This window comes from Sphingomonas sp. OV641 (genome assembly GCF_900109205.1).
Lineage (GTDB): Bacteria > Pseudomonadota > Alphaproteobacteria > Sphingomonadales > Sphingomonadaceae > Sphingomonas.
On record NZ_FNZB01000008.1, the window covers coordinates 1 to 54,673 of the forward strand.

At 66.0% G+C, this 54,673-nt stretch carries 61 protein-coding genes (1 of these 61 cut by a window edge); 31 read left to right on the forward strand and 30 right to left on the reverse strand.

Features of this window, described 5'->3' with window-relative positions:
- Window positions 1-119: 119 nt before the first annotated feature.
- From BMX36_RS18865 to BMX36_RS18900, 8 genes are all read right to left on the reverse strand, one after another.
- On the reverse strand, window positions 120-755 hold the full coding sequence (locus tag BMX36_RS18865; RefSeq protein WP_093067984.1) for a hypothetical protein: 636 nt from the start codon (window positions 753-755) through the stop codon (window positions 120-122).
- A gap of 1 nt (window position 756) precedes the next feature.
- Complete coding sequence (locus BMX36_RS18870) at window positions 757-927, reverse strand: hypothetical protein (RefSeq protein WP_225883565.1); 171 nt, start codon at window positions 925-927, stop codon at window positions 757-759.
- 59 nt (window positions 928-986) lie between these two features.
- Complete coding sequence (locus tag BMX36_RS18875; RefSeq protein WP_241212658.1) at window positions 987-1,706, reverse strand: S1 family peptidase; 720 nt, start codon at window positions 1,704-1,706, stop codon at window positions 987-989.
- A gap of 150 nt (window positions 1,707-1,856) precedes the next feature.
- Window positions 1,857-2,126 carry an HU family DNA-binding protein gene (locus tag BMX36_RS18880; protein WP_093067990.1) on the reverse strand — a complete coding sequence of 90 codons (270 nt, stop codon included), beginning with the start codon at window positions 2,124-2,126 and terminating at the stop codon, window positions 1,857-1,859.
- A gap of 115 nt (window positions 2,127-2,241) precedes the next feature.
- Window positions 2,242-3,450, reverse strand: coding sequence for a TniQ family protein (locus tag BMX36_RS18885; protein WP_093067992.1), 1,209 nt, complete (start codon window positions 3,448-3,450; stop codon window positions 2,242-2,244).
- A gap of 3 nt (window positions 3,451-3,453) precedes the next feature.
- Entirely contained in the window at window positions 3,454-4,383 is a 930-nt protein-coding gene (locus BMX36_RS18890; protein WP_093067995.1) for a TniB family NTP-binding protein, read from the reverse strand.
- A complete protein-coding gene (locus BMX36_RS18895) occupies window positions 4,380-5,306 on the reverse strand; it encodes a Mu transposase C-terminal domain-containing protein (protein ID WP_167509782.1) in 927 nt (308 codons plus the stop codon). The genes BMX36_RS18890 and BMX36_RS18895 overlap by 4 nt, the downstream gene beginning before the upstream one ends.
- A gap of 45 nt (window positions 5,307-5,351) precedes the next feature.
- Window positions 5,352-6,062, reverse strand: coding sequence for a DNA-binding domain-containing protein (locus BMX36_RS18900; RefSeq protein ID WP_093068001.1), 711 nt, complete (start codon window positions 6,060-6,062; stop codon window positions 5,352-5,354).
- Between the two features lie 469 nt (window positions 6,063-6,531).
- Between BMX36_RS18900 and BMX36_RS18905 the strand changes: the two genes are divergently transcribed.
- The 9 genes from BMX36_RS18905 (at window position 6,532) to BMX36_RS18945 (ending at window position 16,698) form a co-directional block, all read left to right on the forward strand.
- Window positions 6,532-6,813, forward strand: coding sequence for a type II toxin-antitoxin system Phd/YefM family antitoxin (locus BMX36_RS18905; RefSeq protein ID WP_093068003.1), 282 nt, complete (start codon window positions 6,532-6,534; stop codon window positions 6,811-6,813).
- Complete coding sequence (locus BMX36_RS18910) at window positions 6,722-7,207, forward strand: hypothetical protein (RefSeq protein ID WP_241212659.1); 486 nt, start codon at window positions 6,722-6,724, stop codon at window positions 7,205-7,207. The genes BMX36_RS18905 and BMX36_RS18910 overlap by 92 nt, the downstream gene beginning before the upstream one ends.
- Before the next feature lie 162 nt (window positions 7,208-7,369).
- Window positions 7,370-8,140, forward strand: coding sequence for a hypothetical protein (locus BMX36_RS18915; RefSeq protein ID WP_093068009.1), 771 nt, complete (start codon window positions 7,370-7,372; stop codon window positions 8,138-8,140).
- Window positions 8,141-8,167: 27 nt separating this feature from the next.
- Window positions 8,168-9,130: a TIGR02391 family protein gene (locus BMX36_RS22405; protein ID WP_093068011.1), complete on the forward strand. Its 963-nt coding sequence runs from the start codon at window positions 8,168-8,170 to the stop codon at window positions 9,128-9,130.
- Entirely contained in the window at window positions 9,130-9,612 is a 483-nt protein-coding gene (locus BMX36_RS18925; RefSeq protein ID WP_093068014.1) for a hypothetical protein, read from the forward strand. The genes BMX36_RS22405 and BMX36_RS18925 overlap by 1 nt, the downstream gene beginning before the upstream one ends.
- A gap of 72 nt (window positions 9,613-9,684) precedes the next feature.
- Entirely contained in the window at window positions 9,685-13,014 is a 3,330-nt protein-coding gene (locus BMX36_RS18930; protein WP_218142214.1) for a type ISP restriction/modification enzyme, read from the forward strand.
- Window positions 13,015-13,037: 23 nt separating this feature from the next.
- A complete protein-coding gene (locus BMX36_RS18935; RefSeq protein WP_093068017.1) occupies window positions 13,038-14,054 on the forward strand; it encodes a VOC family protein in 1,017 nt (338 codons plus the stop codon).
- Window positions 14,051-14,884, forward strand: a complete 834-nt coding sequence (locus tag BMX36_RS18940; protein WP_093068019.1) for a fumarylacetoacetate hydrolase family protein — start codon at window positions 14,051-14,053, stop codon at window positions 14,882-14,884. The genes BMX36_RS18935 and BMX36_RS18940 overlap by 4 nt, the downstream gene beginning before the upstream one ends.
- A 2-nt stretch (window positions 14,885-14,886) precedes the next feature.
- Complete coding sequence (locus BMX36_RS18945; RefSeq protein WP_164518941.1) at window positions 14,887-16,698, forward strand: bifunctional 3-(3-hydroxy-phenyl)propionate/3-hydroxycinnamic acid hydroxylase MhpA; 1,812 nt, start codon at window positions 14,887-14,889, stop codon at window positions 16,696-16,698.
- Window positions 16,699-16,700: 2 nt separating this feature from the next.
- Here BMX36_RS18945 and BMX36_RS18950 read toward each other — a convergent pair whose 3' ends face one another.
- Together BMX36_RS18950 and BMX36_RS18955 are read right to left on the reverse strand one after the other, a co-directional pair.
- Window positions 16,701-17,945 carry a DUF1254 domain-containing protein gene (locus BMX36_RS18950; RefSeq protein ID WP_093068024.1) on the reverse strand — a complete coding sequence of 415 codons (1,245 nt, stop codon included), beginning with the start codon at window positions 17,943-17,945 and terminating at the stop codon, window positions 16,701-16,703.
- 80 nt (window positions 17,946-18,025) lie between these two features.
- On the reverse strand, window positions 18,026-18,688 hold the full coding sequence (locus BMX36_RS18955) for a TetR/AcrR family transcriptional regulator (protein WP_093068027.1): 663 nt from the start codon (window positions 18,686-18,688) through the stop codon (window positions 18,026-18,028).
- A gap of 198 nt (window positions 18,689-18,886) precedes the next feature.
- Between BMX36_RS18955 and BMX36_RS18960 the strand changes: the two genes are divergently transcribed.
- The 4 genes from BMX36_RS18960 (at window position 18,887) to BMX36_RS18975 (ending at window position 22,450) form a co-directional block, all read left to right on the forward strand.
- A complete protein-coding gene (locus BMX36_RS18960) occupies window positions 18,887-19,612 on the forward strand; it encodes a response regulator (protein ID WP_093068030.1) in 726 nt (241 codons plus the stop codon).
- Window positions 19,606-21,033 carry an ATP-binding protein gene (locus BMX36_RS18965; RefSeq protein ID WP_093068032.1) on the forward strand — a complete coding sequence of 476 codons (1,428 nt, stop codon included), beginning with the start codon at window positions 19,606-19,608 and terminating at the stop codon, window positions 21,031-21,033. Before BMX36_RS18960 ends, BMX36_RS18965 begins: the two co-directional genes overlap by 7 nt.
- A 90-nt stretch (window positions 21,034-21,123) precedes the next feature.
- Window positions 21,124-21,600, forward strand: a complete 477-nt coding sequence (locus tag BMX36_RS18970) for an RcnB family protein (RefSeq protein ID WP_093068035.1) — start codon at window positions 21,124-21,126, stop codon at window positions 21,598-21,600.
- Window positions 21,601-21,643: 43 nt separating this feature from the next.
- Complete coding sequence (locus BMX36_RS18975; protein WP_093068038.1) at window positions 21,644-22,450, forward strand: hypothetical protein; 807 nt, start codon at window positions 21,644-21,646, stop codon at window positions 22,448-22,450.
- A 79-nt stretch (window positions 22,451-22,529) separates the two neighbouring features.
- Here BMX36_RS18975 and BMX36_RS18980 read toward each other — a convergent pair whose 3' ends face one another.
- Entirely contained in the window at window positions 22,530-22,853 is a 324-nt protein-coding gene (locus BMX36_RS18980; RefSeq protein WP_093068040.1) for a hypothetical protein, read from the reverse strand.
- 139 nt (window positions 22,854-22,992) lie between these two features.
- Between BMX36_RS18980 and BMX36_RS18985 the strand changes: the two genes are divergently transcribed.
- The 11 genes from BMX36_RS18985 to BMX36_RS19035 all read left to right on the forward strand — a co-directional run bounded on the left by BMX36_RS18985 (window position 22,993) and on the right by BMX36_RS19035 (window position 34,544).
- Window positions 22,993-24,111: an efflux RND transporter periplasmic adaptor subunit gene (locus BMX36_RS18985; protein WP_093068043.1), complete on the forward strand. Its 1,119-nt coding sequence runs from the start codon at window positions 22,993-22,995 to the stop codon at window positions 24,109-24,111.
- On the forward strand, window positions 24,108-27,191 hold the full coding sequence (locus tag BMX36_RS18990; protein ID WP_093068046.1) for an efflux RND transporter permease subunit: 3,084 nt from the start codon (window positions 24,108-24,110) through the stop codon (window positions 27,189-27,191). Before BMX36_RS18985 ends, BMX36_RS18990 begins: the two co-directional genes overlap by 4 nt.
- On the forward strand, window positions 27,188-28,525 hold the full coding sequence (locus BMX36_RS18995; protein WP_093068048.1) for a TolC family outer membrane protein: 1,338 nt from the start codon (window positions 27,188-27,190) through the stop codon (window positions 28,523-28,525). Before BMX36_RS18990 ends, BMX36_RS18995 begins: the two co-directional genes overlap by 4 nt.
- A gap of 125 nt (window positions 28,526-28,650) precedes the next feature.
- On the forward strand, window positions 28,651-28,920 hold the full coding sequence (locus BMX36_RS19000; protein ID WP_093068051.1) for an EF-hand domain-containing protein: 270 nt from the start codon (window positions 28,651-28,653) through the stop codon (window positions 28,918-28,920).
- Window positions 28,921-29,019: 99 nt separating this feature from the next.
- Window positions 29,020-29,772, forward strand: a complete 753-nt coding sequence (locus BMX36_RS19005; protein WP_093068054.1) for a response regulator — start codon at window positions 29,020-29,022, stop codon at window positions 29,770-29,772.
- Window positions 29,769-30,242 (forward strand): hypothetical protein, encoded by a 474-nt coding sequence (locus tag BMX36_RS19010; RefSeq protein ID WP_143058619.1) that lies wholly within the window; start codon window positions 29,769-29,771, stop codon window positions 30,240-30,242. The genes BMX36_RS19005 and BMX36_RS19010 overlap by 4 nt, the downstream gene beginning before the upstream one ends.
- Before the next feature lie 437 nt (window positions 30,243-30,679).
- On the forward strand, window positions 30,680-31,066 hold the full coding sequence (locus BMX36_RS19015; RefSeq protein WP_093068059.1) for a hypothetical protein: 387 nt from the start codon (window positions 30,680-30,682) through the stop codon (window positions 31,064-31,066).
- On the forward strand, window positions 31,066-31,521 hold the full coding sequence (locus BMX36_RS19020) for a hypothetical protein (protein WP_093068062.1): 456 nt from the start codon (window positions 31,066-31,068) through the stop codon (window positions 31,519-31,521). Before BMX36_RS19015 ends, BMX36_RS19020 begins: the two co-directional genes overlap by 1 nt.
- Window positions 31,522-31,527: 6 nt before the next feature.
- A complete protein-coding gene (locus BMX36_RS19025; protein WP_206430573.1) occupies window positions 31,528-33,234 on the forward strand; it encodes a RecQ family ATP-dependent DNA helicase in 1,707 nt (568 codons plus the stop codon).
- Window positions 33,235-33,329: 95 nt separating this feature from the next.
- Window positions 33,330-33,542 (forward strand): hypothetical protein, encoded by a 213-nt coding sequence (locus BMX36_RS19030; RefSeq protein ID WP_093068065.1) that lies wholly within the window; start codon window positions 33,330-33,332, stop codon window positions 33,540-33,542.
- A 12-nt stretch (window positions 33,543-33,554) separates the two neighbouring features.
- On the forward strand, window positions 33,555-34,544 hold the full coding sequence (locus tag BMX36_RS19035) for a GGDEF domain-containing protein (protein WP_093068067.1): 990 nt from the start codon (window positions 33,555-33,557) through the stop codon (window positions 34,542-34,544).
- Between the two features lie 7 nt (window positions 34,545-34,551).
- Here BMX36_RS19035 and BMX36_RS19040 read toward each other — a convergent pair whose 3' ends face one another.
- The 4 genes from BMX36_RS19040 to BMX36_RS19055 all read right to left on the reverse strand — a co-directional run bounded on the left by BMX36_RS19040 (window position 34,552) and on the right by BMX36_RS19055 (window position 36,607).
- Window positions 34,552-35,229: an SOS response-associated peptidase gene (locus tag BMX36_RS19040; protein WP_093068070.1), complete on the reverse strand. Its 678-nt coding sequence runs from the start codon at window positions 35,227-35,229 to the stop codon at window positions 34,552-34,554.
- A 127-nt stretch (window positions 35,230-35,356) separates the two neighbouring features.
- Window positions 35,357-35,647: a hypothetical protein gene (locus tag BMX36_RS19045; RefSeq protein WP_241212661.1), complete on the reverse strand. Its 291-nt coding sequence runs from the start codon at window positions 35,645-35,647 to the stop codon at window positions 35,357-35,359.
- Between the two features lie 44 nt (window positions 35,648-35,691).
- Window positions 35,692-36,168, reverse strand: coding sequence for a hypothetical protein (locus BMX36_RS19050; RefSeq protein ID WP_093068072.1), 477 nt, complete (start codon window positions 36,166-36,168; stop codon window positions 35,692-35,694).
- A gap of 55 nt (window positions 36,169-36,223) precedes the next feature.
- Window positions 36,224-36,607: a hypothetical protein gene (locus BMX36_RS19055; protein ID WP_093068075.1), complete on the reverse strand. Its 384-nt coding sequence runs from the start codon at window positions 36,605-36,607 to the stop codon at window positions 36,224-36,226.
- Between the two features lie 324 nt (window positions 36,608-36,931).
- Between BMX36_RS19055 and BMX36_RS19060 the strand changes: the two genes are divergently transcribed.
- Genes BMX36_RS19060 through BMX36_RS19075 form a run of 4 tightly spaced genes read left to right on the forward strand, consistent with a single transcriptional unit; the run spans window position 36,932 to window position 38,454 of the window.
- Window positions 36,932-37,252, forward strand: a complete 321-nt coding sequence (locus BMX36_RS19060) for a TrbC/VirB2 family protein (protein ID WP_093068078.1) — start codon at window positions 36,932-36,934, stop codon at window positions 37,250-37,252.
- Between the two features lie 35 nt (window positions 37,253-37,287).
- Entirely contained in the window at window positions 37,288-37,572 is a 285-nt protein-coding gene (gene traL / locus BMX36_RS19065) for a type IV conjugative transfer system protein TraL (protein ID WP_093068081.1), read from the forward strand.
- Window position 37,573: 1 nt separating this feature from the next.
- On the forward strand, window positions 37,574-38,149 hold the full coding sequence (locus tag BMX36_RS19070) for a type IV conjugative transfer system protein TraE (RefSeq protein ID WP_093068084.1): 576 nt from the start codon (window positions 37,574-37,576) through the stop codon (window positions 38,147-38,149).
- Window positions 38,146-38,454, forward strand: coding sequence for a TraK domain-containing protein (locus BMX36_RS19075; protein ID WP_256210889.1), 309 nt, complete (start codon window positions 38,146-38,148; stop codon window positions 38,452-38,454). The genes BMX36_RS19070 and BMX36_RS19075 overlap by 4 nt, the downstream gene beginning before the upstream one ends.
- Before the next feature lie 36 nt (window positions 38,455-38,490).
- On the opposite strand, the gene BMX36_RS19080 is transcribed toward BMX36_RS19075, so the two are convergent.
- Genes BMX36_RS19080 through BMX36_RS19095 form a run of 4 tightly spaced genes read right to left on the reverse strand, consistent with a single transcriptional unit; the run spans window position 38,491 to window position 42,129 of the window.
- A complete protein-coding gene (locus BMX36_RS19080; protein WP_093068087.1) occupies window positions 38,491-40,209 on the reverse strand; it encodes a strawberry notch-like NTP hydrolase domain-containing protein in 1,719 nt (572 codons plus the stop codon).
- 59 nt (window positions 40,210-40,268) lie between these two features.
- A complete protein-coding gene (locus BMX36_RS19085) occupies window positions 40,269-41,105 on the reverse strand; it encodes a DUF7146 domain-containing protein (RefSeq protein ID WP_093068089.1) in 837 nt (278 codons plus the stop codon).
- A gap of 38 nt (window positions 41,106-41,143) precedes the next feature.
- Window positions 41,144-41,455, reverse strand: a complete 312-nt coding sequence (locus tag BMX36_RS19090) for a hypothetical protein (protein WP_093068092.1) — start codon at window positions 41,453-41,455, stop codon at window positions 41,144-41,146.
- Window positions 41,452-42,129: a ParA family protein gene (locus tag BMX36_RS19095; protein ID WP_093068094.1), complete on the reverse strand. Its 678-nt coding sequence runs from the start codon at window positions 42,127-42,129 to the stop codon at window positions 41,452-41,454. The genes BMX36_RS19090 and BMX36_RS19095 overlap by 4 nt, the downstream gene beginning before the upstream one ends.
- A 262-nt stretch (window positions 42,130-42,391) precedes the next feature.
- Between BMX36_RS19095 and BMX36_RS22330 the strand changes: the two genes are divergently transcribed.
- Complete coding sequence (locus tag BMX36_RS22330) at window positions 42,392-43,273, forward strand: lytic transglycosylase domain-containing protein (RefSeq protein WP_277600068.1); 882 nt, start codon at window positions 42,392-42,394, stop codon at window positions 43,271-43,273.
- Here BMX36_RS22330 and BMX36_RS19105 read toward each other — a convergent pair.
- The 8 genes from BMX36_RS19105 to BMX36_RS19140 form a co-directional block, all read right to left on the reverse strand.
- Entirely contained in the window at window positions 43,240-43,515 is a 276-nt protein-coding gene (locus BMX36_RS19105) for a hypothetical protein (protein WP_093068099.1), read from the reverse strand. The genes BMX36_RS22330 and BMX36_RS19105 overlap by 34 nt on opposite strands.
- An 84-nt stretch (window positions 43,516-43,599) precedes the next feature.
- Complete coding sequence (locus BMX36_RS19110; RefSeq protein WP_093068102.1) at window positions 43,600-44,487, reverse strand: replication initiator protein A; 888 nt, start codon at window positions 44,485-44,487, stop codon at window positions 43,600-43,602.
- A gap of 176 nt (window positions 44,488-44,663) precedes the next feature.
- Complete coding sequence (repC, locus tag BMX36_RS19115) at window positions 44,664-46,016, reverse strand: plasmid replication protein RepC (protein WP_241212655.1); 1,353 nt, start codon at window positions 46,014-46,016, stop codon at window positions 44,664-44,666.
- A gap of 519 nt (window positions 46,017-46,535) precedes the next feature.
- On the reverse strand, window positions 46,536-47,033 hold the full coding sequence (locus BMX36_RS21435; RefSeq protein WP_143058620.1) for a hypothetical protein: 498 nt from the start codon (window positions 47,031-47,033) through the stop codon (window positions 46,536-46,538).
- Between the two features lie 81 nt (window positions 47,034-47,114).
- Window positions 47,115-47,729 carry a hypothetical protein gene (locus BMX36_RS19125; protein WP_177179221.1) on the reverse strand — a complete coding sequence of 205 codons (615 nt, stop codon included), beginning with the start codon at window positions 47,727-47,729 and terminating at the stop codon, window positions 47,115-47,117.
- Complete coding sequence (locus BMX36_RS19130; RefSeq protein ID WP_093068110.1) at window positions 47,726-49,120, reverse strand: toll/interleukin-1 receptor domain-containing protein; 1,395 nt, start codon at window positions 49,118-49,120, stop codon at window positions 47,726-47,728. The genes BMX36_RS19125 and BMX36_RS19130 overlap by 4 nt, the downstream gene beginning before the upstream one ends.
- A 48-nt stretch (window positions 49,121-49,168) precedes the next feature.
- The gene (locus BMX36_RS19135) at window positions 49,169-49,567 is read right to left on the reverse strand and encodes a type II toxin-antitoxin system VapC family toxin (protein ID WP_093068112.1); all 399 of its coding nucleotides are present in this window, start codon (window positions 49,565-49,567) and stop codon (window positions 49,169-49,171) included.
- Entirely contained in the window at window positions 49,560-49,784 is a 225-nt protein-coding gene (locus BMX36_RS19140) for an AbrB/MazE/SpoVT family DNA-binding domain-containing protein (protein ID WP_206430571.1), read from the reverse strand. The genes BMX36_RS19135 and BMX36_RS19140 overlap by 8 nt, the downstream gene beginning before the upstream one ends.
- 257 nt (window positions 49,785-50,041) lie before the next feature.
- Here BMX36_RS19140 and BMX36_RS19145 point away from each other — a divergent pair, with 257 nt between their 5' ends.
- Window positions 50,042-50,695: a recombinase family protein gene (locus tag BMX36_RS19145; RefSeq protein ID WP_066690575.1), complete on the forward strand. Its 654-nt coding sequence runs from the start codon at window positions 50,042-50,044 to the stop codon at window positions 50,693-50,695.
- A 107-nt stretch (window positions 50,696-50,802) separates the two neighbouring features.
- Here the strand turns inward: BMX36_RS19145 and BMX36_RS19150 are convergent, their stop codons facing one another.
- Window positions 50,803-52,152, reverse strand: a complete 1,350-nt coding sequence (locus BMX36_RS19150; RefSeq protein ID WP_084401573.1) for a DUF4403 family protein — start codon at window positions 52,150-52,152, stop codon at window positions 50,803-50,805.
- A 366-nt stretch (window positions 52,153-52,518) separates the two neighbouring features.
- Here BMX36_RS19150 and BMX36_RS19155 point away from each other — a divergent pair, with 366 nt between their 5' ends.
- On the forward strand, window positions 52,519-53,088 hold the full coding sequence (locus BMX36_RS19155; RefSeq protein WP_066516399.1) for a DUF4142 domain-containing protein: 570 nt from the start codon (window positions 52,519-52,521) through the stop codon (window positions 53,086-53,088).
- A 146-nt stretch (window positions 53,089-53,234) separates the two neighbouring features.
- Here BMX36_RS19155 and BMX36_RS19160 read toward each other — a convergent pair whose 3' ends face one another.
- Both BMX36_RS19160 and BMX36_RS19165 read right to left on the reverse strand, forming a co-directional pair.
- Window positions 53,235-54,662, reverse strand: a complete 1,428-nt coding sequence (locus tag BMX36_RS19160) for an efflux transporter outer membrane subunit (RefSeq protein ID WP_093068115.1) — start codon at window positions 54,660-54,662, stop codon at window positions 53,235-53,237.
- Window positions 54,662-54,673: the end of a DHA2 family efflux MFS transporter permease subunit gene (locus BMX36_RS19165; RefSeq protein WP_093068118.1), read on the reverse strand. Its footprint extends 1,515 nt past the window's final position; 12 of the gene's 1,527 nt are visible here — the last part of the coding sequence; its start codon lies beyond the right edge, outside the window; its stop codon occupies window positions 54,662-54,664. Before BMX36_RS19165 ends, BMX36_RS19160 begins: the two co-directional genes overlap by 1 nt.

Here is a 54,673-nt window from a genome sequence, read left to right on the forward strand (position 1 = left end):
TGCGCTGCTTGGGGGGCTCCACGCTGCCCCCGCTGCCACGAGGCGGTGTCATTTCTATCTGGCGGAGAATGTGTCTTTTCTAACTGGCGGCAACAAAGCGTAACGGCTTTTTAGGTGTCTCACGCGGCCCCGATCGCCGCGGGCGCTTCGATCAGCCATCGCCCGACGATCCGCTCGAAGTCGACATACGGAATCCGATCGGGGTCGAACTCTAGCACGGCCGCCAAATCGGGCAAATCGGCCAGAAACGCCTCATAGACGCGCTGCACGCGGTCGGCGCTCGGCAACTCGCGGCGCGACACGTTGGCGAGCCAATCACGCGCCTCGCGGAGCGCCCGAGCCGGGTCGCCGCCATGCTCGTGGATGTCCATGCCGGCCAGATCGGAGATGAAACGCTGGTAGCGGAACTGCTCGACGTCGAGGATCAGGACACGCTTGGCTTTCTGATGTTTGCCGCCGTACCGCTTGGCGCCAAGGAACAGCCCGAGTTCGAGCGGCATGTTGAAGCGCGGCAGGTTGTTAACCGCGTCCAGCTCGGTGCGCGACAGGTCATGGATGCCGTAGCGGCACTGTTCGATCAGCGCAAAAATCTTGTCGATCCGGGTCTGGCCACCGTCATCTAGCTCGCGCGCCGAGCGCGGGCGAAAGCCGCAGACGAGGATGGCAAAGATCAGCGCCCGGAACGTCGGCGCGAACGCGTCGTCGAAGGGACAATTGATGAAGACGTCGTCCGTCGACGTCTGGACGGCCGGCAAGCTACTTCTTCTTGGCCAAAACGCTCTTCACTGCCGCGGCGATACGCTGGTCGGAGACGGTCGCCTTTTTGGTCGCCACCGGCGCCAGAACGTAACGGCCCGTCGCTGCGCTGCGCCCGAGCACGCCCGGCTTGCTGCCCTTGGTGGTGATCGTGTCGGACCTGGTCGCCATGACGGTAATATGCGCCTCCCCTCCCCGCCGCGCAAGCGGCGTCCATGGCGCCGGCCCGACTAGCGCCATCGTTCCCCATCGCCGACATCGAAGCTGATTGCATCGGCAAAGGGCCGGAGCACCTCGCTGGGAATCGCGTAGGTGATCGGCAGGCTGATCTCGCCCGCGGTGAGCCCGCTCGTTACCATGCCGAGCACCGCACCCGTCCTCGAGTCACACACCACGCCACCGCTGATGCCGCCAAGCGCCACCGAGCTGATCTGGAACAGTCGCGTCTCACCGCGCTGTATCGCCGGGATTACTGCGCTGACGATCCCTTCGAAAAAGGAGGGTTGGACCAGCCCGCGGTTGGTCGCGTTCGAGAAAAACATCGCCTTGCCGAGTGGGAAACCGCCGATCAGCACCCGGTCGCCTACCCCGACCTTGGTCGAGTCGCCCCAGGTAACCGGCGGCACGTTGTAGGGGGCCTCCTCGCTCTCGGTCGCAGGACAGATCAGGATGCCGGCGTCGATCCCCGGTCCGCCATTCTCGAATCGTTGGTCATAGTAGCGCATGACGGCCGCGAACGGGTACGGCCGTTGCGCCTCTACGCCGTTCAGCCGGCTGTTCGCCCAGAGGTACGCTTCATGCTCCTTTAAGCGGAGCGCTTCCACGACGTGCCAGCAGGTGTAGAGCTTGCCGCGCCCGACCTGAAAGGCGGTGCCCTGAATGTCCATGACCCAGTCCTCATGGACGGGATCCTGGATCGCGATATGGAGCGCGAGGTCGCCCTTAGGCACGCCCGCCTTGTTACCGACGGGTACGATTGATCGTGCGAGGCGGGAGATTGGCGTGTCACGCCCGCGCGACGCCCAGGGCACGCGCTCGAGCGCCTCCTTCAGATCGACCGGTTTCGAAGCAGGCCTTCGATTGCGCTCGGCCACGAACGCTCAGAGCCTATCCTTCAGCGCCTTGGCCGGCGTAAACGTCAGCTTCTTCGACGGCGCGATCGTGATCGCCTCGCCCGTGGCCGGATTGCGGCCGCTGCGCTCGCTCATGCTCTTCACCTTGAACTTGCCGAAACCCGGCAGGTTGATCTCGTCACCCGCCGCGGCTGCCTGGCCGATCGCGTTCAGCGCCGCGTCGAGCAGTTCGCGCGCCTGCTTCTCCGTCGTGCCGAGCTGGTCGGCGACCTGCTTGGCGAGATCCTTGGTGTTCATGCTGTCCGCTTCCCCTGTTTGCCGAGCCGATGTCATAGCGGCGAAGCCACCCGCGGCAAACCGTCGCTCCGCCCGTTGCCGACCGGGATCGCCGTCCCGCTTCAGCCGTGAGTCCTCAGGCAGGAAGGTCCGCCAGACTGCCGCGCCAACCTGGATCTCCGGGGCGCCTGATCAGGCTGGTGAAGCCGAGCTCCGCCCGGATCGCCTCAAAGCGTGCAAGTACATCATCGACGTCGATCCCTGATGCTTCATGCAGGACGCGCATGCGTTCCCGCAGGGCTGCCGGCCACCGCTCGCTGCCTCGGATCAGCATGGCCTGCACGCGTGTCGTGGCGTTCTCGAATAACCACTCGAGCTTCTGGGTCTTGACTTCGGAACCCGACGACCTAGTCCAGTACCAAAGGGAGAACAGCACGCTAATCTCCTCGCGCGAGATGATTGCGATCACCGCGCACAGTACCTTGGCCCTCATTCTCGGTGAAAGCTTGGGGAAGGAAGCGTCCGCCCAATTGCGAGGCCGGTGATGCGGAACAGCGCCGATGAACTCGCTTTGATATCGGTTGATCAAGCTGGTTTGGTCCAGATTGCGCGCGAGCAGCGCCTTTGTCAGATCGTCGAGCAGAGCCAGGAACTCGGACGGCTGGACCTCGCCTACCCCGAACCAGTGCGACGGATGGCCGAGCCAGGCGGCTCGCAAGCATTTCTCAAATGCCAGCAGCATCTCGAACTGTCGGGCGCCGCGCCGATCGTCGCTGGCCCACTCGCTGGCGGGGACACGATGGACAATGGTGTGAAGGAGCTTGCGGCAGTCGGGGCAGATCAGTTCGGTCGCGCCGTTGATGTGCACAAAGGTCGGCCCGCGAGTGGGCACGCAGCTGCGGCAGCCTTCATACCGCCACCGCAAATGACGATGACAGAGGACCAGCGGCAGAGCTGTGTCGCGATCAAGGTAAGCCCCGCCTGCCTTTCGACCTTCTTCAAGGCAAGTGGGACACCAGCAAGAGTGCAGAGGGTCCAGGGCATGTCTGGCCCGATCGGTGCAGCGCAGCCAATCCACGGCAAGGTTCGGCCAAGCCCGTCGGAGTTCCAGCGCGGCCACGCATTCCGGAGCCAATGCGAACGCCTCAGCGATACGATCCCGCTCGCCGGAATCGAGTTCGACGTCCACGCCGCCAGGAGCGACGTCGCCGTTCCGCAGCAGGCTGGCACGCAACCCCTCCACTTCCATGTCGTAGACCGCCGCAGTTCTGCCCAGCCAGGACGAGATCAGCTCGTCCGGATGCGGACGCGGGGCGACCGGCAGCGGGGATGCGTCGACTACCATCGCTCATGCAGTGCCCACCGCGCCCGACCCTGGCCGCCCTCGTCGTTTCGCGATCTCCTTCATGGTGACGCTGGGAAGGACAAGATCATCGGCGTCCAAGTCTTCGGGACCGATCATCTCCGCGCCCCGCCGGATCGCCCGAACGGCGAGGTTCTCAACAAGCCGGAAAATACGGCCGGTATTCCCGTCGGTCAGCTCCAGCAGCCTGGCCCTGAACAAGTCCTCGGCGAGCGGCGACGGATTTCGGAGCGGCAGGATGGCGGCCAGCGTCACCAAGAGCAGCCGAAAGGCTTCGTCATCTCGCCAGCGCACGAGCTCGATCGCATCGAAGCGATCGGCGAGCGCTGCGTCCGTCAAGAGCGCCGCCCTCGCCTCGTGGTTGCCCGTGCAGACCAATGGCATTCGCAGGTCGTTGGCGAAGTAGCGGATCGTGTTCAGGAAAATGCGTTGCTGGCGCGGTGTGCAGGCCAGCATATGGTTGATCTCGTCAAGTAACAGCATGCGCGCGCCGACCTGCCCCATCAACCGGCGCGTAAGCTGCCGGGCGCGTCCGAGATCGGACCCACCAGCGAAGCCCGCACCCAGCGCGGCCAGGATCTCGTCGTAGAACTCGCCCTCGGTCGGCTCCGGCGGCAGCTGCACGGCGACGACCGGGACGGTCGCCAGCCCCGTTCTGTCATCGAAGGTGCGCGGGTTTTCGTCCGCGAACCGCTCGACGATATGCGATTTGCCCATCCCTGTTTGCCCGAAGACGAGAAGGCAGGGCATGCGGGTGCGAGGCGGGTGCGCCAGCAACTCGCCCAGCATCGACCGGACCTTCTCCGCCTTCGGAAAACCGACCCAGCGATCCTTGCGTATCCATGCGACACGCTCATCGTCCGGCCAGAGCGCCTGGTCGCGGTAGCCTTCCGCCAGATGCGCGAATTTGGTCATCCTCTCTTCTCGTCGACCAAGAACGGAAGGTCGCCCAGTGGAGGCGCGGGTGGCGGGCATTGGCCAGACACAGGCGCCGGCTGGGCACGCTTTGGCAGATCAGAGTGCTTGGCCGCGCGGACGCGTTGAGCGTCCGCGAGCGCCGTCGCGGTGCGCTGCATGGCGAGCCGGGCCGCCTTAGTCTTGCGGGCAGCCTCGGCGACGATGAAGCGCTGCGTCTCGACAGCGTCAAAGATGAGCTGCTCGTTGACAGCCCCGCGGCCCCGCTCGCGCAGGGTACGCTGCGCCTCCAGCTGCTCCCAGCGGGTGATCGCTGGCCGGCGAAGGTCGCGGTACGGCACCTCAAGATGGTCACCGTCCGGCAGCTCGAGCCAGATCCGTGAAAGGTCGCGCGGGTCCCACCGGACGGGCAGCTTGCCGCCGGGTCGGGTGTAATGGCAGGACAACGCATCATCCCAATAGTGGGTATTGAACAGCTCGATCCCTTCGCGCGTGACCGCCCGCACCTCGCAGGGCAGAAAGTCGAACAGGAACGCGGCCGGATCAGCGGGCAGCCGCATGAGTTCCGTCCGTCGCTCAACCGCTTCGTCCCAAGCGGTCGCAGGCGGGATGCCGAGCCCGCGGTGAATATCTGCGTGGTACGGCCCGATAATTTCCCCGGCGAGCCAGGCCTCGATCTCCGCCAGCGTCATGCACGCCTTACCTTCGGCCTGGTAGTCGCCGCGCTCGGCGACGTTGGAAAAAGTGGTGCCGGGCAACAGGTGGACGGCGCCCATCATCGTCCCGATCAGCCGCTCGATGTGCGCACCATAATGGGGACGCTTGCGAGGCCGGTACTCGAGCGCGATCGAGTAGGTACGGCAGCCGCGCTTCAATGCCTTCGAATGGTGCTCCCGCGCATTGTCGAGGTGAAGACGGTCCATCAGGCCCTGATTGCCCCATGGCGCAGACATGCCGCGTTCGGCGAGCTAGGGGTCCTTCGGCAGCACGGCGTGGCGCATGGCCATCCCAACCGACACCGCCGACGGGTGCAGCATCGTGAGGTGGAAGCCCGGCACCGTCCTGCTCGCAATGTCGATCATGAGCGTGATCCACGGCCGGCCGATCGGCCGACGGTACACGTCGTCGACTGCGATTACGTCGACGAGCGTGTGGTCGGACTGCACGAGTTCGAGTGCGTAGCCTGCCTCAAGGCGGCCGCGCACCGGCCGAAACCGGTCGGCCGCCGCCTTGGTGCCCTCGCGTGCGGCGATGATGTCCTCCGGCGGAAGCGCCGCGATGCGAGCGCGCAGTGCCTTTACGCTCGGGATTGGGACGCCGGCCTTCAGGCACTCGTGACGCAGCCAACGTCGCAAGCTAGCTACGCTCGGCTTCTCCGCGGTGAGATAAACCTCGCGGAGCGCTCGGCGGATCAGGTCTTCCTGTTCGCTCAGCAACCGGCGCTCGCCCCGTACCCGACCGCGCTTGCCCGGGAGAAGCGAGGCGAGCTCCGGTGAAGCGCGGTACGCCCGGATTAGTTCGAACAGGCGGGAGCGTCCAAGACCCAAGGTGGCTGCAGCGTTCGCTGCGGTCTGGGCATTGATCGTGACCTTGGCGGCAAGAGGCCGGATCACGAGTTCCCGGCGATGGGCCTCGCTAAAGGCTGCGTCACTCGCACCGTCCGTTCCCGCCTCGCGCATCGGTTCACAACCCTGCCGCTTGGACTGCGGACAAAGTCTATCTTTTCAGGGCATGAGTCCAGCGTTTCGGGAGCAGAATGCCCGGGCGAACCGGCAATCAAGGCCGCAGTCCACCTATTCAGGAACTGCGACATCGGGACCATACACGTGCCCCTTTATTCCAGGAAGGGATATTACTGGAATAAACAATGTGCATCTTTGCCGGGTGAACCAGGTCTTGACGGCTTCCCGGATTATCCGCATGATCCGGCCTGTCAGCCTTTCAGGCTGGCTTGCTCCAGGTAACGCTCGGAAACAGACAAACGCAACGCAACAAGACCGCCATACACGCTGAAGACGTCCCGATGTGCAAAGAGAACGGCCGCTAGGCCAAGCGGAGATCCGCAACGCACTGGTGAAGGACAGCCCGCGGGCAGGCGGTTGAAACAGATCCTACCACGGTAACTGCGACAAGATTGGAGCGCCGCTCATGGCGAAGAGCATGGAAATCGTGCCGTCCGGCACGCTGCAGAAGCAGTTCGGCCATTATTCCGACGAGGCGATGATCCGCCCTGTCGGCGTCAGCCGCAACGGCCGGGTGCGCTTCGTCATGGTTCCTGTGGACGAATATGAGCGCCTGCGACGCCGTGAACGGGTCGCCGGGCGCACGGAGGATCTGGATGAAGAAACCCTCGACGCGCTCCGTGCCGTCAAACCCGGGCCAGGCAGCGAAGAAGCCGAAAGGCAGTTCCAAGCTGCCGGAGCCGGGTGAAGTCCTTAACTACAGCTATCTTTGGGAGCGTGAGTATCGCGAGGGTCGCGACGAAGGGATCAAGGACCGACCTGTCGCCGTCGTGCTGATGACAGTCAGCCGCGATGGTCTTCCCCTCGTCCATGTCGTTCCCTTCACGACCAAGGAGCCCGGCGCCGACGACGTCGCGATCGAGATGCCGCAAGCTGTTCGCCGGCAGCTCGGGCTTTCCGGCGAGCGGTCGTGGATCGTGGTCAGCGAGTGGAACCGCTATGCGTGGCCGGGCTACGACACGCGGCCGATCCCCGGGCGCGAGCCGTCCACCAGCTACGGCTTCCTGCCCTCCAGCCTGCTCCAGCGCGTCCTCGATACGATGGTGGCGGTCGGGATCGGTCGGCCGGTCGACCGCGACTGAATAGTCAGGTGGCTTGTCCCCGTACCGTCGAGATGGCCTAAGGCGATCCGTTGTAAATGGGCGAATAGCTTGTGTTGGGGGAAGGCACAGATGCGAACACGGAACATCGCTTGCATAGTTGGGCTGGCGGCCCTCGCGGCCTGCTCGGGATCACCGGAGTCGATGCTTCAGAGCGGTGATCCCAAGGTTTGTGTCTCTGATGCCATTCTGTCTCAGGCGTATGACGTCGTCCGAGAGAACGCGCAGGCGCCCCGCGACGAGCTTCTCGCCGAGCGATATGACGAACTTAAAGCCGGGTGGCTGGCCAAGCTTTCCTTCGTTGCTGGCGACGTGACCAGTACCTCTGTGGACCGTGCAAACCAGAGCGTCGAATGCTCGGGCACACTTCATATCTCTGCTGAAGGGGTGGAGGGTAGCGAAGATGCGCCGTTCGCATACCAGGTGAAGGCGAACCTTTCGGATCCTCGCAGCCCGATCATCTCCGTCGACGTGTCAGCACTCCGCGGCCCGCTGGCTACGATGCTTGGCAAGGTTGCTCGGCCGGACATTGTAAACGCCCAGTCGAGCCGCGACGAAAGCGATGATGCCCTGACCAAGCTGGATGAGGATGAGGTGAGGAATACGCCGGGTGCGCTCGAAAAGCTGCAGGCCCGGTCCCGAGAAAACTTGGTCCAGAACAATTTCAGCGCTTCGGAGCTGGCGCTGGTGGACCGTGTCTACTCCTCCCACATGATGTGTGCTGCCTCGGACGCACGCAATCGTGATGCCCACTGCCGCAAAGAGCGGCGTCTCGAGCAAGAAGCGAAGTCGATCGACTTGTGCCGAACCGCGGGCAACGAGTGGTATCATTGCTCACGCGAAGCCGAGCTCCAGGAACAGAGGGACGCGCTTCGCGGGACCAGAAATGATGATGTCGTCGAAGGCGCGTTCTGACCCACCGCAGGAGGCGAGGTCCAGCAAGTGTCTATAAGATCCTACGTAACCAGACAGTTCCGCGCTTATGCCTGGGCCGTTCTCGTTGGGGAGCGAGGTAACGACACCGGGCAACCCCGGTATATAGGCGGCCCTACATGCGACGAAGCTATCGGCGACCTACTTGTTCTTCTAGGTACGTGCTCCAGGCCTCTAAAAGCTTGGATCATCTCGGATCTCGATACGTTCGGGCACGGTGACCACGCGCTCTTGATCGAAACAACTGACGGTGCCGTTGTTGTACGCGGCGGGCTCACTTCTGGTTACAACGGCCAAGGTGCTCGAGCACTAGCGAGTTCAATTAAGCTTCTGGTCGATCGCGACTGCTACCCCGAAGATGCGGTTGTAAGAAGAGACGTCCTTTTACGCGCGAGACACTGTGCGCTCTTGGATGAGGATATCGAGCTCATTCGCAATGGTGGTGACGTACGACGGAGGCAGCACTTCACTCATTACCTCGACGCGCCTTACTTTCGTGAGAGAAGGACTTGGGAGTACGGCCGACCCGTCCTGCCCTTATCCTTGCTTCATCCTTCTCTACGCTCAACCGCGCAGGAGTTCTTTGTAAAGCCAGACCAGGTTCTGCGTGACGTCGCTCGAGACATCGAGCATCGAGTGAAAACGCAGCTGCCCAAGGGCAGGTCAAGGGGTCAGCGCGAGGGTGCATTTTGGAACAACGCCTTCTCTGAGGACAACGCACCTCTCGTATGGCCCGACTTAGAGAAGGGCGAGGTAATCGCGCGGGTGAAGCTCTTTGAGGGGGCCTTTGGCACGATCAGGAACCCCCGTGCGCATCGACCGGATGTACCAGACGATCACGCGTTCGAAGAACTTCTACTCCTGAATATGCTATTGAGCTTTGTCGATGAGGCCGAACCACGACAGATGGACGGGACCAGCGAAACGATGGAAAACGGAGTCCCTCCCGCTTCCGAGGAACGCACTAGCTGATGCCTGACGACATCGTGCCAGCGTACCCGGGTTCGGCGGCGAGCGCCTGGCAGATCCTCAACCTCGCACACGAGTTTCGCGGTAGCTGCTTGCATCTGATGGCGCGGTCTCACGGATCGGAGCCACACCAGCTCGCTCCGGCCCGCGTTTTAGCGATCCACGCGATCGAGCTCTACCTGAACGCGCTGATGCTTGATGCTGGCGAGACACCCCAAGCAGTCCGTGGGCTGCAGCACGACCTCGGGGCGCGCGCGAAGCGAGCGGGAGAGTGCGGTCTCGTCCTGCGCCAGCGGACGGCCGATCATCTGCACCGGCTTACCAGCGGGAGGGAGTACCTGACAGCCCGCTATGGACCAGAGCTGTCAGGGACGCTGTCGCAGCTCAACAGGTTGACGGCGACGCTTGAAGAAGTCGCGCAAAAGGTCACGCAGCTTGTTAACAGGAGGATCGAGGCACGGTTTGCGAGCCGGGCATCAGCGTGAAGGGGCAGAGTGGCATACAATCCTGAACAGATCGCGGAGGAGTTCTTCGAAGCCGTCCGTCGGGTCCATGCTTTGGGGGCCGGCACGCCTGAGACCGCCTACTATCCCGCGCTGAACACCCTGTTCGAGCGCGTGGGGGCTTCCCTCCGGCCCAAGGTGCTGCCCGTGTCGCAGCTCGCCAACACCGGCGCCGGCAGCCCCGATTTCGGTTTGTTCGCAGCGCGGCAGATTCAGAAGGGCGCACCGCGGCCGGGGCAGGCGCCCGAGCGCGGGGTAGTAGAGGTCAAGGGCGTCGCCGATGACAGCCTGTTCAAGTCGACACCCAAGCAGCTGACTAAATACTTCGAAGGCTATGGACTGGTCCTCGTGACCAACCTGCGCGCCTTCCAGCTGGTCGGACGCGGACCCGACGGCCAGGCCGCACGTCTGGAGGCGTTCGCGATCGCGCAGAGCGCGCCCGAGTTCTGGTCCCTCGTTCAAGAGCCGGCTGAAGCCGCCAAGTCAGTCGGCCGCGCGTTCGTCGAGTATCTTCGGCGCGCCTTCACGCAGAACGTCGCTCTCGTTCAACCCAAGGACGTCGCGTGGTTTCTGGCATCCTATGCTCGCGACGCACTGGCTAGGGTCGAGGCCGCTGGTGATCTGCCGGCGCTTAAGACGATCCGTACCGCGTTGGAGGATGCCCTCGGGATCACCTTCGAGGGCGAGAAGGGTGATCACTTCTTCAGGTCCACCCTCATCCAGACGCTCTTCTACGGGTTGTTTTCGGCGTGGGGCATCTGGGCGCGCACCACACCGCGCAACCCTGCGCGGTTCGATTGGCACTCGGCTGCATGGACCCTCCATGTGCCGTTCGTGGCGACACTGTTTCAGCAGCTCACCGCTCCGAAGCACATCAAGAAGCTGGACCTCGTCGAGGTGCTCGACTGGACCGGCGAGACGCTCAACCGGATCGACGCCAAGGAGTTCTTGAAGCGCTTCGAGGAAGGACGCGCTGTCCAGTACTTCTACGAGCCCTTCCTCGAGGCGTTCGATCCCAAGCTCCGGAAGCAGTTCGGAGTCTGGTACACGCCGGTCGAGGTGATCGACTACATGGTCGCGCGCGTCGACCGTGCTCTCAAGCACGACCTTGGCATTTCGGATGGGCTCGCTGACGAGCGGGTCTATGTCCTCGACCCCTGTTGCGGCACCGGGGGTTTCTTCAACTCCGTCCTGCGCCGGATTGAGGCGAACCTGGCTGCTCATGGGCTCGGTTCTGCCGTCGCGGATCGACTGCGAAGTGCCGCCTGCAACCGGGTGTTCGGCTTCGAGATCATGCCGGCGCCCTTCGTCGTCGCCCACATGCAGGCGGGCATCACGCTCTCGAACATGGGGGCGCCGATACCCGACGATGCGCGGCCGGGGATCTACCTGACCAACGCCCTCACCGGGTGGGAACCGCACACGAACAAGCCCCTGCCCTTCGCGGAACTGGAGGAAGAGCGGGCCTCGGCCGATGCCGTGAAACAGACCAGGCCGATCCTCGTCGTACTCGGAAACCCGCCCTATGACGGCTTCGCCGGCGTGTCCTCCAATCCGGAGGAGCGGGCGCTCTCGAACGAGTACCGGAAGGTGAAGAAGGTCGCCCCCGCCCAGGGCCAGGGCTTGAACGAGCTCTACGTCCGCTTCTTTCGAATGGCTGAGCGGCGTATTGCCGAGAAGACGGGCCAGGGCGTGGTGTCGTTCATCTCCAACTACAGCTGGCTGGACAGCTCCAGCTGCTCCGGCATGCGGGAGCGATATCTGGAGGCATTCGACACGATCAACGTCGATTGTCTGAACGGGGACAAGTACAAGACCGGGAAGCGCACGCCTGATGGCTCGGCCGACCCATCCGTGTTCGCGACCACGGCCAACCCTGCCGGCATCCAGGTGGGCACGGCGATCGTCACGATGGTGCGCCACCAGGATCATCAGCCGACCGATGTGATCGGCTTCCGTAACATCTGGGGCGCCGGCAAGAGGGAGGCGCTTGCCGCGACGGCGGAAGCCGACCCGGCGACCCTCTACGAGTCCGTGGCTCCGACCTTGCCGATGCGATTGCAGTTCATGCCGTTCGACGTCGATCCGGCGTACTTTGAATGGCCTCTGCTACCCAGCTTGCTGCCTGTCGGGTTTCCGGGCGTCAAGACGAGTCGGGACGAGTTCCTGGTCGACGTCGACCGGGACGCGCTTGAGCGCAGGATCGAGCGTTATCTCGACCCGAAGACGACGGACGCCGAGCTCGCGAAGTCGCACCCTGCTCTCGTGAACACGACCGAACGGTACAACGCGGCAACCACGCGCAAAGCGCTGATCGAGCGGAAATATCAACTCGGCCAAATCGTGCGCTATGCCTACCGGCCCTTTGACGTTCGTTGGGCATATTGGGACCCCGACACCAAGCTGATTGACGAGAAACGCCCCGAGTTTTTCGCCAATGCAGAAGTAGGAAACCGATTCCTCACGGCCGGCGTCCGGAACCGCATGGGGGTCTATTACAAGCCCCAGTCCGTCAGCGTTCTCGGCGATCACCACCTTGTCGAGAGCAACGTGTCGATCTTCCCGGCCCGGGTTCGTCAGGACACCCAGAATGTCGAGCCGAACCTCGCCAAGTCGGTGAAGACGATGCTGGCCGAGCGGGATCTCACGAGTGACCAGCTGTTCGACCACGTTCTCGCCACCCTGAATGCGCCGGTCTACGAGGCGCGGTACATCGATGCCCTTCGTGTCGACTGGCCTCGCATCCCGATCCCGGCGTCGAACGAGACGTTCGCGCGCTCTGCGGCGCTGGGGGCAAGACTTGCGGCTCTCCTCGATGTCGAGGTGGCCGTGGATGGTGTCAGCCGCGGGGCGCTGTTGCCGGGACTGTCCTCGATCGGATTGCCCTACGGCTCGTCCTACGAGGTCACCGCGGGCTGGGGTTCGGTACAGCGGAAGGACAGCGGAACGCGACTGATCATGCCCGGCGCGGGCATGGCGACAGAAAGGGAGTGGACCGAGGCGGAACTGGAGGCTCTGCGCCAGATCGCAACCCGGCACGGCCTTTCGTTGGCTGCATTGCTGGACGTCACCGGTGATAGAGCCGTCGACATCGAGATGAACGGGACGGCGGGTTGGCGGGCTGTGCCGTCCAAGGTGTGGAGCTACACTGCGGGCGGCTACCAGGCCCTCAAGAAGTGGCTTTCGTACCGCGAAACGGCGATTATGGGGCGACCGCTTCGTGGTGAAGAGGTGCTTCACTTCGCACAAACGGCGCGTCGGATCACAGAGATCCTCGCTATGGGACCGGCGCTGAATGCGACGCATGACGAAGCGCGAGCGGACGCGATCGTCTGGACCGCGAGGGATGAAACGGGCCAGGTCGTCGTCGATGACAATGACTAAACAGTCAATATAGAGGCGCGGTGATGAGCATCACGCGGGTAGAGGATATCGGGCATGTGCGCTTCGCAGCGCCGGACCTGGCGGAAATGCGCCGTTTTCTCGAGGAGTTCGGGCTTTCCTGCTTTGAACGGGACGGGCGCCTGTACGGCCGCGGATCGGATGGCGCGCCGTTCGCGCATGTGACCGAGCGGGGCGAAGCGGCATTTCTGGGGCTGGGCCTGCGGCTGGCGGATCGCGAGTCGCTGGAGCGCTTGGCGGACAGCGAGGGCGCGCGCGTCGAGCCGTTCGATGCGCCGGGCGGCGGCTGGGTGGTCCGGCTGCGCGATCCGGACGGCAATGCGGTGGAGGCGGTCGCCGGGCAGGCGTGGGACGAGGCGGGGGCGCACGTGCCGGAAAGCGGGTTCAACTCCGCGGCGCTGCGGCGGCGGCTGCGCAGCGCGGTGCGGCTGGCGCAAGGCCCTTCGCGCGTCCGGCGGCTGGGCCATGCGGTGCTCAACGTCGCGGATTTCCGGCGATCGGAGCGCTGGTACAAGGAACGTTTCGGCTTCATCACCTCCGACGAGATCGAGGCGGCGCCGGGCGTGGCGCTGGGCGCCTTCATGCGCTGCGACCGCGGCGACCAGCCGACCGACCACCATACGCTGTTCCTGGCGCAGCTGCCCGGCGGGCCGGGGTTCAACCATGCCGCTTTCGAGGTCGCCGGGCTGGACGACCTGATGCTGGGCCATGCGCATCTGAAGGCCAGGGGGCGCAACGCGGCCTGGGGAGTGGGACGGCACAAGCTGGGCAGCCAGATCTTCGATTACTGGAAGGATCCCTGGGGGCACGAACTGGAGCATTGGACTGACGGCGATCTGTTCACCGCCGAGGACGGATCCAACAAGGCGACCGTGCGCGACATGCTCGACGTGCAATGGGGCAGCCCGTTCCCGGCGCTCGCCGGCAAGCGTGCGCCGAGTTTCGAGAATGTCGGGCGGCTGATGGCGTTCAACATCAGGTTGCGGCAGCTGTTCCGCCGCGGACGAAAGGAAGTGGCATGAAGCTGGCGCGCTACGAGCAGGGCGGCGAGGCGCGGATCGGCGTGGTCGCCGGCGACCGGATCGTCGATGCCGGGGCAGGATCGATGATCGACCTGATCGCCGATTGGGACACGCGGGGCGATGCGCTTGCGTCGGCGTCGACGGGAGAGGGGCTGCCGCTCGCTTCGGTGCGGCTGCTGGCGCCGGTGCCGCGCCCGGGCAAGATCTTCGCGATCGGCCTCAACTATGCCGATCATATCGCCGAATCGAACATGGAAACGCCGCAGCGGCAGGTGTGGTTCACCAAGGCGCAGACCTCGATCAACGGACCGCATGATCCGATCCTGATCGCGCGCAATGCGCCGTTCGTCGATTACGAGGTGGAACTGGTGGCGGTGATCGGGCGGCGCGCCAAGCACATCGCGGCGGCGGACGCGGCGGCGCATGTCTTCGGCTATTGCGTCGGCAACGACGTGACCGAGCGGATGTGGCAGCATGCCGGCCCGCAATGGGCATTGGGCAAGTCGTTCGACACGCATGCCCCGATCGGCCCGTGGATCGTCACGGCGGACGAGATCGGCGACCCGCACGACCTGGCGATCCGCTGCTTCGTCAACGGCGAGCAGCGGCAGGCGTCGAACACGCGGCATCTGGTGTTCGATCTGTGGCAGCAGATCGAGCATCTGTCCGCCGCGATGACGCTGGAGCCGGGCGACCTGATCTTCACCGGCACGCCGGGCGGCGTCGGTGCGGCGATGGAGCCCAAGCGCTTCCTGAAGCCGGGCGACACGGTGCGCTGCGAGATCGACCGCATCGGCGCCATCCAAGCCACGATGGTGGCGGAAGACTGACGGTGGCGCAGGACCGGACGTGCGACGTCCTGATCGTCGGCGCGGGGCCGACGGGATCGGCGCTGGCGCTGTTCCTGGCACAGCAGGGCGTGCGCGTGCTGATCGCGGACAAGGCAGCGGACATCTACCCGCTGCCGCGCGCGGCGCATATCGATCATGAAACGGTGCGCATCTTCCAGGCGCTCGGGCTGGCGGCACCGATCATGGCATCGTGCCGGCAGGCGCCGCGCTACGACTTCGTCAATGCCAGGGGCGACGTGCTGCTGCGCTTCGATGGCGCGGACCGCATCGGTGCGGGCGGATGGCCGGCGGCGAACATGATCCACCAGCCGTCGATCGAGCGGGCGCTGCGCGACGCGCTGCACGCCAACCCGGCGATCACGCTGCGCACCGGCTGGACGCTGCAGGCGCTGGCGATGGACGACGACGGTGCGACGGCGCGGTTCGCCGACGGCGCGGACGAAACAACAGTGCGCGCGCGCTTCGTCGTCGGGGCGGACGGCACGCGCAGCGCGACGCGCGCCCTGGCGGGGATCGCGCTGGACGATCTGTGCTTCGACGAACCGTGGCTGGTGATCGATGCGATCGTGCATGACGCGGCGCGGCTGCCGACGATCAACCTGCAGATCTGCGATCCGGCGCGGCCGACGACCTGCGTGCTGATGGGGTCGGGGCGGCACCGGTGGGAGTTCATGCTGCGGCCGGGCGAGACGCCCGAGCAGGCGACCGACCCGGCGTTCGTCGCCGCGCTGCTCGCGCCGTGGAACGTCGAGGGCGCGGTCGAGGTCGAGCGGCTGGCGGTCTATCGCTTCAACGCGCGGGTGGCGCATCGCTGGCGCGCCGGGCCGGTGCTGCTGGCGGGCGATGCGGCGCACCAGATGCCGCCGTTCGCGGGGCAGGGCATGTGTTCGGGCCTGCGCGACGCGGCCAACCTCGGCTGGAAGCTGGCGGCGGTGGTCGCAGGGGACGCGCCGGCGACGCTGCTCGACACCTATCAGGCCGAGCGCGAGCCGCATGTCCGCCAGATCATCGCGCTGGCGATGATGATGGGGCGCACGGTCTGCGAGCTCGATCCCGAGATCGCCGCCGCGCGCGACGTGCAGATGATCGCCGCGCGCGCCCAGGCGGGCGAGATGCGACCGCCCGCGGCGGCGCTGGCGAACGGGCATCTGCTGGCCGGGTCGGCGGCGGCAGGCGACTATTTCCCGCAATTCCTCGGCGCGGCGGGCGAGCGGCTGGATGACGTGCTGGGGGCTGGAGCGTGGCTGCTTGCTGACGCGCCGATCCCCACGGGGGAGGGCGGCGTTCGCGCCGCGGATCTGTCGCACCCCGCGCTGGCGCCGTTCGCGGCGGCGATCGCCGAATGGCTGCGCACGCGCGACGTGCCCGCGGTGCTCGTTCGGCCGGACCGCTATGTGTTCGGGACGGGGACGCCGTCCGATCTTCAGGCCGCCTATCGCTTCGCCACGGCGGCGCAATCACCGGTGCCGGACGGCGCCTTCATACGGGAGAGTGAAATGTCGATCGATGGAACCTACGACGTCGTCGTGAAATCGCCGATGGGCGAGCGCAAGTCGGTGCTGACGGTGCAGAGCGCCGGCGATCGCTTCACCGGCACCAATGCCGGCGACGCCGGTTCGTTCGACGTGTCCGGCGCGGTGAGCGGCAACACGCTGACGTGGCAGCAGAAGATCACCACGCCGATGCCGATGACGCTCGACATGACCGCCACGATCGAGGGCGACACGATCACCGGATCGGCCAAGGCGGGGGCGTTCGGGTCCTTCCCGCTGAGCGGGCAGCGGACCGGCTGACATCAGTCTGCCGGCTGGAGCGGCGGCATCCGGTAGATGCCGTCGAGCCATTCGGTGTGGGGAAGATAGGCGCGCATCACGATGCCGAACGGGCCGGCCGGGGCGGGCAGCCAGTTCACCTCCGGAACGTCCGCCGGCGGCTCGTGGCCGATCGCGATCGTCAGCCTGCCGTCCGCCGCCTTTGCGAGCCCGGGCGTCCGGTCGCCGATCGAATAGCGTTGCAGCGGATTGGCGGTGAGGAACATCTGCCCGTCGTCCGCCGCCTCGTACATCGTCAGCGACCAGAAGCCGTCGACCGGCGGCAGCGTATCGGCGGCGAAGTGCAGCCGCCATTGGCGGGTGCCGTCGTAGAGGCCGTCGCTGGTGCCGGTGCCTTGCAGGTACAGCGCCTCGACCGACGGCATCGCCGCCAGCCCCTTCAGCGCGACGGCGGCGCGATAACGATAATCCTGGCCGAAGTCGCCGACGCCGTGCCCGGGCTGGAGCCAGCCGTCCACGGCGCGTGCGCCGATCCCGCCGGCGGCGACGGCCCAGTGTCGCGCCTGCTGCACGCCCGTCGCGATCGCCTGCGCCGCGTCAGGCGAGAAGCGCGTCGGATCGAACCGCCCCTCGCCGATGCCCAGCCCCGCGATCCGACGCCGCAGCGCGAGATCGGTGGCGGGCGGCGGATTGGCCACCATCATGGCATCGACGGCGGCGAGATAGTCGGCCCAGTCGGCGGTGCGGCTGGCGAGCGGCGTCCAGTCGCGCGCGGCGGGTGCGTCGAGCGTGATCGCCTGCTGCACCGCTCGTGCCGCCTCCAGGTCCGCCGGCCCGTCGACCAGCACGCGCGCCAGCCCCCAGACGAAGTCGGTCGGCGCGCGGATCACCATCGGGCCGGTCTCGTCGGAGGACGGGCCGACGATGCGGAAGGTGCCGCCCTCGGCCCCGGTGGTGCGGGTGCCCAGGATGGCGAAATTGTTGGTCCAGGCGTCCATCAGCGCGAAGGACAGGTAACGCTCTCCGGCAGGCGGCAGGGTGAGCGTCGCGGGACCGTGGCTGAGGTCCAGGTGCGCGCTGGAATAGAGCGTGTCGTTGTTCGGCAGCGTCACCTCACGATCGCGCGGCGTGAGCAGCCGGTGGACGTGGTGCAGGCGGTTCTGCTGCACGCCCAGGCGCAGCACGCGGGTGCGGGTGGCCGCCATCTCGATCAGCGGCAGGCCATACAGCCATGCCTCTGCGGCCTGCTCCTCGAGCGTGTGGCGCATCGTTCGCTCTCCTCGACCTCGTCCAGCGCCCTGTCCTGCCGCGCGGCAGTGGCATCGGCAAGCTCAAACTGACCGAACGGTCAGTCGGTGCGATCAGCCTCGTGGCGCTGCGGGCGGATGATGGCGTCGGCCGCCTGCGCGGCGATCAGCTCGGCCTCCGGCGGCGCCAGGCCGAAGGAGCGCAGCGTCATCGCGCACAGCTGCTGAGTCTGCACCAGCGGCGACCAGTCGTCGTGATGCCGCACGGTGGAATAGAGCAGGATGTGCGCCACCCCCATCACGAAGAGCAGCCCGGCCTGCACCGTGGGCAGCGCCAGCCGCCCGCTACGCAGCCCGGCGGCGAGATCGTGGCGCAGGCCGTCGTTCAGCGCCTCGCTCGCCGAGCGGCGCGGATCGTTGTGAAGCAGGATCGCGCCCTCCGCCGGCGATTCGACGACGCTCGCGACATAGACGCAGATCGCGCGCGTCAGGCGCACCGCGGGATCCTCGATGCCGGCGTTGATCGTCGCGATCCGTTCCTCGACGGTGGACCGGATCTCGGTGACGATGGCGGTGAGCAGCGCATCCTTGTCGTCGAAATGGTTGTAGAAGGTGCCCTTGGCGACGCCGGCCGCAGCGACGATGTCGTCGATCGCCACCGCATCGATCGCCCGTTCCGCAAACAACCGCCGGCCGGCGGCGAGCAGGGCATTGCGGGTGCGCAGGACGCGGGCTTGGGGGACTGGCGGGGAAGCGATCGTCACCCGGCTGGCATGCCGCAGGCGGCGGCTGCGTTCCAGTCACTTGTCACCGCCGGGCGGGTGGCCGCCATCGCTCTGTTACGTTTCGTTACGCGCCGTCACGCGGCAGCGGCACAGCGCCGCGCCGCTTGCGCTACGCACCGCAGGGCGCCGCGCCGCTCGCGGGTCGGCGCGATGATCGCGGGTGGACGGAGCTGAGGGATGAGCGTCGCGGACACGATGGTGGCAGTGATCGAGGACGATCCGGGAATCCGTGATCTCGTCACCGACCTGTTGCGCCGCGAAGGGTTCGAGGTGCTCGCCTATGCCGATGCCGCCTCCTTCTTCCGCTCGGCACCGGTCGAGCGGCTCGATTGCCTGATCCTCGACGTCATGCTGCCCGGGGAGGACGGGCTGTCGATCTGCCGCACGCTGCGCGCCGCGCGCCCGCGGCTGCCGATCCTGATGGTCAGTGCCAAGGGCGATGACGTCGACCGGATCGTCGGGCTGGAAGTGGGCGCGGACGATTACCTCGCCAAGCCGTTCAACGCGCGCGAGCTTCTGGCCCGTGTTCGCGCGGCGCTTCGCCGGCTGCGCGCCGGCAGCGAGGCGGCGGCAGGAGAAGAGGCGGCGATCTACCGCTTCGCCGGCTGGACGCTGTCCGCCGGCAATCGCAGCCTAACCGCGCCGGACGGCGCGCTGGTCAATCTGACCGGCGGCGAATTCGACCTGCTGCTGGCGCTGGTGTCGCATCCGCAGCGCGTGGTGACGCGCGACCAGTTGCTCGACTGGACGCGCGGCAAGGTGGCGACGCCCTTCGATCGCGCGGTCGACGTCCAGCTCAGCCGCCTCCGCCGCAAGATCGGCGACGATCCGCGCGAGCCGGCGATGATCCGCACGATCCGCGGCGACGGCTATATGTTCGCGATGCCGGTGGCGCGATGCTGAAGCCGTCCAGACTGTTCGGCGGGCTGCGCGCGCGGCTGGGCGGGCTGCTGCTGCTCCACACGCTGACGGTGGCGGCGCTGCTGGTGCTGTTGCTCGTGGGCTTCGGCAAGCCGCGCCAGACCTTCTACCGCCTGCCGGAGGCCGACGAAGTAGCGCTGATCGTGCATGCGATCGAGCGCGCGCCGGCGGACGTGCGCCCGGCCGTGGTGGCGGCGGTGAGCACCGATTTCCGTCATGTCCGGCTGGTCCGGGCACCGGCGCCCGGCGAACAGCCGAGCGTGGCGCCGGCGGTTGCCGGTCGATTGGCGGCAAAGCTCGCGATGGCGTGGCAGCGCGAGGCGGCGGCGTCGCCCGACGATCTCGCCGCGGCCTATCGCGCGGTGCTCGGGGCGCGACCGGTCCACGTCCGGGTCGCCGATCATGAGGAACTGCGCGATTTCGGCGGCGGGCGCGTGCTGTCCGACGTGCCCGTCCGTGTCCTGGTACCCTTGCCCGACGAGGGGGGGCGCGACGGGGTGGCGGTCGAGATCGTCCGGATTACGCCGCCCGTCGTGACCCGGCTGGTGCGCTTCTTCCCGGCGCTGATCGGAGTGATCGCGGTATTGCAGGTGGTGGCGATCGTCGTGCTGGCCTGGCAGACCACGCGGCCGGTGTCGCGGCTGCTGGCGGCGGTGCGCAGCGACGGCGCGGGCAAGCCCGATCCGCAATGGCCGACGGGCGGCCCGCGCGAGATCCAGGAACTGGGCGCGGCGTTCGCCGACCGCAGCCGCCGGCTGAAGCAGCTCGCCACGCAGCGCACGCGCATCATGGCGGCGGTGGCGCACGATTTCCGTACCTATCTGACCCGGCTGGAGCTGCGCGCCGATTTCATCGACGAGCCGCGTCAGCGCGATGCGGCCATGGCCGATCTGAAGGAGATGAGCGTCCTGCTGGACGACACGCTCACCTTCGCGCGCTACGCCGGCGAGACCGACCGCATTCCCGACGAGGTGATCGACCTCGACACGGAAATCACCGATGCGGTCGAGGTCCGCCGCGGGGTGGGCGAGGTCATCCTGGTCGATCCGCTGCCGCGCCCGGCGCAGGCGCAGGTCGCGCGCATCTCCTTCCAGCGCATGCTGGCCAACCTGCTCGACAATGCCATTCGCTACGGCGGGCATGCCGGGGTGCGGGTGACGCGGACGGACGGCTGGCTGATCGTCTATGTCGAGGACGAGGGGCCGGGCGTGCCGGAAGACCAGCTCGCCGGGCTGACCGAACCCTTCCACCGGCTGGAGCAATCGCGCGCGCGCCAGACCGGCGGGTCGGGGCTGGGGCTGTCGATCGTCGAGGCGCTGCTCGTGCGCCATGGCGGCCGGCTGACGCTCGCCAACCGGCCGGGCGGCGGGTTTCGCGCCGGGCTGTGGCTGCGCGCCGCCTGAGGCGATTGTTACAATGATTTACGCGGCGCTCGTCGTCGTGTTGCGCAGCCCGGCGAAACCTCCAGTCCTCGAAGAACTGGAGCGACCATCATGCGTATCAATCACGGCATCTCGATCGTCGGCGCCCTCGCGCTCACCGCCTGCACCGTCTCGCTCGGCGCCATGCCTGCCGCCGCGCAGGATCGCCACGGCCATGCCGTCCGCCGGACGACGATCGTCGGCCCTGAAGGCGGTCGGATCACGACGCGCGGCGCCGTCCGCTGGGATCGCGACAACCCCAATTGGTGGCACGGCCATCCGGGCTTTGCCGGCTACCACGGCCCGCGGCCGGGTTATTACTACGCGCCGCATCATGGCTATTATGCGGTGCCGCGCCCTTATTGGGGGCGCACCTGGGTGGTCGGCGCGACGGTGCCCGCCAGTATGCGCGTCTATGTCGTCAGCAATCCGGCCTTCTACGGCCTGACGGTGGCGCCGGCCGGCTATCGCTGGATCTACGTCAACAACAACATCACGCTGATCAACCGCAGCGGCGTGATCGTCCGCAGCGTGCCGCGCGTCTGGTGATCGCGCCGCCGCCGTTCCCCCGCACAGACCAGGACGACCCACAATGAAGCTCTACAAGATTGCCTCGCTGGCCGGCGCCATCGCCATGACCGGCATGTCGGTGGCGAGCGTCGCGGCGGCGCCCCCGCTGACGCTGCAGCCGATCAGCATCGGCGCGGAGACTGCGCGGTTCGACCGCGGCGTCGCCACCGTCAGCCTGACGACCCTGGCCGGGGCGGTCGAGGTGCGGCCGTTGCCCTTGCGCGACGATCGCACGCTCGCCTTTTCCGTCGCGGTGTACAATCGCAGCGGGCGGGCGGCGAACTTCGGCACGGAGAATGTGACCGCCAGCTTCGATCGCGTGCCGCTGCGCGTGCTCACCCATGACGACCTGGCCGATGCCGCCACGCACAAGGCACGCGACCGTCAGGTCGGCGCGCTGGCGCTGGCCGGCGTGCTGGCGGGCGTGGCTTCCACCGCCTCCACCACGCGTTACGGCTATCGCGTCGTGCATACCCCGCGCGCCACCTATGCGCGGGCGATCTCGTGGCAGGACAACAGCATCGGCGCGGCGGGGGCGGTCGCGGCAGTCGGCGCGGGGGCGATGGCAGCGCGCAGCATCGGCGAGCGGCTGGACTATACGCTCGACCGGATCGACGGCGAGACGCTGCAGACCACCACCGTCGATCCCGACGCCAGCCTCGGCGGGGTCGTCACGGTCGCGCTGTACGACGATCTGCGCAAGCGCCCGGGCGTCGTCCACATGACGGTGCGCTGGAACGGCGAACATTATCCCTTCGCCTTCCGCCTCGCGCCGCCCGGCGCCCCGGCGCAGGAGATGCCGGCGACCCAGCCCGGCGACGGCTTCTAGCCCACGCACTGCCCACCCCCGGTTTCTCGCGAGCCGCCGCTTCCTTGTCGAAGCGGCGGTTCGTTCGCGTCGGTCCAATTCAGGCCGTGACCTCGGCGCGCACGGGCTGCGCGGCGCTGCGGCAGCCTCGTCCCGCCGGGCCGGCCATGCCGGTCAGCAATTGCAGGGCAAGGCGGGCGTGCAGGCGGGCGAGGGCGGCGTGGCACGCCTCGGCGCGCGGCACCAGCGCGCCGATCGCCATGCGGGTTTCCTGCTCGGCGCGGCGAAGGTGATAGGACAAATCGTTGTGCGGCATGATCGGTGACGGAGCCTTGCTGACTGCCGGCAACGGCGCCGACCCGTCCGCTCTATCCACCCCGTCCCGCGCGGTGATGATGGCCGTGAAACAGTTCGTGTCGCGCATGTATCGCCCGTGCCGCGCAACGGATGGCTGACACAAAGTGACACGGAGTGTTGCGAAGCCCGCACACCCGCGCGGGGTGCGGCCTCTACATCGTCCCCCTCGCGGGCGCCTTGCGTGCGCCCCCTTCAGGGAGTCCGCCATGCCGTCCGATCCGCGCGCCGGCGCGCAGCAGCCCGCTTGTCGTGCTTGGCAAGGCGGCGCGGCCGCGATGCTGGCGCTCGCCCTTGCCGCCTGTGGCGAGCCGGAGCCGACTCCCGTCGAGGTCCGCCCGGTGGCGGCGATGACGGTGCAGACGGGGCAGCGCGAGGCCGAACTCACCTATCCCGGAGAGCTGCGGTCGGGCTATGAAAGCGCGCTGAGCTTTCAGGTGGCGGGGCGGATCGTCGAACGTGCGGTCAGCACGGGCGACACGGTGAAGCGCGGGCACTTGCTCTACCGCATCGACGCGCTCGACTATCAGCGCAATCTCGACAGCAGCACCGCGCAGCGCCAGGCGGCGGCAAGCGCGGCGCAGACTCAGAACGCCAATCTCGCGCGCAATCGCGCGCTGCTGGCCGAAGGGTTCATCTCGCAGGCGGAATTCGATCAGCAGCGCGCCTCGACCGACCAGGCGCGCTCGCAGGTGCAGGTCGCCGATGCGCAACGCGCAACCGCCGCCACGCAGCTCGGCCGCACCACGCTGACCGCGCCGCGTGGCGGCGTCATCACCCAGACGACCGGCGAGGTGGGGCAGGTGGTCAGCGCCGGGCAGAGCGTGCTGACGCTGGCCGATCCGTCCAGGCCCGAGGTGTCGATCGCGGTGGCGGAAGGCGACGTCGCCACGCTGTCGCGCACGCAGGAGATCTACGTAACGATGTGGTCGCGGCCCGACAAACGCTATGCGGCGCGGGTCCGCAGCGTGGCGGGCGCCGCCGATCCCGCGACGCGCACCTTTGCCGTGCGGCTGGCGGTCAGCGCGCCGCCCGGCGAGCTGCGCTTCGGCGAAACCGCGCAGGTGCATGTCACGCGCGACGTCCCCGCGACCGACGCGCTCACCGTGCCGCTGACGGCGGTGCGCGGCGAGGGCAAGGGAACCATGGTGTGGGTGATCGACCGCGCCAGCATGACCGCGCGCAAGCGCCCGGTGCGGATCGTCTCGGCGAGCGGCAACCAGCTGCTCGTGCGCGGCCTCAGGCCCGGCGAGACGATCGTGACGGCCGGCGTCCACCTGCTGCGCGAGGGCGAGAAGGTGCGGATTGCCGAGGTGCCCAAGGCATGAAATTGCCCAACCTGTCCGAATGGGCGCTGCGCCACCAGCAGTTCGTCGGCTTCCTGATCGCGGTCGCGGTGGTGATGGGGGCGATGTCGTACCTCAACCTGGGCCGCAAGGAAGATCCCGAGTTCGCGGTCAAGTCGATGCTGATCAGCGTCGGCTGGCCCGGCGCCTCGGCGCAGGAAGTGGCCGAACAGGTGGTGAAGCCGATCGAACAGGCGCTGACCACCAACATTCCCGACATCGACTATATCCGCAGCAAGGCGCGCCCGGGCCAGGCGACGTTGAACATCACCTTGCTGCCGACCACGCCGGCGGGCAGCATCCCCGACCTGTGGTACACCGTGCGCAAGACGGTGGCGGATCATCGCGGCGACCTGCCCGACGATGTGGTCGGGCCGCAGTTCAACGATGAGTTCGGCACCACCTTCGGCAACATCTATGCGGTCACCGGCGACGGCTTCGCCTATCCGACGCTGCGCCGCTACGCCGAGGAACTGCGTGATCGCGTGATGCGGCAGCCCGACGTCGGCAAGGTCGACCTGCTCGGCGAGCAGGACGAGGCGGTCTATGTCACCTACGACAGCGCGCGGCTGGCGATGCTGGGGGTGTCGAGCCAGCAGATCGTCGAGGCGCTGCGCGGCACCAATGCGGTCAACCCCTCGGGCGTGCTCGAACTCGGGGCGGAGCGCGTGCGCCTGACCGTAAAGGGCGATTTCGACGCGCTGGCCGACATCGCCGCCACGCCGATCGCCGCCAACGGCAAGACGTTCCGCCTCGACGCCGTGGCGCGGGTGACGCGCGAGCCGGTCAATCCCGCAACGTTCCAGATGCGCTTCGGCGGCAAGGATGCGGTGGGTGTCGCCATCGCGCTGGCGTCGACCGGCGACGTCGACCGGATGGGCGAGGATCTGACGCGGATCGTCGGCGACTATGCCCGGACGCTGCCGGCGGGCGTGAAGATCCACACCGTGTCGGATCAGACGCATGTGGTGGCGGATTCGGTCGGCGAGTTCACCCGCTCGCTGATCGAGGCGATCGTGATCGTGCTGGCGGTGAACTTCCTCTCGCTCGGCTGGCGGCCGGGGATCGTGGTGGCGTTGTGCATTCCGCTGGTGCTGGCGATCACCTTCGTCGGCATGGAATATCAGGGAATCGATCTGCAGCGCATTTCGCTGGGCGCGCTGATCGTCGCGCTGGGGCTGCTGGTGGACGATGCGATTATCGTGGTCGAATCGATCAGCAGCCATCTGGAGGCGGGCTGGACGCGCGCGCGGGCGGCGGTGAGCGCCTTTCGCGTGACCGCGATCCCGATGCTGATCGGCACGATCATCACGATCGTCGGCTTCCTGCCGCTCGCGATCTCCAAGGCGACGGCGAGCGAATATGTGAAATCGCTGTTCCAGGTGGTGGCGCTGTCGCTGGCGATCTCGTGGATCGTGGCGGTGATCTTCACGCCGTTCCTCGCCTATCATCTCCTGCCGCAGAAGCCCGACGCGCGCGACGATGCCGGCGAGCCGGAGGAGCAATATGGCGGGCGCTTCTACGACCGGCTGCGCGGCGCGATCGACTGGTGCCTCGACCGGCGCGTGCTGGTGGTGGGGGTGAGCGCGGCCCTGTTCGTGGGATCGGTGCTGCTGTTCCGCGTGGCGGTGCCGCAGCAATTCTTTCCCGCCTCCGAACGACCCGAACTGGTGGTCGACCTCAACCTCAACGAGAATGCGAGCTTCGAGCAGACCAAGGCGGTGGCGCAGCGGATGGAGCGGCTGCTGGCGGGCGACGAGCGGATCGTTTCCGTCACCAGCTATGTCGGGGGCGGCTCGCCGCGCTTCTACCTGCCGCTGAACGTGCAGACGCCGGACATCGCGCTGGCCGAGCTGGTCGTCGTCACCCGCGACGAGGAAGCGCGCGAGGAGGTGTTCGCCAGGCTCCAGCAATTGTTCGCCAGCTCCTTTCCCGAAGCGCGCGGGCGCGTGAGCCGGCTGGAGAACGGCCCGTCGGTGGGTCAGCCGATCCAGTATCGCGTCGCCGCCCGCGACCTCGCCACCGCGGCGCCGCTCGCGGAGAAGGTCGCGGCATTGCTGCTCGCCGATCCCAATGCGCGCAGCGTGACCGACGATCTGGGCGAGCCGCTGAAGACGATGCGGATCGAGCTGGATCAGGACAAGGTCCGCGCGCTGGGGCTGTCGACCGAGACGGTGGCGCAGTCGCTGCAGGCGGCGATCGGCGGCGCGGTGGCGACCACCTTCCGCGACGGCGACCGGTCGCTCGACGTGACGATGCGGCTCGCGCGCGCCGAGCGCACCGATCTCAGCCGCGTGTACAATCTGCCGATCGCCACGGCCGAGGGCGCGGTGCCGCTGTCGCAGATCGGGCGCATCCGCCCCAACGCCGAGCCGTCGATCCTCTACTGGCGCGGCGGCCAGCCGACGATCACCGTTTCCGCCGATGCCGAGGGAGTCGAGCCGACCGAGGTGATGAAGCGGCTGGCGCCCAAGCTCGACGACCTGCGCGCGACCTTGCCCGACGGCGCCTCGATCGTCGTCGGCGGGACGCAGGAGCAGAGCGCGATCTCGCGGCAGGCGACGCTGGCGGCGGTGCCGATGTCGATCTTCATCATCGTGCTGCTGCTGATGGTCCAGTTGCAGGACGTGCGCCGCATGCTGGTGGTGCTGGCCACCGGCCCGCTGGCGCTGATCGGCGTGGCGCTGATCATGGCGGCGTTCCAGATCCCGTTCGGCTTCGTCGCGATGCTCGGCGGCCTGTCGCTGTTCGGCATGGTACTGCGCAATTCGGTGATCCTGATCGCGCAGATCGACGTGCTGTCGGCGCATGCCGGCTCGCTGCGCGAGGCGGTGCGCGAGGCGGCGGTGCATCGCTTCCGCCCGATCATCCTGACCGCGCTCGCGGCGATCCTGGCGATGATCCCGCTGACCCGGTCGACCTTCTGGGGGCCGATGGCGGTGGCGATCATGGGCGGGCTGATCGTCGCGACGCTGCTCACCATCTTCTTCCTGCCCGCCTTGTACGAACTGGTCTTCGATCGCCGCGGGCATGGCCGGACCCAGGCGGAGGCCCAATCATGACCACTGCGATCCTCCTGGCGGCGGCGCTTGCCGCGCAGGTGCCCGGGCCGCCGATGAGCCTGGGCGACGCGTGGCGCGCGGCGCAGGGGCGCGACCCCGACATCCTCGCCGCCGAGGCGAAGCGCCGTGCCGACCGGGAGGCGGCGACGCAGGCCCGCGCTTTGTCGCTGCCCAAGGTGCAGGCGCAGGGCGACGTGACGGTCACGCGCACCGAGGTCGACGTCAACCTGCCGCCGGACCTCGCGCCGTCGTTCGGCGGCACGCAGACCGGCGGCCGCGCGACGACCAGCGTGCAGGCGGCGATGCCGATCTACGATCTGGGCAACCGCGCCGACGCGACGAAGCTGCGCGCGCGCGCCGCGGCGGGCGAGGAGCAGTTCGACGGCGAGGCGCAGGGGCTGATCCTGCGCGTCGCCCAAGCCTATTTCGACGTGGCCGAGGGCGAGGAGACGGTGGCCAGCTATGCGGCGCAGTTCGACGCCTATGAGCTGCAGCGGCGCGGCGCGCAGGCGCGGTTCGACGCCGGCAAGGCCAAGATCACCGACGTGCGCGAGGCGGAGGCGCAGCGCGATGCGGCGCAGGCACAGCGGCTGGTCGCCGAGGCGCAGCTCGCCGCCGCGCGCGCGACCTTTGCCGAACTCGTCGGCCGGCCGGCGCTGAACCTGGCGCATGTCGGGCCGGACTTCGCCGCCGGGGTGCCACCGGTGACGCTGGACGCTGCCATGGCCGCGGCGGAGCGCGATGCGCCCGCCGTCGCCATCGCCGGGCACAGCGCGCGCGCCGCGGCGGCCGACATCGATCGCTATTCGGTCCGCGGCCGCCCGGTGGTGGAAGGAGTCGCCGGCTATCAGGGGCAGTATCGGCTGGGCGGTTCCAACGACGCCGGCCTGCTGCCGGATACGCTTCACGCCGCCACCGCGGGCGTTCGCCTGACCATTCCGCTGTACGCCGGCGGGGGCATCGCCTCCAAGCGGCGCGAGGCCGAGGCGACGGCCGGGCAGAAGGAGCAGGAACTGGCGGCGGCACAGCGCGATGCGCGGCTGCAGGCGCAGCGTGCCTGGTATGCCGTATCGACCGGCGCGGCGCGCACCGACGCGCTGCGCACGGCATTGCGGTCGGCGGAATTGCAGGAGCGCGCCGCCCGGACCGGCCTGTCGGTGGGCGTGCGGACGCAGACCGACCTGCTCAACGCCCAGGCGCAGCTATTCGCCACCCGGCGCGAACTGTCGGCGCAGATCTACGATTATTTGCTCGCGCAGCTGCAACTCGCCGCCGCCACCGCGACGCTGGACGGGGGTGACCTTGAGCGGCTCGACACCATGATCGCGCGCTAGACGCGAAGCCGCCGCCATCGTCACATTCTGTCACGCGGGCGAACAATCGCGCCCAATTCCATGTGGCGCATTCGGCTAATCGGCAGGCGTCAGTCGAGACACTGGCACCACATGGAGTAACAGTGATGCAGCGACTTATCCTTCCCGTCGTGATGATCGGCATGGTGCCGGCCGTGTCGGCGATGGCGCAGACCGATCCCGCGGCCCGGATCGAAAAGGCGCGCGCCGCCTTCGCCGCCACCGACACGAACAAGGACGGCGCGCTGAGCCTGCAGGAATGGACCGCCGCCGGTCGCAAGGAACGCGGGTTCAAGATGATCGACGCCGATCGTGATGGAAAGCTCACCCCGGCCGAGCTCAAGGCGATCGCCGACAAGTACGGCGCGCGCCGCTAACCTCGGCGCCCCCGTGCCCGCGCCGTCGCGTTCCTCCTCCGCGACGGCGCGGGCTTTTGGCGGACTGGCGAGCAAGCCGATTTCCTCTAGGGTCTTCGCATGGTGAGCCCGAACGACCCCAATTCCTGCAACGGTCGCAACCGGCTGGTCGCGATCGTCGAGGACGATCCCGGCATCCGCGACCTGCTGGCGAAGCTGCTCGAACGGGAGGGCTTCGACGTGCTCGCCTTCGACGCAGCGGCCGGGTTGATGGCGGCGGGCGTGTTCGAGCGGCTGGACTGCCTGATCCTCGACCTCATGCTTCCCGGCGAGGACGGCCTGTCGATCTGCCATGCGCTGCGCGTGCAATGGCCGCGGCTGCCGATCCTGATCGTCACCGCCAAGGACGATCCGCTGGATCGCGTGCTCGGGCTGGAGCTGGGCGCCGACGATTATCTCGCCAAGCCGTTCAATTCACGCGAACTGCTGGCGCGGCTGCGCTCGATCATCCGGCGCACGCGCGATCTGAGCGACGTCGCGGGCGATGCGGTGAATGCCAGCTTCCGGTTCAACGGGTGGCTGCTGCGGGTCGGCGCCCGCGATCTCAGCGACCCGGACGGCAAGCCTGTCACGCTGACGACCAGCGAATTCGATCTGCTGCATGCGATGGTGCTCCATCCGCAACGCGTGCTGTCGCGCGAGTTCCTGATCGACCGCACGCGCGGCGGGGCGGCGGAGACGATCGACCGCGTGATCGACGTGCAGGTCGGCCGCCTGCGCCGCAAGCTGGGCGACGATCCGCGCGAGCCGGCGCTGATCCGCACGGTACGCGGCGACGGTTACCTGTTCTCTCCTCCGGTCGTTCGGTGTTGAGGCGACTGCCGCCGATCAGTCTGCGCGTCCGCATCGGGTTGATCGTCGCGATCCATGCATTGCTGCTGCTCGCCACGTTGCACGTGTTCCTGTGCGGCGTGCCGGGAGCGAGCACGCGCATGTACATCTTGCCACCGGCGGATCGCGTGGCAGCGATCGTCCGTGCCTTTGACGCCGCGCCGCCGAGCGCCTGGCCTGCGCTGGTGCGCGCTTTCGGCGATGACCGACAGGCGCTGCGGCTGCTGCCGGCCTTTCCCGCACCGCGTGCCGCCGTGCGTCACGACGACGCGGCGGCCGCCGCCGCATCGCTCGCGCCAGCGAGGTGGAGCAGGTCGATGGTGAGGAGGAGGCTCTCGTCACTGACGATGCTTCGGAGGCGCCGTGAAGCACGCGCCGCTGGCCGCCCTACCGGTTGCAGCGATGCTGGTCGTGGCGGGTGTGTATGGAGCCGTAGAAAGTCGGCGCTCTGAGGCACCTGTTGCGGAAGCCCAGTCGCGAGCAAGGCAGGCGGCTCAACAGGCGGTGCCGCAGACAATCTTCGTCAAGCCGTGGGACAAGTACATTGAGTGCGGTGTTCAGCAACGCGATTTGCGTGAGTGCCGTCGGGAATACTGGCCGGGGCAGGTCTACCCGGATGAGGCAATCCCGGGCGAGAGGGAGCCCGGTCTAGTCTGGCGATGCGAGAGCGAGCGACGTGACAGGGGATCTCCACCTCAGAAGGTGTGCTACGCCGATGCCAGCGACGCGCGCAAGCGTGCATACCCCTGCCCTCAGACCGTCACCGGTCCCCGCCTCTCGATGGACGAGCCGGTCTGCGCCCCGGCGAAGTCCGTTCGCAATGGTGGGAAAGCCTGACGAGCAGCACTGGATAGTGCTACGCTAGGCTCGGAAACGGGGAGACGGCGGGGTGAAGGTAGCGTTCCTGATCGCGTTGGCGGTGGTGTCGCAGCCCGCTTTGGCGAAGGGGAGATCCGGTGTCACGGGCTTCACCTGCACCGCGAAAAACGGCGAGACCAAGCGGCTCAACGTGGATCTGAAGCGCGGCCGGTACGACCAGGGCGAGGGTAAAAAGCGGCTCGCGCGCGTGACCGACGGCACGATCGTGATCGACGCCCCGAACCCGGACCTGATGCGGACCTCGATGGGTCCGGTGCTGCGGACCGTCTCGCTTGATCGCACGACGCTCGTGCTGACGGACGAGACCCTCATCCCCGATCGCTCCATCAATCGCACCACGAGCTATCAGTGTGCCATGGGGCCGGCTGTCGACTTTACCGCCGGTCGGCGGTTCTAATGGCTGTGGAGCAGGCGCATAGCCCCGATGGCAGCGCTTCGAACGACAGCCACACTCTCACGTGGTCCGTCGACGGCTCAAGGTTCGAGCTGCAGGTTGGCAGCGACGCGGCGCGGCTCTGCCTGCCGGACGGGCAGCTGATCGATCTAACGAACCGGGAGTGGGCGGGTCTCGCCAACGCGATCGGGATGGTCGTGAAGACGCCCAAGCAGGTCACAAAGCCGGTCGCGAGGAAACAGTCCACCCAGGAGAAGGGGATCAACACCGGCGTCCGCTGGACCGAGGGCGACGACGCGGACCTGCTGCAGCGCTGGTCGAACGGGGCCACGCTCTCCGAGCTGATGACCCGCTTCGACCGTAACGAGGGTGGCATCACGTCGCGCTTGGTCAAGCTGAAGGCAGCGCCGACCCGGGAGGACATCCGCGTCGAGAACGAAAGGCGCCGGGAGGGCTGAACCCGCGTGAACGTGATCTCGCCCCCGTTGTCGCCGGCCCGTCCGGTCGGAGACGCGCCCGCCGCGTCGATCTGGGCCGAGACGCGCCGCGTCGTCCATGCGCGCGACTGTTATCGCTGCACCAGCTGCGGCTGCGAAGTCGGCCGCGACGCCGATGTTCACCACCTGTTGCCGCGGTCAATGGGCGGGACGGACGAGCTCGCGAACCTCGTGACGCTCTGCGACGGCTGCCACGCGGCTCATCACCCGATGCTTGCAGGCGGTCTGGCGCGGCGCGTGATCGAGCGCTGGGCTGTCCGCTTGGCGCGTCTCTTCGGCGGCGCACACGAGCTCGATCAGGCAACCGAGTATCTCGGCCCGGGGCTCCGCCTACTAGGCGTTGAGCGGTTCCGGGAGGGCCAGCTGGCGGTCGTGCAGGCCGCCCTGCAGGGCAAGTCGGTCCTGGTCGTTCGTCCAACGGGATCGGGCAAGACGCTCTGCTTCCAGCTGCCGGCGATCCTCCGGGCTGGACCGACCGTGGTGGTCTCACCCCTCAAGGCTCTCATGAGTGAGCAGGTGGCGTCGTTGCTCCGCAAGAAGGTCCCCGCCAGCTTCGTCAACAGCGACCTCTCGATGGAGGAGAAGAAGCTCCGCTACAGCCTGCTTCGCCGCGGTGCGATCAAGCTGCTGCACCTCGCGCCCGAACGGTTTTTCGTTCGGAGCGAAGCGGAGCGCGCGCGTCTTGCCGAGCTTCGTCCTGCCTTCCTAGTGGTGGACGAAGCTCATTGCGTCGACCAGTGGGGAGCGGACTTCCGGCCGGAGTATAGCCGGTTGGGCGATATCCGGCGTCAGCTCGGCAACCCGCCCGTTCTCGCCTTCACGGCGACGGCCGGGCAGGAGATGCAAGCGCGGATCCTCGCCTCGCTCGGCGCTGAAGACGCAGAAGTGTTCGTCAGCGGGGTCGACCGGCCCAACATCACGCTCCTGCGCTGGGCCGTCGCTGAGGACAGCAGGGCAGCGAAGATCGCGCAGCTCCTCGCGTTGCCGTTGCCCGAAGGCGGCAAGGCGATGGTGTTCGTGCCCTCCGCCCGGGTTGGAGAGGATCTGCAGGCCGCGCTTCGTAGCCTGGGCATGAACGTCCCGCTCTACCATTCGCGGCTCGGCCGACCATTCGAGCGCGAGCAGCTGGTCAAGCGCTTCACCAACCAGAGCGAGCCGGCGATCGATCGCATCATCTCGACGTCGGCGTTCGGCATGGGGATCGATGTTCCGAGCCTCAGGCTCGTCATCCACTGGCAGGCTCCCGCATCGGTCGAGGACCTGATGCAGGAGCTCGGCCGCGCCGGACGCGATGGCCTGCAGGCGGTCTCGATCGTCATGCACGACAATGCGTCCGACGGCCGCGACGTGAAGCGGCTCCGGTTCATGGCGGACCTCGCCGGCAAGGACCAGGAGCAACCCGATCCGGCTGCGCGCGAGAGCCGCATGCGGAAGATCGACCAGGTGTCCGCGATGATGCGCGAGGAGAGCTGCTATCGCCGGCAAATGGTCGACTATTTCGGGGGCAAGCAGCGCCAGCGCCGATCGCTCGCGGTGCGGATCCTCGAATGGCTGTTCTCCACCCGATCACGGGTGAAGAGGACGGCGCATTGCTGCGACTTCTGCGATCGAGAGAAGATCGGCTCCGAAGTGGACTATACGGCGATGCTGCTGGGGGCAGGTGCGCGGCGCTGAGCGGCAACTCCTGTTCGTTTTCGACGCAGTTCCCGTTGCGTGTCTTTAGGCCAAGGTTAACGCAGATGCGATAAGCCCGTCATGGAGGCCTGCATATGGACAACGAGACGATCCTCGCTGCAACCGCGCTCGCCCGCGAGGCGCTGGCCCTCCTCGATAGCGTCGGTGCGTCGACGTCAGCCTGCTTTCTCCAGCAGGCGATCGATGTGATGACCGACGCCCCAATCCCGACGACGATCGAAGAGGTCGAGGCCGCATTTGCCACGCCGGAGTGCGCCGCGCTTCTCGAACGGCTTGAGCGGTACTGAGCGAGCGTGTCGATGTCGGACCCCAGCAGCACGCCCAAGCGCCGGCAGCCGAGCGCCGAGATCCTGCGCTTTCTTGACGATCACCGGCTCGACCATACGCCAGACCACTACGCATCCGCGCACCGCTACCTCTTCGGGAACGATCGCGCGCTTGAAGCTGGTGTCCAAGCGATCATCGACGGCGGGGTCAGGATCAGCCCCGCCGAAGTCGAGAAGCTCGGGGCTGCCGTCACGCCGGAACCTGAGAACGACGTCGCGCCCCAGCTCGATCAGGTCACCGTTCGGGTCCTCGACATTATCCGGGACACACTTGATGCGACGGGCGGTCTCAATCGGGATCTCGTCAAGGCATCTGCGGCCTTGCTGGCCGACGATGCGGCGAACGTCCGCGTGGTTGTCGGCGCTATGATCGAGCGCACCGCCTCGGCCGAGAAGCGCCTTGGCGAGGCGACGCAGCAGGCGCAGCGGCTCCGCCAGGAGCTCAACGCGCTGCGGAGCGATGCGAACAAGGACCGTCTCACGGGACTGCTCAATCGCGCCGCCCTCGAGGACTATCTCGCCGCTGCGACGGACGGTTGTGTCGCGATGGTCGATGTCGATCACTTCAAGACGGTGAACGACACCCATGGCCACGGTGTGGGCGATCGTGTCCTGAAGGCGGTCGCAAGCGCGCTGGCGGACGCCTGCGCGCCGCACGTCGTCGGGCGTTGGGGCGGAGAAGAGTTCGTCGTCCTCTTCGAGCGTAGCGACCTGGTTGCGGCACAGGCGAAGGTCGATCAGGCACGGAGCGTCCTCGCTGGCAAGCGGCTCCGCCTTCGCGAGAACGACAAGCCGCTTGGATCCGTGACGTTCTCGGCCGGTGTCGCGGCGCGTCGTGGCCGTTTGCCCGAGGACTGGATCTCCGCAGCGGATGAGCTGCTCTATCGAGCAAAGGCGCAGGGCCGGAACCAGGTCGTCGCGGAACGCGCCCTCGTCGACGTCGCGGCGGCCGTGGCCCGCTGATCGCGGCTCAGGCGTCGATCTCAATGAGATTGTCGGGCGGGGTCTCCTCCTGTCGGACCATGGCGCCGGCATAGGGCCGGATCAGCTCCGTCGCCTCGTCCAGCGAGCCGTCGAGCCATGTCGTGAACGCCGTCGGCTGCAGGATCGCAGGCATCGCCTTCTCGTGCCACGGCCGAACGAAGTCGTTCGGGCTGGTAGTGACGAAGGCGTAGGCCTCGCCTCTCTCGGTCGGCCTCCACAGGCCCGCGAAGAAGCCGATCGGCTGATCCTGGAGGGCAAACCACATCTGACGCGGCTTGCCATCGTCGCCCTTTCCCCCCTCCGGGTGCGGCTCCGCGAACCAGGTGAACGGGACGATACACCTCCGGGCGGGTATCTTTAACGAGCCACCCCACAGTGGCGAGCGAAGGTTCCTCGCATTCGTCACGTACTTGTCGAGCTTGACCTCAGGGTTGCGCTTGCTGGGCACCTGGGTGGGGAAACCCCACTCCATAAGGACCATCTCCAGCGGGCGATTGCCGGCAGAGCTCCGGCGCACGACCGGTCCCATCCGCGCCGTCTTTTTGCCGGTCGGGAAGATCTCCCGCGTCGGAGGGAATACCTCATCCGGCGCAAAGGGCGGCTCTAGGCCGCACGCCCGCATGACAGCGGCCTGCTTCGCGGAAATCCGGTATCTATTGCACATGGGATGAACCTGCGCGCTGGCGCGGCCGCGCGCAATCTCCGATCCCAAGTGCCACTGTAATGCGAAGTGCAATGCGCCTTGCAGTGCAGTCTGAAAGGCGGCGGTAGGCGCAACGGTCGCCGCCCTACTATTGCCCCGGATCACTCTCCCCAACCGGCTCTGGCTTTGGGGCGTGGCGCGGCGACATGAACTCGGCCCACAGGAACATGTCGCTGTTGATCAGCTCGAAGACGGCGTTGATGGTAGCCTCGCGAGACGGAAGCCCGAAGTTACCCTTGATCCGCTCAACAACGTCCAGCGATGTGGGGGATAGCGCCACGGTCGAACGCCGGTAGCCGGCATCGTACTCACGCTGTTTCTTGCGTCGCATCGACGCGGTGCTCGGCTTGAGCACCTCTCGTTTTCGGGTCTTCGTCATGGCCCGTTGTAGCGACTCGCCGGGCTAAGTCGATTCCAGTCTCGTCAGGAGACGCCCTGGCCGGGGAAGTGGCTCTGGACAAAGGCGGTGGCGAGTGAGGCTGCTGCAGCGCGAGCGGTCGCCTCGACGCGTTCGGCCGTCAGGTCCTCGGCGGCCGCGAGATCGGCGATGCCCTTCCCGTAGCCGCACTGGACCATGATCTGGTCGAAGAAGGTGATGGCGGTCGTGCAGGCCGAATGGAACTTCGGGTCGAAGTAGCTCATGTGCGAGTAGGCGATGTCCACTGCGAACATGGCGCGGACCGGATCGATGCCCAGCGCTTCAACAAATTGATCGATGATCGGACCCGTCAGGGGCGTGGTCCCGGCTTTCAGTTTGTTGGTGAGGCTGAGGCTGCGTCCAATGCGCGACGCCATCTCCTTGTTCGGGATGCGTTGGCGCCGCCAAGCCTCGACGATAAGTTTCCGGTAGCGGTCAAGCCGCTCCGTTCGCTGCACGTCTGTCTGTTCCAGATCCCGCATGTCACAACCCCCCAGGGTGTCGCGGACGACTATACGGCGGTATAGACGGGAGGTGTCAACCCTCTTTTAACGAACAAGTTCCGTCCGTTTTGGATGTAAGATGCGGAAAGATGCTGAGCAGCCCAACGGTCATCGTAAATTGGGTCGCTGCCGGCTTGCCGTCGTCCCCTCCGGCGCGGATGCGGGCCGCTTGGAAGAGCTCCTTCTGGCTGTGCTGGACTCGAAGCGTGACCCTGATGTCGCCCGACTCGTCGAACTCGCGGGCTCGCGCCAGCAGCTCGCCCACGTCAGGCGTAGCCATGAAATATTCCAGCCCTTTCATTGTAGTAGCAGAGATCGGCTCAAACCGCTCGACGGCAATCGAGTGCGAGCGCATGGCATTGGCGGCCAGCTCGAAGAGCCGCGGTCCGACCCGAAACGTGTAGATTACCTGTGCCATGTCTGCGGCGCACCCTATGCCTCATCGGGCGCGGGTTCCAGCGATCCGGCAAACCGGTAAGGAAAAGAAACAGGCGTCGACCGCGGCGTCGTCGCGTCCTGCGTTGACGCGGATCAACCTTGGATCGGCCCCAATAGTGTAACCGGGTTACACTGTGAGTAATGGGCTTACACACCCGTGCAGCCCGCTTACATCAAGATATAATCCCGTTACACAGAGTGTGTAGTTATTTGAGCAAGTTCACTTAACGCTTGCACCAAGCATAGGTTTCCAGTTCCTTAACAATGACGACGCGGATTGCTTCGTCTTGTTAGGGAGAAAACCATGTCTGCACTCGCGCTTCAGAAGGACCGTACGAACGGCATCCTTCTGGGCCTGGCGATCATCGCGGTCGTGATGATGCTGGGCGCTTCGGCCGCCTTCGCCGGCGCCGATACCACCTTCAATACCGCTCTCACGAAGTTCACGGACTTCCTCGAGGGCTCGGGCGGCAAGATCATCACCGTGATGAGCCTCGCCGGCGGCATCGTCGCGCTCGCGTCGGGTCGCTTCAGCCTCGGCCAGGTCGCGGTTCCCGTCGCGGTCGGCGTCGGCGCCGGCACCGGCGTGCCGATCGTCACCTCGACCGTCACCGCGACGATCTGAGGTCGAAGTAACCGCTGGGAGGGCGGTGCGCGCTTATGGACCGGTACACCATTCCTTCGCATCTGGATGACCCGGAGCTGATCGGCTTCTGGACGCTGGACGAGTTCCTCGCGATGGCGATCCCGTTCGTCTGGGGGATCCTGACTCAGCACATCCTGATCGGATTGATGGTCTCACTCCTTGGGTGGTGGGGTTTTCGCAAACTGAAAGCTGGGAAAGCCTCCTCGTGGGTTCTCCACATGGCTTACTGGCACCTCCCCCAAGGGTTTACCGGTCTTAAGGCGACACCGCCTTCCCACCTTCGCGTGATGGTGGGCTGAGATGGATTACAGTGTCGGGCTCGCGCAGTCGCAGCGGGTCATCAAGCAGCGCAATACCCTCGGGATTGTCGCCCTGGTCCTCGCCGCGCTGGTGGTGGTCCTGTTCCTGGTCGGAGCGACCCGCGATCGCGAGATTGTCCTCCAGCCGATCGTGCGGACCCCGCTGACACTCTCGTCGAGCGGCGTGTCCGAGGATTATCTCGAGATGGTCACGCGCGACACGGCGCTGATGGCGCTCAATCGTAGCCCCGAGAACCTCGATTACTGGATGAAGTCGATCCTCGCGATCGCCACGCCGGAGTCGCACGGCGCTCTCAAGCGCGACCTGATGAAAATCGTCGGCGAGCAGTCCGGCTCTTCGATCAGCCAGTATTTCACCCTTTCCAGCATGAAGGTCGACCCCGAGAAGCTGACTTCCGAGGTCTCCGGCACGCTGCACACCGTCGTCGGCTCGAAGGCGGTCACCGCCGAGCCCAAGACCTTCCGCTTCTTCTGGGCGTACAGCGGCCTTTCCCTGCAGCTCAAGGGCTTCGGGATGGTGACCAAGGACGATGCCGCCAACGGAGGCGACGCATGACGCCCTTTTTCGCTTACGGGCTGATGGCGGGCGGTGCCGCTGTCGCTTCCCGCCTGTGCCTCGTCTCGCGCGGCCTCGGCGCTGGCATGATCGTCATCGGCGCGGTCGCTCTCGCGGCTCCAGCCTGGGCGGACGAGCGCGTGCTCGCCAAGGACAACAGCGAGGTCGCCTGCACCGTCTCCAAGAGCGGCCTGACCCGCGTCAGCCTCAAGGATGATCGGTTCGCCAGCGTGTCCAAGCTCACCACGGGCGTGGAGACCGACGACTTCACCGTCGTGAACGAGCCGACCCGCGGCGACATCTAGCCGTCATCAAGGCCGTGATCGTGGTCGTGGCCGCGGTCATGATGCTTGGTCGACTCGGTGCCGATCCCATCGCGCAGCTCGCGCATGACCTGCTCTTCTTGACGGGTGTCGGCCGGTCCAGCCTCCCCACGTGCTGCCGACTTCCCGGCTTCGACCGACCGCGTTTGGTCTTGGCCGTCTGAGCTCGGCCGTCCCCCCAGGAGTGACGTTCCCATGCCTGCCATGGTGGCGTCCACACCCGGTCGACCTAGCGGTGCCGACCCGGAGGCCCGCCAACCAGTTGTCGAGGATGACGGCCGCGACTTGGCGCCCTTTACCGGCGCCCGTGCCGTCCCCCAAGAAGAAGCCCTTGCGATAGCGGCTGCCGTTCTCGTCGATGACGAGGCCGACCCCTTCCTTGTCGGGGCGGAACCGGCCGGGGATGAACTGCGTCCAGGCATGGCCGGCATAGACGACGGTTTCGAGCTGCGAGGACGAGAGGAGCCGTTCGGACACGGTGCGTTCCGGGAGCGCCGGCACATGGGTGGGGATCGGGGCCGGGATGGATCCCATCGCGACCGACTCGACCAGCGCGGTGGGATGTTCGCCGGCGGTGTCGAAGACGATGCGGCTTGGCCGATACGGGAGATAGACCCCGGTCTGTTCGGCGAGCGGCGCGGGCGTGTCGAGGACCTGGTAGGTCACCGGCGCGACCTCGTTGCGCGTGGGCGCGCGGAACACGCGCGGGGCCGTGGCGGGCTTGGAGCGGACGCTGCGGAACAGCGACACGCTGCCGCCACGGGTGGCGGGCTTTTCCGCCTCGGCCGAGAGCGGCAGGCGCTCGGGCACCCGGAGCTCGCTGAGCAGCTCGCGGACGTTCGCACGCTGGATGGTGACGCCGTTCCCCTGCCCCACGCACTTGTCGAGCACGTACAAGCGCACCGCTACGCTGGTCCCATGCTTGCCGTAGGCGTCGGTCAGCCGAATCGACGTGCGGACAGCGACCTGCTCCAGCGTCGACGTCCAGGTCTCTCCCATCCGAGCGGAGTGCGTGAACCAGTCGGGCATGACGGCGACGATGCGCCCGTTCGGCCGCACACGCCGGATCGCGGCCTGCAGGTGGCGGACAGCAGCGAGCGAGTCCCCTCCCCGGCCGAAGGACCGCGAGAAGGGCGGGTTCATGATGATGAGGCCGGGACGGGGCAACGCGGCCATGGTGGTCGCGACCATGGCGCCGTCGTGGCCCGAGACCTGTGTGTCGGGGAAAGCGGCTTCCAGCCTGGCACGGCGCGTCGGGTCGATCTCATTGAGCTGCAGCGCCGCGACTGCCGGCAGCTGCGCCACGAGGAGGCCGTTACCCGCGCTCGGCTCGAGGACAATGTCCTGTGGCGTTGGCGCCGCGAGGTGGAGGGCGACCGCAGCGAGGTCGAGCGGGGTCGAGAACTGCTGCCACTCGATCTGCTCCTCGCTCCGAACGGTCTGGGTCGGGAGCCGGTGGAGGACCGCCGCGGCCGCCTCGATGTCTGCCACTACAATGTGCGGTCGCAATGCACTGCGTTTCCGCATTACAAGTGCAATGGCATGCTCCAGTACCTCGAAGCTCTCGCGCTGGGTCCAGCGCCCTTCGGCGTCGGTCCCTCCGTATGCGCCAATCATGGCGTCGTTCAGCATCGCCCTGGTGATCTTCACGTCCGCGAGGATCGCGGGTTCCAGGGCCTTGGCAGCTGCGGTGCAGGCGCCCGCGCGGAAGAGCGCGTCGTCGAACAGGTCGGTCATGGAGGGTCTCCGGATTGGTGGCTGCCCTTCGCAGCTCACCACTCCAGCCCCCCTCCCCTCTATGCTCCTGGCTTGACCTCGGCCCAGTCACCGTACCGGCGTGGCGGAGGCATGCGCCGGAGATCGAGCCCGCGTGGCCGATAGGCAGCCCACGCCTTGCGCCGCGCGCGCCGCCCCTCGGGATCGTTGTCCTCGGCAAAGATGAGCGTCGTGACGCTGTCGGGTATGTGGACCCGGTCGAGCCGCGCAGCGCCCAGGGTCGCCCAGCACGGAATGTCATTGATCTGGGTGAACATGGCGGCGGTCTCGAATCCCTCGGCCAGCGCAAGGGTGTCAGTCACACGGCGCCCTTGCCAGCTCGCGGCCGCGGGTGTCCCGAGCATGACCTTGTCGATGTACCCGCCATCCTTCAGGTCGAGGAAGACGCGCTGGATAGCCTTGAGGGTTCGTCCCTCGCGTGCCGCGACCAGCAGCGCGGGAAGGAAGCGTGTCGTCGGTTTTGGTCCCCAAGGGCAGCGGGGATGAAAGCGCAGGTCCTCGAATGGCTGGCTGATGCCGCGGTGGAGGAGATAGGCCTCTGCCGGCGAAGCCTGGACGGGCAAACCCTCGTTCCAGAGACGCTCGACATTGGCGGTGCCGACCCGGCGGGTCGGAGCAGGGGGGTCGTAGTGCCGGCCGGGTCGAAGTCGCGCGATCTCGCGGAGCACGTCCTCGGGATCGCAGCCGGCGAAGCAGTGAACGAGAATGCCGTCGTGGCCCTGCCTGATGGAGAGGCTCGGCGTGCCGTCCTGATGGGCCGGACAGCGGCACATTGCGTTGTAGCCCCGCCAGGTCCCGCCAAGAGCTCCGACGATATCGACAACCTGCTGGGTGGGTTTGAGGGCGATTATAGCCATGGTGCATCCTTTCTCACGATGCACCCGCCCCCTTTTCTCTAGTCTCTGGCCGTATCTGCAGCGTCCAGCAGCCGCACCAGCGCGTCCGAGTAGGATAGCGCCTCGCGATCGCAGAAGTCGTTGAATCGCTCGAATGTCGACGGCGTGATCCGCATCGTGAGCGGCCGGCTCTTGGTTTCCCGCGCGCGGCGACGCCGCGGCGGAGACGCACCCTGATAGTCGTCCGGGAGCGCCAGGGGCGCACCGGGAGGAGAGGAGGGGACCGCCTTGATGTCCGACAGGTCGAGAGCGCCGGTAGGCGGCTGCGGTGTCGGCTTGCCGAACTTCTTCGGTGCTGGTGCTTCGCTCATCCGTCGGCTTCTCCCTTGATGATCGCTACGATTTCGCGGAGCAGGCCCTGGACGCTCATTCGCGCCCGCTCTGTTCGCGCGAGATTGTGGGTCGCAAGCTCTTCCAGCGTCATGCGGTAGAGGAACATCGCACGGTATGCGTCGCCAAGCAGCAGTTCGGACGAGAAGACTCCGACAGCATCGCGGGTCTGGTCCATGATTTCGCGTTCAGCTCGCGAGGTGATCGCGGCGGTTCTTTGGGTGAACAGGACACGGTGGGGGAGGGGCTTCTTGCGTGCGCTCTCGATGAAGTCGATCTGTTCCAGAAACTCGATCGAACGCTCCAGGTCGGTTGCCGAAGCCCGCTGGGGGATGATCAGGACGTCCGCCTGAAGCGTGGCGTACATGACCATCTCGTTCATGGCGCCTTTGACGTCGACGATAACAAACGGGTGCTCGCGTGATGCCTCGTGGACAGCCTTCTCCAGGTCGCGCTGACCCATCTTGTGCCCGTCTTCGACCGTGATCCGGTCCTTGGCTTCCCAGTCCTGATACCAGCGGAAGAGCGAGTTCTGCTTGTCGGTATCGATGATGTGAACAGTCTGGCCTGCCGAGCGGATCTCGGAGGCGAGTGCGAGGGCGCTGGTCGACTTCCCGACGCCGCCTTTGATGGATCCTACCAAGATCACCGGCATGATGGTTCCCCTGTAATGCTAAACCGCAGCACAATGCAATGCGCGTTGCATGTGCAATCGCATTGTATGGCGAAAGCGCTAGCTGCGGGCAATCGCATTCTGCAAGCGACTGCCACTGCAATGCGCCCTGCAATGCGCCCTGCAATGCGCTTTGTACTGCGAGTGTGTAAAATTATTCCACTCCCCAGCCGTTCGATGATGTGCTCTTTTCGCGCCTATGAAGAGGGGTGGGATCAGTTGGGTGCAAAGCCTTGTCGGGAGCGTGGCGATCGTCGCCGCGGCCTCCGCGGCGACCGCGCAGCAAGTCGAGCTGGTGCCGTTCCGCACCGCGGACGACGGGGTCGTGATCGAGGTCGGCAAGCCCACGCCCAAGCCAGCGCCTGAACCTACCGCGATGGAAGCGGGGGTCTCGACCGATAGCCTGTTGCAGGACTTCGCCGGTCTTGCCCCGGCACCGACCATGATGCCGGCCGTTTTGCCGGAGCAGATCCAGCGTTCCTCGATCCCGGTGCCGTTGTGGATGCAGACCGGCAAGGTCAGCTTGAACGGGCTGGTCGCCGCGTCCGTCGCCGTGCCGCACCTTTACAGTCCTGCGGCCGGCTGTTCGCTCTCTCCGTACCGGCCGCGCGGTGATCTGCCCGCGTATCTGGAGCAGCGACGCGAGCGCTACTATCCGCTGATCTCGGCGGTTGCCTGTGAGGCCGGGGTGCCGGTCGGGCTGTTCGATGCGCTGGTCGCCCAGGAGAGTCAGTACAACCCGCTGATCGTGTCTCCCAAGGGGGCGGTGGGCTTGACCCAGCTGATGCCTGGCACCGCGGCCTATCTCGGGGTCTACAATTCGCGCGACCCGCTGCAGAACCTGAGGGGAGGGGCTCGCTACCTGCGCGAGCACCTGGACGAGTTCAAGCGCGTCGACCTGGCGCTCGCGGCTTACAACGCGGGACCGGGGAGGGTGCGCCTGAAAGGGCAAATCCCGCCGTTCCGCGAGACGATCGGCTACGTGTCTGCGATTACCCGTGGGTGGAGCGCGAGCGCGTTCCGGACGGCGACGATCCAGACGGCCTCGACTGTCATACCGCGTCCCTCGTTCCGCGGCGCTCAGCTGTTCGCCTACACGTCGACGAGCGTCGCGAACCCGAGGTGATGGGCGTAGAGGGTCGCGATCACTAGGATAGCCGGCGCGCCGAGAAGGTAGTTGAGCTGCCAGCGCACCCAGACCCGCGGCGCTGCCAGAACCTTGTCCATCACTGTCGTCGTCGCCAGTGTCTGCGTGCCCGTGCGATAGTCGTGGGCCGTCTTGATGACCGCGAACACCGCGCACATTGCGACGAGGAGGCCGACCGCGGCGTAGAGAGAGACCCAGGCGTCTATGGTGGCTTGCGGCATAAACCCTCCTTAGCGTCAAGACCCTTTCAGGCCCTTAACGGAGGGGCGACGCATTCGTTTCGTGAGGCCGAGAGGGCAGGGGGTTCAGGCGACCAGTGACTTAGGCTGAGCGATGGCGCGCTGTTTGGGACGCATCTGGATCACCATGCCCTTGGTCTTGCGAGTTCGGCCGAGCGTGTCGATGCGCTCGCCGGTCACCATGTTGACGACCTTGACGTCGTAGTCCGGTAGCCGGTTCTCCGCCTCGATCTCCTTCGCGAGGCTCTTCAATCGTGACACCGGACCCATCGACCCCACCTGGGTGTGCAATTCCTCAACGGTCATCTCGATCGGTTCGCCGGAGCAGTGCGCGATCTCGTACATGCGCCGCTCGATCGGACCCAACCGGAAATAGTCGTGATGGTAGTGATACATCCGCTGGTCACGCTGGATCGCGCGGAAGAGCCAGTTGCAGGGACGAATCCGGACGTACCGCAGCGATTCTTCGCCATTGGCCATCTTCTCGTACTCGACCTGGGCCTCAGCGAGCCACGAGAACCAACCGCGATCGATCTTCGATCCAGTTTCGATGTTGGTCTTGATCTGGGTGCCCTGCAGTCGCTCGAGCGCCTCAGCAAAACGACGATAGTCCCTAGTAGACGGCCTCTCGACCCCGGTTACCCGAAAATAATCGTGGGCGGCAAAGGTGACCTCCTCAGGAGCCGCTTGGCCATCAGCTATAGCTTGAGCAATCAGGGAAGCAACGTAAAGCAGGATTTCCTTATCCCACATCGTAGCAACCCCGGTGTCGCTCGGGCGTATCTCAATGGAGACGTTGTCGCGCCGCCACTCAATACGTTCCATGTGCGGGTTCTTCGATAGCGCGAAGAACGGATAGTGCATGATGGAGCGCTCACCGCGAACCTTGCCGTGCAGCGGACTATCCATATCGAACAGCGAGATTTGCTGCGGCATGGCTTTCGGCTTGGCCATCTTCGCTCCCTTCAACGGTCACGATACCCTGCCGGACATCGTTAAGCACCCCGGTCGGAGATAAAAATACTGATAGCACGAGGATTGCCGTCAATTGGTCGCAGCGCGCTATAGCGCTCCCTCCTAAGGGGCAGGGCAGGGGGGTCGCGGCTCGTGCTATCAGTATTTCTATGTCCTCATAGCAGGCGGTGAGCCCGCCCGCCTCGTCCGAGACCCAGCGCTGCAGCGGCGAGCTGGCCAATCGAGCGAGGATCGGATCCGGTGGAGAGGGAGCGCATGCCCTCCGACCGCGCACTGTCCTTCAGCCCGTGGTAAGTTCGCCCTAGGTTGAGCAGCCCGGACGCGGCGTGCTTGTTCATGCCCCGCAGGTACGCTCCTGGGCGATCAACGTCGCCTCGCATATGCTTGTGCGCGGTCGCGAGAACCGACGCGGCGGCCCCCTTCTGCCCCATGAGGCGACACGCTTCGTGCCACACACTCCGGTGAATGGCCGTTTGGTCGACCAGGCGCTCGGCCGTGCCGATCAGCTCTCCCCATGTCGGCCGCGGCGAACCGGTCATGATGAACTCCGGAACGACTGTAGCGATGAACTCGGGATCGACCCCGTGCTTCGCCAGGTCGGCCTCGACGGCGGTCTGAGGTTCCGGGTCACGGACGTCGTACCCGTTTCTGCTACCCTTCTTCGGATAGCCACTACTGTAGACTGCTTTAGCAGTATCGGGTTGGTTTGTAGTTGTAATAGGGGCGTCGCACAGTTCGTCCGAGGGTGAATCATTTTGTGAAAATGGAGCATCCGAAGCCCCATGAAACACAGCAGCTACGGCCTTGCCGAGGCCTTCAGCGCGATCCTCCATTTGCTCGACGCATGCTGCCAGCAACTCCTCGTCACGCACACGGCGCATCTGGCTGGTGGCGAGAAGAGCAATCTCCACGGCCGTCCGGGCATCAATGCTATCGATCTGTTCGTCTTCGAGCAGCTGGGCGAGCGTCCGGATTCGGCGTCGTGCAGCGGAGAGGCGCTGTCGTAGCACTTTGATCCGCAGGTCCGCCTCCACGCCTTCCCTGGCGGCCGCTGCGAACTCCTCATAGCGAACCGCCAGTGGGCTGAGATCGATGCCGTAGGCGTAGATGAGCCGACCGTCTTTGCCCCGGGCGCCGACCCGATTGCCGTTTGCGCTGTCGCGATGGGTGATCAGGCCAAACCGCGCTGCATTGGCGAGCATCTTCTGGACCTGGCGCACGCCAATACCGAGCTTTTGCGTCAGCTTCTCGTTCGACGGGAAGACGATCGGCCGCTGCCCGTCGATCCAATCAATCGCGCGTGACCAGCTCATAAGGGTATCGACGGCATGGACGAGGCGAGGGGGGATCCCAAGATACGGCGCCGCGCGCTTGAAGACGGTGAGGACCTGCCGGTGGGTCACGTCTTCTGGCAGCCCTCTGAACCGCTGCGCGAGCTGGTCGGTAGCGCTCGAGCGTTCGTCGAGGCGGCGGTGGCCCGCGCCGGGAGCGAGAGCATAGGACATCATTCGGATAATCCCCCTGGGATACCCGTGCGGACGCAACCACCCGTGGCGCGAATTGCGCTTTCTTATTGCTGCGTCATCGGATCTCGGCTAAGGCGACGTTGCGACACGACCTCTCCGAGGTTCCGAAAAGCCCGGCCTAGTGCCGGGTTTTTCTTTTCTGCACGGCTTCCCCTTTTCGGTGACACGCGATCGGACGACCGCAGGGCCGCACCTTCCTGGAATCACCAGACGCGGACGGCGAGGGGAACGTAAACGGCACGAGTGGCACCCGTCCTGTTCGACGGCTCGTGCTTTCAGTTAATCTATCTCGGAAATCCTCGTGCTATCAGTACATCTATGTGGCGCGAGTGCCCGGCAGAGGGCTGGGATGGGAAAGTGTGTAACCCAGTTACACACTTTTGGAGGCTCCCACGGGTCGGATTCGCAGCCTTCGAGCATGGCTCGTGCTTTCAGTATATCTATCTCTGAGGCCTCCCGATCCCAGTAGCGCATAGTTCGCACTCAGCCATTACCGAGGAGTCAGACGACCGGGTCATCCCAAGCTTTAATCGTCTGGTAGTCGCTCTGAGCTGAAATAATCTCAGTCGCGCGATCCCAGAAGACCTTCAGAAACCAGCCCGCGATTGAGGCCTGTGCGAGGACCATGAAAGTCCGGGTAGCTTCAAGAAGAGGGACTTCGCGTGGCGTGCTAATTAGCACTGCTGCGAGGACGGCCTGTGTTCCAAGGAGGGCTAGAGCTGCGATGAAGTCAGCGGCAATCGGAAGTAGACGATCTTCGCGCCTCGCATACCTCTTTAAGGCCGCGCCCGTTACCATCGAGCAAAGTCCAACGATTGCAGTCAACACCACGCCTATCGCGCATCGAGTCGGCAAACTCATCCAGGGAAGTAGGTCGCTCCCGAAAAGGGCAAACCAATTGTATGGTGTGATCGCATATGACACGAACACCAAAACGGGTAGGTTCCAGCCGTCTTCAAGATTGTCGGCAGGGGAATACCAGCGGCGGCCGCTTCTCACATGGACCCCTTGCCCGCGTGATCGCGATATCGTTCTGTGTCGCGGACGTATTCCGCGACCATGTCGATTGAGGCGTGACGGCTAGGTCTCGGCATCCCGCACCGTGTCGGGGAACAGGTCGCCGCCCATCTGGAAGAAGCGTTTGGCGTCCTTGAAGCTCGTGATGTCGGAGGGGGTGCGCTCGTCCTTGGGCGGTGGTGCGACCTGGGGGCGTCCATAGCGATAGACGACGTCCGGAACGACAACGAGCCAGACGTCGGGACGGCGCTCCTCGGCGCGGATGTGCGCGCGGATCGCGTCGGCGAACAGCAGCACCGTGGAACGAACCGCGTCGGCGCGATTGTTCTTTTTGATGCAATGATCGATGTCGCCGCTCTTGACCGCTAGCTCGACCATGCCGCGGGTCGGCAGCGCGATGCCGAAGCAGGCCTCGAAGCCTGGCCATGCGGGTGCCCATAGGACGGGCTTGCCCTTTGCATCGACCTTACCGGGAATATGCAGGCTGATCCGCTCTAACCAGCGGCGGGATAGGCCGACGCCGCTCTCCGTCCCGATGACGCCCAAGCGGACCTGGGAGCGGCCATCTGGACCTTCGAGCGGCCCGAAGAGGAAGAGCCCATCTTTTGGCGCTTCCATCTGCTGCCCGTGACCGAACTCGAGCAAAGGCTCGGCGATGCGGTGCGTGAGGATGCTCATGCGTCGGCCTCCTCCGGTATCCCATCCCGGTCGAAGGCCGTTTCGAAGTCCTCTGACAGAGTTATCTGGCCTCCCTCGTCTTCCTCGGCTCGGCGGTCTTCTTCCGCGGCGAAGCTGACCGGAAAGTCGAAGCTCATTGGTAGGCTAGCGACCGCGAGGCGCTCACCGGACGCGGCAATATCTAAGGTCGCATCACCTTCGGCAAGCCAGCCCATTGCGGCAAGCAGCATGTCGCGCCATTTGTCGTTGAACCAAGACCGCGTGAGGCGCAACCGGATGCGCTGCAGCTGTTCACCCGGGAGCGGGGTTCGGCCATTGGTCGTCACCGCAACATTGGCATGGACCCGGAAGAGAGCATCCGGCCAGAGCTTGGGTTGAGCGACAAGGCACAGATGCCAGCGCCGGTCCTTGAACTTGCCGCTCAGGACACGGTCGACCCGATGGCCGTCGCTCAGCGTCAGCTTCACCCTTCCGTCGATGAGTCCGTCGGGGAAGAAGCGGCCTCGGGCGCCCGAGGCGAAATCGACAGGAAGTAGCCCGAGACGATGCATGGCCAGGTCCCAATGCTGACGCATCAGGTTGACGGCGATCCGCCGCGCGTTGGAACGCTCACCGAAGTGGCGGCTATATGTACCGTCGATCACGCCGTTGAAGGGCAGGCTAGCGCGTGCCTTCAACGGCGGCGCGCCATTATCGAGACGCTCGATCGCATCGGGTCCGCAGAAGGCGATAGCGCCTCCCTCGTGAAGGACGTGGGGAACCTTGGTGAACTGGCTCCACGCTTCCAGCTGCGCAGTCGTTCCCTTCGCCTCCAGGATCCAGACGTCAGGCCTCGCCCGGAGTTCGAACCAGTTGCTGTAAAGCGTCTCGGAATTTAGCGTGACCAGCTTTCGACCGTCCTCTTGGGCAGCGACGATCATCGCAAGCTGCTCGGCGTCCGGATGCTCGACCTTCGGTACACGTGAGGTGTCGAGCGTCTCGAACAAGGGCTGAAGGCAGGCTGCCCAGTTAGGGAACGCATTGTGTGCGTTCTGGCGGAGGATCTCTGTGGGGAAATCGCCGAAGTCCACGGCGGCGATCCGGATTGGGACCATAAACTCCGGGTCGTTTAGCTTGCGACGCATGACGTCGCCGAGGGCGAGTTCCTTCTTTACGCCTTGCTTGCCGATGTGCTCGGACACGACGACGATCTGCTTGATCGCCTCGTGCCGCAGCACGTGCTCGATCTTGTCCCAGAAATCGTCGCCGCCCCGAAGCGCGCGAACGTCGACCCAGACCTTGTATCCGGCCGTGGTTAGGCGCCCGGCAAGCCACCGGGCGAAGCGATTGTCCTCAGGATTGGCGTGCGTGATCAGAATTGTGTCGCGCACCGGTGTCGGAGCGGTAGTCATGGGAGTCCCCGCCAGCAGAGTGCCGAACCTAAAAGCACGAATGTGCGACTACTCTGCCAAGGGGCGCACGTTGGTGATGGTGATGCCTACATCGGCGCTCGCAAGTGGCTCGTCCGTTGTAAGCATCTCAGCTTGCAGGTCGATCGCCAAGGCAAGGCATGCCCGATCGCCGAGGGACAGACCGAGCGCCTTCGTCGCTGGCCGAAGGTCGCCTACTATGAGCGCCTGGGCAGGAGTGAGCGGCCGGACATCGAGATGCAGCCCGCCAAGTGCCTCACGTACCTCGTCGAGCGGCAATCCTCGGTCCCGTAGCTTGGAAACGACCTCCGCGAGGTTGGCTGTTCCGATGATGCTGCGGGTCAGGACGTCGATTATCCGATCCGCCCCGGGTTCATCGTTTAGAAGGCAGAGCAGGGCGGAGGCGTCGAGTACGACTTTGCTACTCACGCTCCGCCTCACGCCGACGCTCCGCGATCAGCTCGTCAGCCAAGCCGACGCCTTCGGGCACATACTTGCGCAGGATCGCGCGAGCACGCTCAAGTGCCTTAGGTACGGAACGTACCCGCAGCTCGCCATCGTCCACATCGACGAGGACGGTGTCACCCGTGGTGATCCCGAGCTCACGGCGCATTGCCGCCGGGATCACGAGCTTACCACCGTCCACGATCTTGACCCTCTGTGCTTCCATCTGCACCAAACCCGCTGATACAACCCGTCCAAGACCTTGTACCGGAGAGCAAAGTCGGACGCCAGCGTGAAGGCAGGGATTAATGCACGGCCGATCACCGAAATAGCGTTCATCGATAATGGGGCAGCTACTTAGACCCGGTCCGCTTAGCTAGGCTACGTAGGACCGGTAGTTGCCGTTCTGAGCCGATTGCTGCATGACTGGCTCACAAGGGTGTACCCAACGGAGCCAACATGAGTACGACCCGCGCTGCTCGCGTGTACCTGCGCGTCAGCACCGATGAGCAGGATCTTGAACGCCAAGAGGCGATGGTCGTGTCCTCGCGTACCGCGGGGTATTATGTCGCAGCTGTTTATCGCGAGAAGGCTTCCGGCGCGCGTCCTGACCGGCCCGAGTTGCTTCGCATGATAGCCGACCTGCAAATGGGCGAAGTCGTTATCGCCGAAAAGATCGATCGGATCAGCCGCCTGCCGTTGGCTGAGGCGGAGAGGCTCGTCACCGCTATCCGCGACAAGGGAGCGAGGCTAGCCGTACCAGGAATTGTGGACCTTACCGATCTTGCTGAGGACAATGGCGGGGTGACGCGCATCGTCCTAGAGGCCGTTCAAGACATGTTGTTGAGGGTTGCGCTTCAGACCGCTCGCGATGATTACGAACTGCGCCGCGAGCGGCAGCGGGAGGGCATAGCGATCGCCAAGCGGGAGGGACGCTATACCGGTCGAAAACCAGACTTGGCCCATCATCGCCGCATTGTCTCACTTCGTGAGGCAGGGATGAGCATAGCGAAAACGGCGGCGCTAGCGGGCTGCAGCATCGCACAAGTCAAGCGCGTTACAGCCCTCCACCGGGCGACCAAGCAGAGCGATGCGTGTCCGACGATACCGTGAGATAGAGCCGGACTCAATTCGACCTCTGAATAATTCTGCTAGGATGGAAAGAGGCGGCAGCGTTGCCGCTGGGACGGTCAAGCAGCCGTGAAGGCTGCAGCGAGATCTCAATTTCTGGCCCGTACTGGCGCAAGGCTAATCGTGGCCGTGCCGCGCCCCCATACCGGTAGGTAGACGCCTTGCCCCGCCGCCTTCAACTGGCCCGTCCGCACGTCCGTCACACGGGCACGCACGATTATGTCGCCAATCCGCTTTTCGTCGATCGCACGGGTGATCTTGCCGATTAGCTTGTCGAAATCCTTTTCGAAATTCTGGGTCAGCGCGGCTGACACAGTGCCTGATATGCCGGGAGTGTTGGCGAGCTTCAGGAGCAGGCTTGTCCCGACCGAGTCGGCCACACCGGCGACAGTGAGATCGTCGAACGCTACACGGCGATCGTTGACGGCGTTGCGCGGCGTGGCGGTAAGCCAGATCGTGCCTTGCGCAGGCTCCCCACCTTCGGCTGCCGCACTGAAGCGAAGCCCGACCGCGATCTTGTCACCCGTGGTGCCGTAGACGGTCACCTGGTGAAACTGCGCGCGCACGGCCCCGACACCAGGCACCTCGAAGGGGCGGCGGGAACGCTTCACCAATGCCTTGGCGAGAACCGGCTCCAGCTGACGATAGTCGGCGATGACGGGGATGGCGAACAGGATGCGGCCGGGTCCGGGCTGCGTGCGCGACATGGCGGGGAGCGGCTGGCGCTGCGGATCAGGCGGCCGATCGCCGACAAAAGTCTCCGTCCCCGCCGTCATCCCTAGCGCCAGGTTCACCCGGTTGCGCGAAATGGTGTAGCCTCCGTAGCTCAACTGCCGGGGCGTGATCCGCATCCACACCGGCGGGTTCGCCCGGTTCAGTTGGACGGAGGTGAACGCCGACCCCCAGACCTGCGCGATCTGCTCGCGCAGCTGCAATCTGCCGAGCTCCTGCGGCAGCGAGCGCTCCAGGCGCTCGACGACGCCGGCGAGCTTGGCGTCGGCCTTGCTGGTGAACTCGATTCGCTGGCCGAGGAAGTCGACGTGCGGCTCGTCGGTCCAGTCGTAGGCGATCGACACCGTTGCGCGCGGCGACCAGTCGCGGGCGATGTCGAGCCTGACCACGGCCCGGACGCGGGCGTCCGCCTCCGCCGTTTCCCGGCTGAGCACGCCGCCCACGTCGCGGGCGCTGATCGCGGCGTGAAGCGGCATGGTGACAATGATCGTTTTGCCCGAGCCCTCCAGCACCAGCGGCCCTCGGACGACGGTGCCGGTGATGCGGCACTGGATGGCGGGCGTCTTGATCTTCGCGAAGAGGATCTTGACCTTTTTCGGCGGGAGGCAGGTCTGCCCCGGCTTGTCGATCGACCAGAGGCGACGCGGAACCGCCTGTTCGAGGCTGGCCGCCAGCTTGTCCATGTCTGCAACAATCGGGACATTCATGGTAGAAGTCTGCGGGGGCACGCTGATGGTGTCCGTCGCTCGCGGAGGCGCCTCGCGAGGAGTCCGGTCGCAGCCACTAAGGCATGCAACGCAGAGCAGGGCGGACACGATCGAGACACTCGAGAGTTCGTTCTCGCGAAAAAAAGCCCCGGCAATCTGGCCTGCCGCTTCAGCTATCGACCGACTCGGCGTTGAGACGGTTGCCCGAGCGGTCGTGTTCTTCATCGCCGCGCACCTCCAGCCGTCCGAGCGGCCACCATCCCATAGGTTTGCCAAATCAGTTTCGCAAAAGGGAACCGTCCCGTTTCTTTATCGTTCGGCCCGTTGATTTCGGTCAATGCCTAACAACACCAACGGAGGATTTCGATGAAGATTGCGATTGTCGCTGCGCTGCTCACCTTGGCGCCGGTTCCAGTATTGGCGCAGGCCGTTTCGCCCGCCACTTCGGGAACAATGACCAGCGCCGACGTCGGCGTCTCGCCGATCGCGAGCCAGAGCGGGCCCAATTACGTGCTCGCGGCGGCCGACGCCAACCTCTATCAGATCAAGGCCGCGCAGCTCGCCGCGACGCGCGCGCAGCGGGATGACGTCAAGGCTTATGCGAAGCGGGTGCTGGCCGAGACTCAGAGCAGCCACAAGGCGCTTCTGGCGGCGCTGAAGAACGATCAGCGCACGATCAAGGCCCCTTCCTCAAGCCTGTCCGCCGACCGTGCTGCCCTGCTCAAGCTACTCCAGAAGGCGCCCAAGAGCGCCTTCGACAATTTGTATCTGACGCAGTCCGCGCAGGTCCAGCAGGCTGCCTGGGCTGTGCACAAGGGTTACGCGCAGGACGGGACCGATCCGGCGCTGCAGCAGGTCGCCGGTACCGCGGTCCCGGTGCTGGAGAACGAGCTCACCACCGGCAAGTCGCTTACCCCCTCCGGGCTTGCAGGATAGGTGATACCCGCCGGGCCAGGTCGATGAAGCCCCCCTTCGACCTGGTCCGGCACTTGTTTGCGGCGATTATTGCCGGGAGTGCAGCCGGCGGAATTGCTTCCCTGCTTCGCCGCGCATGAGATGCTGCATCACGATCCGGTAGACCGTCACTGCTGGCTCCATCCAAGTCCCATCGCCTTCTGCAAGGCGATGAACGCACGATCAAGTTCACCCGTCGCTTCCAGTACCGACTGATCAGCAGCCAGCGCCGCGCGTTCGGCATCAATGGACGTGGTCAGCGGTATCGCCCCCTGCTCGTATCGCTGCTCGGCGTAGATCGCCGACTGCCTGGCACCGTCCCGGCTCGCAATACTCGAAACGAGGTTACGGCGCTGATTGCCGAAGCGGGTCAGGCTGGTTTCCGCATCCGACAGCGCGCCGAGAACAGCCTTGCGATATTGCGCTTCCGCCTCGTCGCGGTCGGCGCGCGCCTGCTCCACCCGGGCACGATTACGACCGAAGTCGAGGAAACTCCAGCTGATCCGCGGCAGGAGAAGGCCCGCGACGCTGCCAGGATCGACCACATCGGCAATATTGGGACCACCCAGGCCGATGATGCCCATGATGCTGACCGATGGGAACTGCCGGGCGACGTTGACTCCGATCTGCGCGTTCGATGCCGCCAGCTGCCGCTCGGCCGCGCGAATGTCAGGCCGGCGTCGCAGCATGGCGGCCGGATCGCCTATCGCGACCGTCCTTGGGATCATCGGGATCGGAGCAGGGGTGGACAGCAAAACATCGTGTGCTCCGGGCTCGTCGCCGGTGAGCAGGGCAAGCTGGTCGAGCGTGGTCGCGATCTGTCCCTCGAGCGGCAACAGCCCGGCCTCCGTGCGGGTCAGCTCGGTCTTCAGCCGAACCACCTCGTCGCGCGACGATGCACCGCGTTGTTCACGCTGTTGAAGCAGGGCGAGTGATCGCTGTTGAAGCTGCGCGGAGCGGCGGGCCAGGATCAGGCGCTGCTGAAGTTCGCGCAGCGTCACATAGTTCTGGGCAACCTCCGCCGACAGACGAACCTGCGCATCAGCTCTATTGGCTTCGGCCGCCTGAGCCTGGGCCTCGGCACCTTCGGCGGCGCGGCGTCGCGCGCCGAACAGATCGATCTCCCACGATGCGTCGAGGCCGGCGTTATAGAACTCGGCCCTGATACGATCGGATTGCTCGCCTTGCGTCGGCAGCGCCAGCGAGCCTGCGGGAAGATCGGCGACGATCGCAGTGCCTGACGCCGAGACGGTGGGAAGCTGGTTCGCGCGCTGTTCGCGCAAGCTGGCGCGCGCCTTGCGGATGCGCGCCTCGGCGATCGCCACGTCCGGATTGGAGGCAAGCGCCCGGTCGATCAGCATCGTGAGCTGCGCGTCGCCCATGCCTTCCCACCAGCGTGCGACAGGGGTCTGCGGTGACGTGACGGCCTGATCCGCGCGGCGAAATGTCGATCCGGCGCGCTCGCCGCTCGCAACGCCCGGCGGGCCTCCATAGTTGGGGCCGACGACGCATCCGGTCAGGAGTGCGGGGAGAATGGCCCAGCCAAGTCGCTTCATCAGTGCATCGC

Bases quoted from the DNA above. Each gene is read 5' to 3' on its own strand.
- BMX36_RS19155 (WP_066516399.1), top strand. From the start codon at position 52,519: ATGAAGATTGCGATTGTCGCTGCGCTGCTCACCTTGGCGCCGGTTCCA.
- BMX36_RS18965 (WP_093068032.1), top strand. From the start codon at position 19,606: ATGCTGAAGCCGTCCAGACTGTTCGGCGGGCTGCGCGCGCGGCTGGGC.
- BMX36_RS19000 (WP_093068051.1), top strand. From the start codon at position 28,651: ATGCAGCGACTTATCCTTCCCGTCGTGATGATCGGCATGGTGCCGGCC.
- BMX36_RS18995 (WP_093068048.1), top strand. From the start codon at position 27,188: ATGACCACTGCGATCCTCCTGGCGGCGGCGCTTGCCGCGCAGGTGCCC.
- BMX36_RS18940 (WP_093068019.1), top strand. From the start codon at position 14,051: ATGAAGCTGGCGCGCTACGAGCAGGGCGGCGAGGCGCGGATCGGCGTG.
- BMX36_RS19085 (WP_093068089.1), bottom strand. From the start codon at position 41,105: ATGGCTATAATCGCCCTCAAACCCACCCAGCAGGTTGTCGATATCGTC.
- BMX36_RS19020 (WP_093068062.1), top strand. From the start codon at position 31,066: ATGGCTGTGGAGCAGGCGCATAGCCCCGATGGCAGCGCTTCGAACGAC.
- BMX36_RS19095 (WP_093068094.1), bottom strand. From the start codon at position 42,129: ATGCCGGTGATCTTGGTAGGATCCATCAAAGGCGGCGTCGGGAAGTCG.
- BMX36_RS18970 (WP_093068035.1), top strand. From the start codon at position 21,124: ATGCGTATCAATCACGGCATCTCGATCGTCGGCGCCCTCGCGCTCACC.
- BMX36_RS19060 (WP_093068078.1), top strand. From the start codon at position 36,932: ATGTCTGCACTCGCGCTTCAGAAGGACCGTACGAACGGCATCCTTCTG.
- BMX36_RS18975 (WP_093068038.1), top strand. From the start codon at position 21,644: ATGAAGCTCTACAAGATTGCCTCGCTGGCCGGCGCCATCGCCATGACC.
- BMX36_RS18990 (WP_093068046.1), top strand. From the start codon at position 24,108: ATGAAATTGCCCAACCTGTCCGAATGGGCGCTGCGCCACCAGCAGTTC.
- BMX36_RS19005 (WP_093068054.1), top strand. From the start codon at position 29,020: ATGGTGAGCCCGAACGACCCCAATTCCTGCAACGGTCGCAACCGGCTG.
- BMX36_RS18900 (WP_093068001.1), bottom strand. From the start codon at position 6,062: ATGCGCGAGGCGGGAACGGACGGTGCGAGTGACGCAGCCTTTAGCGAG.
- BMX36_RS19045 (WP_241212661.1), bottom strand. From the start codon at position 35,647: ATGACGAAGACCCGAAAACGAGAGGTGCTCAAGCCGAGCACCGCGTCG.
- BMX36_RS18880 (WP_093067990.1), bottom strand. From the start codon at position 2,126: ATGAACACCAAGGATCTCGCCAAGCAGGTCGCCGACCAGCTCGGCACG.
- BMX36_RS18885 (WP_093067992.1), bottom strand. From the start codon at position 3,450: ATGGTAGTCGACGCATCCCCGCTGCCGGTCGCCCCGCGTCCGCATCCG.
- BMX36_RS19130 (WP_093068110.1), bottom strand. From the start codon at position 49,120: ATGACTACCGCTCCGACACCGGTGCGCGACACAATTCTGATCACGCAC.
- BMX36_RS19080 (WP_093068087.1), bottom strand. From the start codon at position 40,209: ATGACCGACCTGTTCGACGACGCGCTCTTCCGCGCGGGCGCCTGCACC.
- BMX36_RS18910 (WP_241212659.1), top strand. From the start codon at position 6,722: ATGAAGAAACCCTCGACGCGCTCCGTGCCGTCAAACCCGGGCCAGGCA.
- BMX36_RS19075 (WP_256210889.1), top strand. From the start codon at position 38,146: ATGACGCCCTTTTTCGCTTACGGGCTGATGGCGGGCGGTGCCGCTGTC.
- BMX36_RS18980 (WP_093068040.1), bottom strand. From the start codon at position 22,853: ATGCGCGACACGAACTGTTTCACGGCCATCATCACCGCGCGGGACGGG.
- BMX36_RS19110 (WP_093068102.1), bottom strand. From the start codon at position 44,487: ATGGCCAAGCCGAAAGCCATGCCGCAGCAAATCTCGCTGTTCGATATG.
- BMX36_RS18895 (WP_167509782.1), bottom strand. From the start codon at position 5,306: ATGGACCGTCTTCACCTCGACAATGCGCGGGAGCACCATTCGAAGGCA.
- BMX36_RS18950 (WP_093068024.1), bottom strand. From the start codon at position 17,945: ATGCGCCACACGCTCGAGGAGCAGGCCGCAGAGGCATGGCTGTATGGC.
- BMX36_RS19040 (WP_093068070.1), bottom strand. From the start codon at position 35,229: ATGTGCAATAGATACCGGATTTCCGCGAAGCAGGCCGCTGTCATGCGG.
- BMX36_RS19150 (WP_084401573.1), bottom strand. From the start codon at position 52,152: ATGAATGTCCCGATTGTTGCAGACATGGACAAGCTGGCGGCCAGCCTC.
- BMX36_RS18960 (WP_093068030.1), top strand. From the start codon at position 18,887: ATGAGCGTCGCGGACACGATGGTGGCAGTGATCGAGGACGATCCGGGA.
- BMX36_RS18925 (WP_093068014.1), top strand. From the start codon at position 9,130: ATGCCTGACGACATCGTGCCAGCGTACCCGGGTTCGGCGGCGAGCGCC.
- BMX36_RS19145 (WP_066690575.1), top strand. From the start codon at position 50,042: ATGAGTACGACCCGCGCTGCTCGCGTGTACCTGCGCGTCAGCACCGAT.
- BMX36_RS18890 (WP_093067995.1), bottom strand. From the start codon at position 4,383: ATGACCAAATTCGCGCATCTGGCGGAAGGCTACCGCGACCAGGCGCTC.
- BMX36_RS19105 (WP_093068099.1), bottom strand. From the start codon at position 43,515: ATGCCGCAAGCCACCATAGACGCCTGGGTCTCTCTCTACGCCGCGGTC.
- traL (WP_093068081.1), top strand. From the start codon at position 37,288: ATGGACCGGTACACCATTCCTTCGCATCTGGATGACCCGGAGCTGATC.
- BMX36_RS19050 (WP_093068072.1), bottom strand. From the start codon at position 36,168: ATGCGGGATCTGGAACAGACAGACGTGCAGCGAACGGAGCGGCTTGAC.
- BMX36_RS19030 (WP_093068065.1), top strand. From the start codon at position 33,330: ATGGACAACGAGACGATCCTCGCTGCAACCGCGCTCGCCCGCGAGGCG.
- BMX36_RS18905 (WP_093068003.1), top strand. From the start codon at position 6,532: ATGGCGAAGAGCATGGAAATCGTGCCGTCCGGCACGCTGCAGAAGCAG.
- BMX36_RS19055 (WP_093068075.1), bottom strand. From the start codon at position 36,607: ATGGCACAGGTAATCTACACGTTTCGGGTCGGACCGCGGCTCTTCGAG.
- BMX36_RS19125 (WP_177179221.1), bottom strand. From the start codon at position 47,729: ATGAGCATCCTCACGCACCGCATCGCCGAGCCTTTGCTCGAGTTCGGT.
- BMX36_RS18985 (WP_093068043.1), top strand. From the start codon at position 22,993: ATGCCGTCCGATCCGCGCGCCGGCGCGCAGCAGCCCGCTTGTCGTGCT.
- BMX36_RS18915 (WP_093068009.1), top strand. From the start codon at position 7,370: ATGCTTCAGAGCGGTGATCCCAAGGTTTGTGTCTCTGATGCCATTCTG.
- BMX36_RS18935 (WP_093068017.1), top strand. From the start codon at position 13,038: ATGAGCATCACGCGGGTAGAGGATATCGGGCATGTGCGCTTCGCAGCG.
- BMX36_RS19035 (WP_093068067.1), top strand. From the start codon at position 33,555: ATGTCGGACCCCAGCAGCACGCCCAAGCGCCGGCAGCCGAGCGCCGAG.
- BMX36_RS19090 (WP_093068092.1), bottom strand. From the start codon at position 41,455: ATGAGCGAAGCACCAGCACCGAAGAAGTTCGGCAAGCCGACACCGCAG.
- BMX36_RS19070 (WP_093068084.1), top strand. From the start codon at position 37,574: ATGGATTACAGTGTCGGGCTCGCGCAGTCGCAGCGGGTCATCAAGCAG.
- BMX36_RS18870 (WP_225883565.1), bottom strand. From the start codon at position 927: ATGGCGACCAGGTCCGACACGATCACCACCAAGGGCAGCAAGCCGGGC.
- repC (WP_241212655.1), bottom strand. From the start codon at position 46,016: ATGATGTCCTATGCTCTCGCTCCCGGCGCGGGCCACCGCCGCCTCGAC.
- BMX36_RS19160 (WP_093068115.1), bottom strand. From the start codon at position 54,662: ATGAAGCGACTTGGCTGGGCCATTCTCCCCGCACTCCTGACCGGATGC.